General features: G+C 30.6%; 52 protein-coding genes and 2 pseudogenes (2 of these 54 only partly in view). 36 read left to right on the plus strand and 18 right to left on the minus strand.

Going from position 1 to position 57,671, the window contains the following annotated elements:
- From ATE90_RS00100 to pth, 3 genes are all read left to right on the plus strand, one after another.
- A protein-coding gene (locus ATE90_RS00100; RefSeq protein WP_036782395.1) for a ribose-phosphate pyrophosphokinase crosses the window boundary here: on the plus strand, positions 1-190 show its 3' portion. It extends 752 nt beyond the left edge of the window; the window shows 190 of its 942 coding nt (coding positions 753-942); the start codon falls outside the window, past its left edge; the stop codon is at positions 188-190.
- A gap of 19 nt (positions 191-209) precedes the next feature.
- Complete coding sequence (locus ATE90_RS00105) at positions 210-806, plus strand: 50S ribosomal protein L25/general stress protein Ctc (RefSeq protein ID WP_036782398.1); 597 nt, start codon at positions 210-212, stop codon at positions 804-806.
- Between the two features lie 70 nt (positions 807-876).
- Positions 877-1,506 (plus strand): aminoacyl-tRNA hydrolase, encoded by a 630-nt coding sequence (gene pth / locus ATE90_RS00110; RefSeq protein WP_091955549.1) that lies wholly within the window; start codon positions 877-879, stop codon positions 1,504-1,506.
- Positions 1,507-1,555: 49 nt separating this feature from the next.
- On the opposite strand, the gene ATE90_RS00115 is transcribed toward pth, so the two are convergent.
- The 8 genes from ATE90_RS00115 to ATE90_RS00150 form a co-directional block, all read right to left on the minus strand.
- A complete protein-coding gene (locus tag ATE90_RS00115; protein WP_036782401.1) occupies positions 1,556-2,101 on the minus strand; it encodes a hypothetical protein in 546 nt (181 codons plus the stop codon).
- Between the two features lie 78 nt (positions 2,102-2,179).
- Positions 2,180-2,629, minus strand: a complete 450-nt coding sequence (locus ATE90_RS00120; RefSeq protein WP_036782404.1) for a 6-pyruvoyl trahydropterin synthase family protein — start codon at positions 2,627-2,629, stop codon at positions 2,180-2,182.
- A gap of 101 nt (positions 2,630-2,730) precedes the next feature.
- Positions 2,731-4,227 (minus strand): GH3 auxin-responsive promoter family protein, encoded by a 1,497-nt coding sequence (locus ATE90_RS00125; RefSeq protein ID WP_101450549.1) that lies wholly within the window; start codon positions 4,225-4,227, stop codon positions 2,731-2,733.
- The gene (locus ATE90_RS00130; protein ID WP_036782410.1) at positions 4,227-5,090 is read right to left on the minus strand and encodes a M23 family metallopeptidase; all 864 of its coding nucleotides are present in this window, start codon (positions 5,088-5,090) and stop codon (positions 4,227-4,229) included. The genes ATE90_RS00125 and ATE90_RS00130 overlap by 1 nt, the downstream gene beginning before the upstream one ends.
- Before the next feature lie 47 nt (positions 5,091-5,137).
- The gene (gene nadD / locus ATE90_RS00135; protein WP_036782413.1) at positions 5,138-5,719 is read right to left on the minus strand and encodes a nicotinate (nicotinamide) nucleotide adenylyltransferase; all 582 of its coding nucleotides are present in this window, start codon (positions 5,717-5,719) and stop codon (positions 5,138-5,140) included.
- 48 nt (positions 5,720-5,767) lie between these two features.
- Positions 5,768-6,346, minus strand: a complete 579-nt coding sequence (gmk, locus tag ATE90_RS00140) for a guanylate kinase (RefSeq protein ID WP_036782416.1) — start codon at positions 6,344-6,346, stop codon at positions 5,768-5,770.
- The gene (locus ATE90_RS00145) at positions 6,347-7,201 is read right to left on the minus strand and encodes a YicC family protein (protein ID WP_036787929.1); all 855 of its coding nucleotides are present in this window, start codon (positions 7,199-7,201) and stop codon (positions 6,347-6,349) included.
- Positions 7,202-7,252: 51 nt separating this feature from the next.
- On the minus strand, positions 7,253-8,149 hold the full coding sequence (locus ATE90_RS00150; RefSeq protein ID WP_036782419.1) for a DMT family transporter: 897 nt from the start codon (positions 8,147-8,149) through the stop codon (positions 7,253-7,255).
- A gap of 298 nt (positions 8,150-8,447) precedes the next feature.
- On the opposite strand from ATE90_RS00150, the gene upp reads away from it, so the two are divergent.
- Positions 8,448-9,101, plus strand: coding sequence for a uracil phosphoribosyltransferase (gene upp / locus ATE90_RS00155; RefSeq protein WP_036787931.1), 654 nt, complete (start codon positions 8,448-8,450; stop codon positions 9,099-9,101).
- Here the strand turns inward: upp and ATE90_RS00160 are convergent.
- A complete protein-coding gene (locus ATE90_RS00160; protein WP_036782422.1) occupies positions 9,096-10,025 on the minus strand; it encodes a DUF6427 family protein in 930 nt (309 codons plus the stop codon). The two genes, upp and ATE90_RS00160, sit on opposite strands and share 6 nt — an antisense overlap.
- A gap of 41 nt (positions 10,026-10,066) precedes the next feature.
- Between ATE90_RS00160 and ATE90_RS00165 the strand changes: the two genes are divergently transcribed.
- The 17 genes from ATE90_RS00165 to ATE90_RS00255 all read left to right on the plus strand — a co-directional run bounded on the left by ATE90_RS00165 (position 10,067) and on the right by ATE90_RS00255 (position 28,551).
- Complete coding sequence (locus tag ATE90_RS00165) at positions 10,067-10,288, plus strand: DUF6341 family protein (RefSeq protein ID WP_036782425.1); 222 nt, start codon at positions 10,067-10,069, stop codon at positions 10,286-10,288.
- 9 nt (positions 10,289-10,297) lie between these two features.
- Positions 10,298-10,969, plus strand: a complete 672-nt coding sequence (gene trmB, locus ATE90_RS00170) for a tRNA (guanosine(46)-N7)-methyltransferase TrmB (protein ID WP_091955538.1) — start codon at positions 10,298-10,300, stop codon at positions 10,967-10,969.
- 127 nt (positions 10,970-11,096) lie between these two features.
- The gene (locus tag ATE90_RS00175) at positions 11,097-11,429 is read left to right on the plus strand and encodes an MGMT family protein (protein ID WP_036782430.1); all 333 of its coding nucleotides are present in this window, start codon (positions 11,097-11,099) and stop codon (positions 11,427-11,429) included.
- 111 nt (positions 11,430-11,540) lie between these two features.
- Positions 11,541-12,680, plus strand: a complete 1,140-nt coding sequence (locus tag ATE90_RS00180) for an Mrp/NBP35 family ATP-binding protein (protein ID WP_036782432.1) — start codon at positions 11,541-11,543, stop codon at positions 12,678-12,680.
- Between the two features lie 4 nt (positions 12,681-12,684).
- Positions 12,685-12,921, plus strand: a complete 237-nt coding sequence (locus ATE90_RS00185; protein ID WP_036787934.1) for a NifU family protein — start codon at positions 12,685-12,687, stop codon at positions 12,919-12,921.
- 200 nt (positions 12,922-13,121) lie between these two features.
- Positions 13,122-14,177, plus strand: coding sequence for an NAD(P)/FAD-dependent oxidoreductase (locus ATE90_RS00190; protein WP_036782434.1), 1,056 nt, complete (start codon positions 13,122-13,124; stop codon positions 14,175-14,177).
- 423 nt (positions 14,178-14,600) lie between these two features.
- Positions 14,601-15,758: a homogentisate 1,2-dioxygenase gene (locus tag ATE90_RS00200; RefSeq protein ID WP_036782441.1), complete on the plus strand. Its 1,158-nt coding sequence runs from the start codon at positions 14,601-14,603 to the stop codon at positions 15,756-15,758.
- A gap of 132 nt (positions 15,759-15,890) precedes the next feature.
- Positions 15,891-17,051 (plus strand): 4-hydroxyphenylpyruvate dioxygenase, encoded by a 1,161-nt coding sequence (gene hppD, locus ATE90_RS00210; RefSeq protein ID WP_036782447.1) that lies wholly within the window; start codon positions 15,891-15,893, stop codon positions 17,049-17,051.
- 193 nt (positions 17,052-17,244) lie between these two features.
- A complete protein-coding gene (locus tag ATE90_RS00215) occupies positions 17,245-18,162 on the plus strand; it encodes a tryptophan 2,3-dioxygenase family protein (protein WP_036782449.1) in 918 nt (305 codons plus the stop codon).
- A gap of 109 nt (positions 18,163-18,271) precedes the next feature.
- Entirely contained in the window at positions 18,272-19,042 is a 771-nt protein-coding gene (locus ATE90_RS00220) for a DUF3108 domain-containing protein (protein ID WP_036782452.1), read from the plus strand.
- Positions 19,043-19,141: 99 nt separating this feature from the next.
- Positions 19,142-20,407: a M23 family metallopeptidase gene (locus ATE90_RS00225; protein ID WP_052107467.1), complete on the plus strand. Its 1,266-nt coding sequence runs from the start codon at positions 19,142-19,144 to the stop codon at positions 20,405-20,407.
- A gap of 3 nt (positions 20,408-20,410) precedes the next feature.
- The gene (gene pgi / locus ATE90_RS00230; RefSeq protein WP_036782455.1) at positions 20,411-21,979 is read left to right on the plus strand and encodes a glucose-6-phosphate isomerase; all 1,569 of its coding nucleotides are present in this window, start codon (positions 20,411-20,413) and stop codon (positions 21,977-21,979) included.
- Positions 21,980-22,176: 197 nt separating this feature from the next.
- Positions 22,177-24,717 (plus strand): TonB-dependent receptor, encoded by a 2,541-nt coding sequence (locus tag ATE90_RS00235; RefSeq protein WP_091955527.1) that lies wholly within the window; start codon positions 22,177-22,179, stop codon positions 24,715-24,717.
- A gap of 11 nt (positions 24,718-24,728) precedes the next feature.
- Positions 24,729-26,306 carry a hypothetical protein gene (locus ATE90_RS00240; RefSeq protein WP_143741091.1) on the plus strand — a complete coding sequence of 526 codons (1,578 nt, stop codon included), beginning with the start codon at positions 24,729-24,731 and terminating at the stop codon, positions 26,304-26,306.
- A 103-nt stretch (positions 26,307-26,409) separates the two neighbouring features.
- Positions 26,410-26,832 carry a hypothetical protein gene (locus tag ATE90_RS00245; protein ID WP_036782461.1) on the plus strand — a complete coding sequence of 141 codons (423 nt, stop codon included), beginning with the start codon at positions 26,410-26,412 and terminating at the stop codon, positions 26,830-26,832.
- 153 nt (positions 26,833-26,985) lie between these two features.
- Complete coding sequence (locus ATE90_RS00250; RefSeq protein ID WP_366132713.1) at positions 26,986-27,564, plus strand: lysophospholipid acyltransferase family protein; 579 nt, start codon at positions 26,986-26,988, stop codon at positions 27,562-27,564.
- A gap of 6 nt (positions 27,565-27,570) precedes the next feature.
- On the plus strand, positions 27,571-28,551 hold the full coding sequence (locus ATE90_RS00255) for an acyl-ACP desaturase (protein ID WP_036782467.1): 981 nt from the start codon (positions 27,571-27,573) through the stop codon (positions 28,549-28,551).
- Positions 28,552-28,771: 220 nt separating this feature from the next.
- On the opposite strand, the gene ATE90_RS00260 is transcribed toward ATE90_RS00255, so the two are convergent.
- Together ATE90_RS00260 and ATE90_RS00265 are read right to left on the minus strand one after the other, a co-directional pair.
- Entirely contained in the window at positions 28,772-29,287 is a 516-nt protein-coding gene (locus ATE90_RS00260) for a GNAT family N-acetyltransferase (protein WP_036782471.1), read from the minus strand.
- 5 nt (positions 29,288-29,292) lie between these two features.
- On the minus strand, positions 29,293-30,081 hold the full coding sequence (locus ATE90_RS00265; protein WP_101450551.1) for a nitrilase family protein: 789 nt from the start codon (positions 30,079-30,081) through the stop codon (positions 29,293-29,295).
- 69 nt (positions 30,082-30,150) lie between these two features.
- Between ATE90_RS00265 and ATE90_RS00270 the strand changes: the two genes are divergently transcribed.
- Positions 30,151-32,889 (plus strand): PD-(D/E)XK nuclease family protein, encoded by a 2,739-nt coding sequence (locus ATE90_RS00270; RefSeq protein ID WP_101450553.1) that lies wholly within the window; start codon positions 30,151-30,153, stop codon positions 32,887-32,889.
- On the opposite strand, the gene ATE90_RS00275 is transcribed toward ATE90_RS00270, so the two are convergent.
- Positions 32,886-33,680, minus strand: coding sequence for a universal stress protein (locus ATE90_RS00275; RefSeq protein WP_036782480.1), 795 nt, complete (start codon positions 33,678-33,680; stop codon positions 32,886-32,888). The genes ATE90_RS00270 and ATE90_RS00275 overlap by 4 nt on opposite strands.
- 97 nt (positions 33,681-33,777) lie before the next feature.
- On the opposite strand from ATE90_RS00275, the gene ATE90_RS00280 reads away from it, so the two are divergent.
- The 3 genes from ATE90_RS00280 (at position 33,778) to ATE90_RS00290 (ending at position 37,509) form a co-directional block, all read left to right on the plus strand.
- Positions 33,778-35,109 (plus strand): MATE family efflux transporter, encoded by a 1,332-nt coding sequence (locus ATE90_RS00280; RefSeq protein WP_101450555.1) that lies wholly within the window; start codon positions 33,778-33,780, stop codon positions 35,107-35,109.
- 180 nt (positions 35,110-35,289) lie between these two features.
- A complete protein-coding gene (locus tag ATE90_RS00285; protein ID WP_101450557.1) occupies positions 35,290-36,699 on the plus strand; it encodes a sensor histidine kinase in 1,410 nt (469 codons plus the stop codon).
- A gap of 27 nt (positions 36,700-36,726) precedes the next feature.
- A complete protein-coding gene (locus ATE90_RS00290) occupies positions 36,727-37,509 on the plus strand; it encodes an enoyl-CoA hydratase/isomerase family protein (protein WP_036782487.1) in 783 nt (260 codons plus the stop codon).
- 76 nt (positions 37,510-37,585) lie between these two features.
- Here the strand turns inward: ATE90_RS00290 and ATE90_RS00295 are convergent, their stop codons facing one another.
- A complete protein-coding gene (locus tag ATE90_RS00295) occupies positions 37,586-38,167 on the minus strand; it encodes a hypothetical protein (RefSeq protein WP_052107468.1) in 582 nt (193 codons plus the stop codon).
- A gap of 314 nt (positions 38,168-38,481) precedes the next feature.
- Here ATE90_RS00295 and ATE90_RS00300 point away from each other — a divergent pair, with 314 nt between their 5' ends.
- Both ATE90_RS00300 and ATE90_RS00305 read left to right on the plus strand, forming a co-directional pair.
- A complete protein-coding gene (locus tag ATE90_RS00300) occupies positions 38,482-39,354 on the plus strand; it encodes a helix-turn-helix domain-containing protein (protein WP_101450559.1) in 873 nt (290 codons plus the stop codon).
- Positions 39,355-39,357: 3 nt separating this feature from the next.
- Positions 39,358-39,543, plus strand: a complete 186-nt coding sequence (locus tag ATE90_RS00305) for a hypothetical protein (protein WP_036782492.1) — start codon at positions 39,358-39,360, stop codon at positions 39,541-39,543.
- Positions 39,544-39,545: 2 nt separating this feature from the next.
- Here the strand turns inward: ATE90_RS00305 and ATE90_RS00310 are convergent, their stop codons facing one another.
- From ATE90_RS00310 to ATE90_RS00320, 3 genes are all read right to left on the minus strand, one after another.
- Positions 39,546-40,205, minus strand: a complete 660-nt coding sequence (locus ATE90_RS00310; RefSeq protein WP_036787936.1) for an HD domain-containing protein — start codon at positions 40,203-40,205, stop codon at positions 39,546-39,548.
- Between the two features lies 1 nt (position 40,206).
- On the minus strand, positions 40,207-40,446 hold the full coding sequence (locus ATE90_RS00315) for a hypothetical protein (protein ID WP_036782495.1): 240 nt from the start codon (positions 40,444-40,446) through the stop codon (positions 40,207-40,209).
- Between the two features lie 89 nt (positions 40,447-40,535).
- Positions 40,536-40,946: a BrxA/BrxB family bacilliredoxin gene (locus ATE90_RS00320; RefSeq protein ID WP_036782498.1), complete on the minus strand. Its 411-nt coding sequence runs from the start codon at positions 40,944-40,946 to the stop codon at positions 40,536-40,538.
- A gap of 161 nt (positions 40,947-41,107) precedes the next feature.
- Between ATE90_RS00320 and ATE90_RS00325 the strand changes: the two genes are divergently transcribed.
- From ATE90_RS00325 to ATE90_RS00355, 7 genes are all read left to right on the plus strand, one after another.
- Entirely contained in the window at positions 41,108-41,866 is a 759-nt protein-coding gene (locus ATE90_RS00325; protein WP_036782501.1) for a TerB family tellurite resistance protein, read from the plus strand.
- An 80-nt stretch (positions 41,867-41,946) separates the two neighbouring features.
- Positions 41,947-45,354, plus strand: coding sequence for an isoleucine--tRNA ligase (ileS, locus tag ATE90_RS00330; protein ID WP_036782504.1), 3,408 nt, complete (start codon positions 41,947-41,949; stop codon positions 45,352-45,354).
- Between the two features lie 5 nt (positions 45,355-45,359).
- Positions 45,360-45,737 carry a TraR/DksA family transcriptional regulator gene (locus ATE90_RS00335; protein WP_036782507.1) on the plus strand — a complete coding sequence of 126 codons (378 nt, stop codon included), beginning with the start codon at positions 45,360-45,362 and terminating at the stop codon, positions 45,735-45,737.
- A gap of 57 nt (positions 45,738-45,794) precedes the next feature.
- Complete coding sequence (locus tag ATE90_RS00340) at positions 45,795-46,439, plus strand: hypothetical protein (protein ID WP_036782510.1); 645 nt, start codon at positions 45,795-45,797, stop codon at positions 46,437-46,439.
- Positions 46,440-46,482: 43 nt separating this feature from the next.
- Positions 46,483-47,121, plus strand: a complete 639-nt coding sequence (locus ATE90_RS00345) for a lipoprotein signal peptidase (protein ID WP_036782513.1) — start codon at positions 46,483-46,485, stop codon at positions 47,119-47,121.
- Between the two features lie 316 nt (positions 47,122-47,437).
- Entirely contained in the window at positions 47,438-49,234 is a 1,797-nt protein-coding gene (uvrC, locus tag ATE90_RS00350; protein WP_036782516.1) for an excinuclease ABC subunit UvrC, read from the plus strand.
- The gene (locus ATE90_RS00355; protein ID WP_036782519.1) at positions 49,231-51,429 is read left to right on the plus strand and encodes a patatin-like phospholipase family protein; all 2,199 of its coding nucleotides are present in this window, start codon (positions 49,231-49,233) and stop codon (positions 51,427-51,429) included. The genes uvrC and ATE90_RS00355 overlap by 4 nt, the downstream gene beginning before the upstream one ends.
- Positions 51,430-51,500: 71 nt before the next feature.
- Here the strand turns inward: ATE90_RS00355 and ATE90_RS00360 are convergent, their stop codons facing one another.
- Together ATE90_RS00360 and ATE90_RS00365 are read right to left on the minus strand one after the other, a co-directional pair.
- Positions 51,501-53,780: an inorganic phosphate transporter gene (locus ATE90_RS00360; protein WP_036782522.1), complete on the minus strand. Its 2,280-nt coding sequence runs from the start codon at positions 53,778-53,780 to the stop codon at positions 51,501-51,503.
- Positions 53,781-53,855: 75 nt separating this feature from the next.
- Complete coding sequence (locus tag ATE90_RS00365; protein WP_036782526.1) at positions 53,856-55,085, minus strand: porin; 1,230 nt, start codon at positions 55,083-55,085, stop codon at positions 53,856-53,858.
- 338 nt (positions 55,086-55,423) lie between these two features.
- On the opposite strand from ATE90_RS00365, the pseudogene ATE90_RS13855 reads away from it, so the two are divergent.
- Positions 55,424-56,098, plus strand: a pseudogene (locus ATE90_RS13855) (carboxypeptidase-like regulatory domain-containing protein); the annotation flags it as partial.
- A 495-nt stretch (positions 56,099-56,593) separates the two neighbouring features.
- A pseudogene (locus ATE90_RS13860) lies at positions 56,594-57,671 on the plus strand (TonB-dependent receptor domain-containing protein); its annotated part runs 503 nt beyond the window's last position; the annotation flags it as partial.

Genomic DNA, 57,671 nt, shown 5'->3' on the forward strand with positions numbered 1-57,671 from the left:
TCCAATTTTATCGGGAGACGCTTATGAGAAAATAGAAAATTCTGCATTAACAGAATTGATTGTTTCTGATACTATTCCATTAAAGAAAGTAACTTCTAAAATAAAAGTGGTATCTTGCGCGCCATTATTTGCGGATGTTATGCGTAAAGTGCAGGACAATACCTCAATAAGTGGACAATTTTTAATGTAAACAATTAATAAAGAAAGTAATGAAATCAATTACAATTACAGGATCAAAAAGAGAAAGCGTAGGCAAAGTAGCAACAAAAGCCTTACGTAATGCTGGTATGGTTCCTTGCGTTATATACGGAGGAGATAAGCCAGTGCATTTTTCGGCAGAAGAAAAAGCATTTAAAAAGTTGGTGTATACTCCAGATGTTTTTACTGCAAGTATTAATGTTGATGGACAAAAAATCGCTGCAGTTTTGCAGGATATTCAATTTCACCCAGTAACAGACAGAATTTTACATGTAGATTTTTATCAGTTATTTGATGATAAAGAAATTACGATGAATATTCCTGTTAAATTAACAGGTACTTCTCCAGGAGTGCTAAATGGAGGGTCTTTACGTTTTACAAACCGTAAATTAAAAGTAAAAGCATTACCCGCTAATTTACCAGATTTTGTATCTGCTGATATTTCAGGTTTAAAAATTGGTAGTAAACTAGTGATTTCATCATTAGTGACTGACGGTTATGCATTTATGCATCCAGAAAACACTGTTGTAGTTCAGGTAAGAACTTCTCGTAATGCAACTGCGGAAGATGAAGTGGAAGAAGAAGCTACAGAAGCAGCAGCAGAATAAATTTTGCAAACATAATTTACAAAAAGCGTTACAATTCTGTAACGCTTTTTTATTTTAGTATTTTTACCAAATGAGATTAAGAAACTTCTTTTATAAATTAGCAGGTATAAAAGTTGAAACGAAAGAAGAATTGATGAAGAAATTTTTAATTGTTGGTTTAGGGAATATCGGTGAGGCCTACCATAATACACGTCATAATGTAGGTTTTAAAATTGTTGATGCAGTTGCTGAGGAATATAAAGTAACTTTTGAAACAGAGAAGTTAGGAGATGTGGCTAGTTTTCGTTTTAAAGGAAGAGCTTTTATGCTTTTAAAGCCAAGTACTTTTATGAATTTAAGTGGCAAAGCAGTAAAATATTGGATGGATAAAGAGAAAATAGCTATCGAAAATGTGTTAATTATTACAGATGATGTTCATATTGATTTTGGAACAATTCGCGTAAAATCAAAAGGTTCTGCTGGAGGACATAATGGGTTAAAAGATATTCAAGAGAAATTAAATACCCAACAATATGCACGTTTTAGATTTGGAGTAGGAGGTAACTATAGCAAAGGAAGACAAGTAGATTTTGTGCTTGGTGAATGGAATAAAGAAGAAACTAGCCTGTTAATTGAACGTTTGCCAATAGCGGCTAAAATAGTAACCTCTTTTGGGACAGCAGGTTTAGCAAATACCATGAATACTTTTAATGGTAAATAAAAAAAGCTGCCTATGTATAGACAGCTTTTTCTTAATTGTCTGATTTTTTTTATTGTCTCGTAAAACTAATACTAGCCTTAATTGCAGCAGTAGTTGCATCTATTTCTTCTTCTAATTCTTGTGTGAAAGAAACAGTAGTTTCATTAAATGTCACAACATCTAAAGTACCCTCTATAAAATCACCTCCTGTAGATGCATTAAAAGTAATGGTATTATTTGTAGTGTTTAATTGATAGGTGCCTGAATCAGAGAAATTTATGATTTCTGTATTCGTGACAGGGCTTCCAACAGCAGGCGTTATAGTAGAAACAATTCTATATGCTCCAGAAGCACTATAAGAACCATTTTCACTCAAGACAAAAACAACTTGAAAAGTATCACCTATACTTGTTGAAGTAGCTACGGTAAACGGAACTGAGATACCAGATACTTCTGTTACGGATGTTACTGTTGTGTCTATACTAAGACTGTTAATATTATAAGTGCCAGCTAAATTGTCTTTAGACAAACTGAAAGGAGCTTCAGCAGAATCATCACTACAACTTGTAAAAGCAAGCGATATATATACTACTAAAATAAATTTAAGAATTTTCATAATTGTGTTTTTTTTGGTAAAGGTAACTATTAATTTAAATTGATTATGAAAAAAAAGTATCACTTTTTAAGTGAGAGATTAGTTTTCACTTGCAAACCATTCTGCAAAACTTGTATCGGTTTCTTGTAGTTTTATTGAATGAAGTTTGATGTTATTTGGCAACCTGTCTTTTATTTTTTCAGCAAAATCAATCACCATCATTTCACTGGTTGGTTGGTAATCGACTAAAATAACATGGTGGTCTCTGGCTTGTAATTCTTTTGCCAATTCTATATGAGGCGTATTTTGGTTAAAAACAGTTGCATGATCAAAAACGTCTACAATCTCCTCGTTTACGATTTTCTTTAAATCACTGAAATCAATAACCATCCCAAATTTTACATGGGTATTGTCTTTAATGGGCTCTCCAGAGACAGTTACAGAAAGTTTATAAGAATGTCCATGAACATTCTTGCACTTGCCATCATAACCATATAATGCATGGCCTGTTTCAAAATTAAATTGCTTGGTAATTCTAATAATACTCATGAACGTTTGTTTCTAAATTTGTTGTAAAAATACACAATAACCAACCCTATGGCTAATGCTATAAATAAATAATTATCTCCCATTTTTGTTTCTTTATATTGTTAATCGACTAAAAAATTTTGTAAAACGTCTGCAATTTTTCTGTCATCGGATAACTGCGGAATTTTATTTTGTCCCCCAAATTTACCAATAGATTTCATATACTCATGAAATCCGCCTTTTTTAACTTTTCTAATGACTAATTGCTGTAAAACTTTACCTGCAATTAAATCTAAATAATAAATATTTTGGGCTTGCATGGAAGCATCAATTTTGGTTGCAAATTCGAGTAAATTGTTTGGCTCATTTTCAAATTCGATAAACCATTCGTGATAAGGCAAGCCATTTTCAGGATTTACTTGAGGAGCCACCGTAAACTCACTAATAGTGGTATTTGTATTTAAAATAGAATCGTTTAAAGCTTTCTCAACTTCTTTACCAATAACATGTTCGCCAAAGGCGGATATAAAATGTTTAATTCTACCGGTAACTTTTATTCGGTAGGGTTTTGTGGATGTAAATTCAACGGTGTCGCCAATATTATAACCCCAAAGACCTGCAGTGGTATTTAAAATGATTACGTAATTCATGCCCATTTTAACATCCTTTAAAGATATTCTTGCAGGGTTTTCTTGATAAAATTCGTTAGCAGGAATAAACTCATAAAAGATCCCTGAGTTTAATTGCAATAACATTCCTTTTGCTGTTTGCGAATCTTGATAGGCAATAAACCCTTCAGAGGCAGGATATAATTCGATATAATCTATTTTTTTACCAATTAAACTTTCAAACTTATTCTTATAAGGTTCAAAATTCACACCACCATAGATGAAGAAATTAAAATTAGGAAATAATTCTGAGATTGATTTCCCTGTTTTTTCAATCAATTTTTCAAAATACATTTGAACCCAAGAAGGAATTCCGCTAATTACAGACATGTCTTCGTTCATGGTTTCTTCTACAATTGCATTTACTTTGGTGTCCCAATCTTCTATGCAGTTAGTTTCCCAGCTTGGTAGTCTATTTTTTAATAAATATTTCGGAACATAATGTGCCACAATTCCACTTAATCTACCCAGTTTTATACCATTTTTATTACTTAAGATAGGACTTCCTTGTAAAAAAATCATTTTACCGTTTACAAAACTTGCATCCTTTTTTTCTGCAATATAAAACAGCAAGGCATTTCTGGCAGCTTTAATATGAGTAGGCATAGATTCTTTGGTGATAGGAATGTATTTAGCACCAGAAGTTGTGCCAGAAGTTTTGGCAAAATAAAGCGGTTTTCCTATCCAAAGAACATCAGATTCACCAGCAACAATTCTATCTACATAGGCTCTTAAACCTTCGTAATCAGTAACTTTAACACGATCTTTAAAATCGTTATAAGAAACAATATTCTTAAAATCATGATCTTTCCCAAAAGCGGTATTTTTTGCTTTAGAAATTAGTTTTTTAAAAACTTTGTCTTGTGTTTTATGAGGCTTGTTTGACCACTTAGAAACTCTTTTTGTGGCAAATTTGGCAAACGGAATTGCAAATATAGCTTTTATGCTCATTATTTAAAATCAATCAAATTTATAGGGTTTATTGCATAACCACCACTCCATAGTTCAAAATGTAAATGTGGCCCAGTGGTAAGTTCTCCAGAAGAACCAACACTCGCAATTACTTCTCCCGATTTTACAAAATCTCCTTGTTCTTTAAGTAGATTTCCATTGTGTTTGTAAACAGAAATATAATCATAAGCGTGTTTCAAAATAATTACGTATCCAGTTTCTGTGGTCCAGCCAGAGAAAATAACAGTTCCGTCTGCAGTTGCTTTTACTGCCGAGTTCTTTTTAGCAACAATATCTACAGCTAAATGATTTTTTTTAGCATCAAAACCTTCCGAAATTGAACCATTTAAAGGAGCAAAAAACACAATTTTTACATTTGTTGCCGCATTATTTTGAATTGGAAAACGATCTTGACTTTCTATTTTTTCTCTAAAAAGAGAATCTTCTCTAGTAGCGTTTAATAAACTATCTTGAACATTAATTCTGTCTAACAAGTTTACAGAATCGATAGCTTCTGCTTCAATTTCACCAGTTAAAATAGGTTGCAATGCTTTGGTAAAATCTTGTAAAACATCTAATTTTCTTTTTAACGAATCTGTCTGAAAAGCGAGTTTTGTTGCTTTTATTTTTAAGTCTGTAGAGGAGTAGCCAGGGATGTACTCTTTTATTGATGTAAATGTTATGAAAAAAGTTGTGACTAAAATCAATAAAAATGAAAAAACACCACCCAGAACAAAAACATTTAATAATGATAATTTTAGAGAAAAACGTTCTTCGAAAGTGTCTTCATTTAAAACAACCAATCTGTATTTGTCAGTTAGTTTTTGTTTTAATTTTCCTTTTTGTTTGTTTTGATTCTCCAAAAAATATGTTTTGAGTGCTTCTAAATTACAACGTAAAAATAGCGAAACTATTTTTTATAAAAATTCATTTCATCTAAGTATTCCCAAACTTCTTTAGTTAATAGGGGCCTAATGTTCTTTTTGTCCTTAATTCCGTTTCTTATCATTGTTGATGAAATTTCTACAATAGGCGCATTAACGGTATGAATTTTTGGATGCTTTTTAAATTGATGTTCTATCGTTCCTTCAGCAATTCTGGGATAAATATAGACATGATGGTGTGCTAAAATGGTTTCATAGTTTTTCCATTTATGAAGACTCTTTAAATTGTCTTCACCCATAATTAAACAAAATTCTTTTTCTGGAAATAAATCAGAGATATGTGCTAATGTATGAACTGTATAATTAGGTTGTGGTAATTTAAACTCAATATCACAAGGTTTAATTTTTTGGTAACTTTCTGTTGCTCTGTAAACGAGTTCAAATCGATGGTGATTTTCTAATAAAGAACTTTTCTTTTTAAACGGATTATGAGGGGTTACAACCATCCATATTTCATCTAAATCGGAATGTTCTACCATATGATTGGCAATAATTAAATGACCTACGTGAATTGGATTGAATGTGCCAAAGTATAATCCTATTTTCATTTTATTTGAGGTGATGGAAAAAAGAGAACTCTCTTTTTTATTATTTCTTTAATCTTCTAAAAACTGTGTAACGAGTTCTTCGGCTTCTTTTAAAGCAACTTCTAATTCGTAATTTTTAATAATTTTATCAAACTGTGGTGCAGTTGCCAATTCTACAGAGGCTTTTGCAATTCGCATATTTATTTTTTCTTCACTTTCAGTTTTTCGTTTTTTCAAACGGATTTTCAACTCATCTACACTTGGTGGTTTCACAAAAACAGATAATGTTTCTTCTGGATATTTCTTTTTAATACGCAATCCTCCAACAACATCAATATCAAAAATAACGTGTTTTTTTAAGCCCCAAATACGTTCAATTTCAGTTTTTAAAGTTCCATAGAAATTATCTCTATACACTTCTTCCCATTCTAAAAATTTATCGTTTTTAATATTATTTTTAAACTCTTTTAAAGAAATAAAATAATAGTCTTCTCCATCTTTTTCAAAACCTCTAGGTTCTCTAGAAGTTGCCGATATTGAGAATTCTAAATTAAATCTTTTTTGCTTTAATAAATGCCGAACAATAGTAGTTTTACCTGAACCAGAAGGTGCAGAAAAGACAATTAATTTTCCTTTAAAATCTGACATTTATAATACATTTAAAATTTGTTCTTTAATTTGTTCTAGCTCGTTTTTCATTTGAATTACCGCTTTTTGCATCGGTGCAAAATTGGCTTTAGAGCCCGTTGTATTTATTTCTCTTCCCATTTCTTGAACAATAAACCCTAGTTTTTTCCCATTAGAATCAGGAGTTTCTAAAGTTTGTAGGAAATAATCTAAATGATTTGTCAAACGAACTTTCTCTTCATTAATATCTAATTTTTCTAGATAGTAAATTAATTCTTGTTCAAAACGATTTTGATCTGTTTCAACTTTTAAATCATCAATCGCTTTTTGCAAACGTGCTTTTACGTTCTCAATTCTATCAGCATCAAAAGAATATACTTCTTCTAAATATTTTCTTATGTTGGTAATTCTTTCTCTAAAATCTAGTTCTAAAGAAGCAGCTTCATCAATGCGATACTGCACAATTTCTTTAATTGCTTCCTCAATATTTTTGTTGATGAGATTCCACTCGTTTTCATCTAATTCTGCACGTTCTGTTTTTAATGCATCTGGCATTGCAATTGCCATTCTTAAAAGTGCTACATCATCAGAATTGCCAGTTTGAACCACGTTTCTTAATTGCTGAATGTATTGGTTTACAACGCCATGATTTATGGTCGTAGAAGTTTCATCAGCTGTCATTTCAATAAAAATTGAAAAATCTACCTTTCCTCTAACTAGAGCACTAGCTAATCTTTTACGAACTGCTAATTCTTTTTCTTTATAATAAGAAGGAATTCTGACGTTTAAATCTAAGTTTTTGCTATTTAAAGATTTTATCTCTATCGTTACTTTTTTTGTCGGAAGCTGTAATACAGATTTTCCATAACCAGTCATAGATTGAATCATACAATCGTTGTTTTTACAATGAGCAGCAAAGATACCTTTTTATTTTGTTGGTTTCCCTACTTGTTTGGTAACTAAATACACACCTAAAAAAATGATTATTGTTGCCGAAATTTTAATCAAATTTAGAGAATCACTTCCAACAATTAACGCGTAAATAGTAGCGATTACGGGTTGTAAATAGATAAAAACACTAACAGTTGTGGGTTTTAGTTTTGATAAACCATACAGGTTAAAAAGATAGGTTACACAAGTTGTAAAAATAATTACAAAACCAATATTCCAGTACATATTTCTAGGAATGTCTTGCCAAACTACTTCAGTTATTTCATGATATGAAAAAGGAATTACAAAAATTAATCCAATTAAATACAACCATTTTACGAATACAATTGGGTTGTATTTAGCGATTAAGTTTTTTGCCAATACCAAATACAATCCATAAGAAGCTGCATTTAGAAAAACTAAAAAATTGCCCAAGTTATTGTTGTTCCCATGATTTTGAGAAGAATTACCGTATGTAATTAATAAAATTGCACCAACTAGACCAATAAATACACCTAAAATTCTTTGTTTCCCAATTCCTTTTCTAATAAGTATACTCGAAAAAATGAGCACCATTATCGGGGAGGTTACCATCATTACCGAGGCACTTATAGGGGTCGTAAGACTTAATCCTTTAAAAAAAGCAAGCATGTTTAATGTAATGCCAAAAAAGGAGGCGAGTAAGATTTTTTTATAGTCCTCTTTATCTATTTTCTGAGGTTTTATAAATAAGCCAGCAAACCAAAACACCATGGTACCTCCAGAAACTCTTAAAAAAATAAAAGCATAAGGTTTTATATAAAGCGGCATAACTTCTTTAGCAATGGTAAATGTTACTCCATAAATTAAGGTTGCTATAGAGACAGCAATTAAGGCTAAGACTCTTTTATTCATTCAGAAAATAAGCTTTAAAGATCAAGTTGTAAAGTTCCGGATAAATTTTTAAAGTAAAGCCAAAAAAAGAGTTTCAGATATTTTTGAAACTCTTTTTGCTTTGATTGTCTATCTTTTGGTTAGTTCACTCAAGATGTTCTTCTTTTAAATTTGTTTTCTGATGTTAAAAGGTATGCTCTAGCATTTTTAACACATCAAAAAATCAATGTTTTTTTTAATTTTAATAAATAATTTTAATTTTTTGTTACTTACAAGATACAAATTGTATAATATTACATCTATTATTATAATTTACAAAATGGAAATACATCATATAGGAGAAAACAACTCAGTTTTAAATACTTTTATTTCTGAAATTAGAGACAAAAAAATTCAAAAAGATTCTTTGCGCTTTAGAAGAAATATAGAGAGAATTGGAGAGATTTTAAGTTATGAATTAAGTAAAAGCCTTTTGTATTCAAGTGTTTCTATAGAGACTCCTTTAGGAGAAAAGAAAGAGCAATTGCCAAACAATGACTTGGTTGTATGCTCGGTTTTAAGAGCTGGTTTGCCTTTGCATCAAGGATTGTTGAATTATTTTGATAAAGCTGAAAATGCATTCATTTCTGCATATAGACATCATCCTAAAGATAATGATGAATTTGAAATTGTTGTAGAGTATTTTGCTTCACCAGAAATAAAAAATAAAACCTTTTTATTGGCGGATCCAATGTTGGCCACTGGTCAATCTTTAGTGGCGGTTCATGAGGCTATAAAAAAATATGGTACTCCAAAAGAATTGCATATTATTGTTGTTATTGGTTCTAAAGAAGGAATAGATCATATTGAAGAAAATTTTCCAGAAAACACCCATTTATGGATTGCTGCTATTGACGATGAGTTAAATAGTAAAGGGTATATTGTACCCGGTTTAGGAGATGCAGGTGATTTAGCTTTTGGGGAGAAATTATAAGAAAAAACTGAGAAAAATACAACCCACTAAAAAGATATATAAAACTAAGTCTTTCATCTTTTTTTTATCGATTAACTCAATTCCGTTTGCAATAACTACTGAAACAGGAAAAAGTACATACAAAAGTTCAGAACCGTTTTTTACAGGTAACAGAATTAAAAAAAGAATTACCGTTAGTAAATTAATAATTAATAAATACCAACTTCTTCTAAAGGTATTACTTATGGCAATGGTTGCAATGGATTTAAAAATTACAGAAAACAAAGAAAAAATAAAAATACTGATAATAAACCAATAGTATTTTGGAGCTTCATAAACTTGAAAGTCAAAATTGGATTTAAAACTAAAAAGTTCGTTAAACTCCTGCGTTTTATCAACCCAGAAAAAGTAAGTAAAATAAAGAAATATGGGAGTTATAAAAGCTATAATAGGGGTCAAAATGGTGTGAATTGTTATTTTTTGATGCAAGTAGGTTCCCGTAAAAATTAGTAGTAAAAACAAAATTGAAAAAGGTTCAAAAATAAATAAAACACCTAGCCATAAACCACTGTCAAATAATTTTTGGATTACTTTTTTAGAGGATCGCAGACTGTATGTTTTTCGCAAAAAAAGGAAGTAAATAATCGTTAGAAGTAAACTTTTGTAATTTGTTAATTCAGGTAAAATACAAACTGTTAAAAGTGTGAAAATAAAATAGGCGTAAGAATTATCAAAAGTTAATTTATTCTTGCTGAGAATAAAATTGTAGAAGAAAAAAACACCTAAAAAAAGGAGTAATAAAATGCCACTTTTTAAAAGTTTGTCTAGCGTAAAACCATCATAGAAAATAGTAAAAAAAACGCTAAAAGAGAAGCAAAGAAAAAAGAAAATCAATAAACCTATAAAATTGATTGGTTTAGTTTTGTTTAAAAAATTGGCTAGCATTGATTCTTTTGTTATTTTTGCAGTGTAAAGATAATTAAGTTATGATAGCAAGCAATATTTTTAGATGGATTGGTAGTTTATTTACTGATTTATTATTCATCCCTTTTAATAAATTACGTTTAGATATTGCCACAGCAGATTTAGGTTGGTGGATCTCAAACGCCGTAAACTGGATTTTCATGCTAGTTTTATTAGTTTTATTTGCATACTGGATGAAAGAATCTAAAAAGTTCTTAAGAGAAGGAACAGAGGATAAAGCTTAATTTTACATCTTGGGAAGCAAAAACAAATTGAAACGTTTCAATGAAAATGAAACGTTTAAAAATGTCATTCAACCTGCAAGAGAAGAAGTTGTCACTAACTTTTCCTTAAAAGGAAAATGGCATTCTTTTTTTAAAAATGATAATCCTATTGTTGTTGAGTTAGGGTGTGGTAAGGGCGAATATACCATCGCGTTAGCGAGACAAAATCCTCATAAAAATTTTATTGGAATTGATATAAAAGGAGCACGTTTTTGGAGAGGTGCAAAGACGGCAATAGAAGAAAATCTAGAAAATGTTGCTTTTGTAAGAACTCAAATTGAGTTGGTTGATTTTATTTTTGCAGAAAATGAAGTTTCAGAAATTTGGATTACGTTTCCTGATCCACAAATAAAATACCAGCGCACCAAGCATAGAATGACAAACCCCAGTTTTCTTAAAAAATATTATCATATTTTAAAAGAAGATGGTATTATGAATTTAAAAACAGATTCTGAATTTATGCATGGTTATACCTTAGGATTGTTGCATGGAGAAGGGCATGAAATTTTATATGCAAATCACACCGTGTATAAAAATGAAGGTGCACCAAAAGAAGTTACAGAAACACAAACTTTTTACGAAAATCAGTACTTAGAAGTAGATAAGCCTATTACTTACATTAAATTTAGATTGAAGTATTAAGGAGTTTCAATGTAAAGCTAAATAAAGTGAAAGCAATCTTTGTATTGGTTCTTGAGCTCTTGCTAGTTCTAATAATTGGTTTCTTTCTCTATCGTGGTTAAATGAATACTTTTTATATCTTCACTTCATGAAAAAAGCTGACAATTTTTTTGATAGAGTCTACGAAATAGTGCGCTTAATCCCTTTTGGAAGAGTTACTAGTTACGGTGCAATTGGCACTTATTTAGGAGCTGCCAGATCAGCAAGAATGGTTGGTTGGGCAATGAATAAAGCACATAATTTAGAAGATGTTCCTGCGCATAGAGTCGTCAATAAAAAAGGATTGCTTACAGGGAAACATCATTTTGAGGGCACAAATTTAATGCAGCAATTATTGGAAAACGAAGGTATTGTTGTTCTTGAAAATCAAATTCAAGATTTAGAAAAAGTATTCTGGGATCCACTAAAGGAAGTCAAATAAATTCCACTTATCAATCCATAAATAATCACAATCTATTCATCTTAATTTCTTGTAAGTAAGCTGTATATTTGCAGACTAGATTAAATTAAAAGGTCTAAATACTATTAATTCATGAGTTTTAAAAAAGAAGATATATACAAAGCATTAGAAACAATTACAGCTCCTGGTGAAGGAAAAAGCTTAATTGAAAATAATAATGTAACTAATGTTGTTCGTTTTGACAACGAAGTTGAAGTAGATGTAACCATCAGCAATCCAACTTTGCAAGCAAAAAAGAAAATTGAGTCAGAAATTACGAAGGCAATTAAGACAAATGTTGATGAAAACATTGATGTAAAAATTAATGTGAAAGTAGAGAAACCTGAACCAAAAGAAAAGTCAAATCAAATTCGAGGTAAAGAAATTCCGAATATTAAAAACATCATTGCAATTGCATCAGGGAAAGGTGGTGTTGGTAAATCTACAATTACAGCAAATACAGCTATTTCTTTAGCTAAAATGGGTTTTAATGTTGGTGTTTTAGATGCTGATGTGTATGGACCATCACAACATATTATGTTTGATGTAGAAAAAGCAAAACCACTTTCTGTAAATGTGGATGGTCGTTCAAAAATGAAACCTGTAGAAAATTATGGTGTAAAATTATTGTCTTTAGGGTTTTTCACAAATCCAGATCAAGCGGTAATTTGGCGAGGGCCTATGGCTTCTAAAGCATTAAATCAATTAATTTTTGATGCAGATTGGGGAGCGTTAGATTTTCTTTTAATTGATTTGCCTCCAGGAACCGGAGATGTTCATCTATCAATTGTGCAGGCTTTGCCGATTAATGGAGCTGTTGTGGTAAGTACGCCTCAAAATATTGCATTAGCAGATGCTAAAAAAGGAGTTGCAATGTTTCAACAAGATAGTATTAAGGTTCCTGTGTTAGGAATTATTGAGAACATGGCGTATTTTACACCAGAAGAATTGCCCGAAAATAAATATTATATCTTTGGAAAAGATGGTGCAAAAAATTTAGCAGCAGATATTGACACTAAATTCTTAGGAGAAATTCCGCTGGTACAAAGTATTCGTGAATCAGGAGATGTTGGACACCCTGTGGCATTGCAAGAAGGAACAGTTTTAGAGGAGTCTTTTAAAGAAATTACGAAAGAAATGTTATCCCAATTATTAAAAAGAAATGCCAATTTGCCACCAACAGAAGTAGTTAGAATCACAACAATGAGTGGTTGTAGTTCCGTTAAAAAATAAGATTATGACAGCACAAGAAACAGTAAATAATGTTGAAAAAGCATTAGATGAAATTCGTCCTTTTTTAATAAGTGATGGAGGAAACATCAAGCTACTTTCTATAGAAAACTCAATAGTAAAAGTTCAGTTAGAAGGAGCTTGCACCGGTTGTTCTGTAAATCAAATGACATTAAAAAACGGTGTGGAAGCAACCATAAAAAAGTATGCACCACAAATATCTGAAGTAATAAATGTTGCTTAAACCAATAAAAGTTAGTTTTTGAACATTTAAAAAATATATTTTTTAGCGTTACCTCAAAAGGTCGGGCTTTTAGCACTCGCTTTTTTTACTTTTTTGGAAGTAAAAAAAGAGCTCAAACAGATGCTTCAATCTCTAGCGCGTTTACGAACAAAAAAAGACCTTACAAGCATAAAACCTTGTGAGGTTTTAAAAATAATAGAATGATTACAACAGATATCTTAATTATTGGTGCAGGGCCAACCGGTTTATTTACCGTTTTTGAAGCAGGTTTATTAAAACTGCGTTGTCATTTAATAGATGCATTACCGCAAGTTGGTGGCCAATGTTCTGAAATTTATCCAAAGAAACCTATTTATGATATTCCTGCATATCCAGAAATTTTAGCGGGTGATTTAACCGATAAATTAATGGAGCAAATTAAACAATTTGAACCAGGTTTTACATTAGGAGAACGTGCAGAAATAATAGAAAAACAAGACGACGACACGTTTTTTGTAACCACGAATAAAGGAACGAAGCATCACGCAAAAATTGTTGCTATTGCTGGTGGATTAGGAAGTTTTGAGCCTCGTAAACCACCAATTCCAAACATTGCTAATTTTGAAGATAAGGGGGTAGAGTATATTATTCGTGATCCAGAATTTTATAGAAATAAAAAAGTAGTTATTTCTGGTGGTGGAGATTCTGCTTTAGATTGGGCTATTTTCTTAACAGATGTTGCTTCTTCAGTAACTCTAATTCATAGAAGAAACGAATTTAGAGGTGCTTTAGATTCTGTAGATAAAGTGCAGGAATTGAAAGATGCAGGTAAAATAAGAATGATAACTCCGGCAGAAGTAAAAGAAATTATTGGAACTGATAAGGTCACTGGGGTTGCTATTATCCAAAAAGGGGAAGCGCCTTTTACAATAGAAACAGATCATTTTATTCCACTGTTTGGATTGTCACCAAAATTAGGGCCAATCGCAAATTGGGGGTTAGAAATTGAAAAAAACGCCATTAAAGTAAACAATGCTTTAGATTATCAAACGAACATTCCAGGTATTTATGCCATTGGAGATGTAAATACCTATCCGGGTAAATTGAAGTTAATTTTATGTGGTTTTCACGAAGCTACATTAATGTGTCAAAGTGCATACAAGCGTATTTTTCCAAATAAAAAATATGTAATGAAATACACTACTGTTGGTGGAGTTGATGGTTTTGATGGTACAAGAAAAGAAGCCCCAAAAGCAGTTATTAAGAAGATTGATTAATTTAGGATGTCTTTTTTGTGTAGGCAAAAATTTATTTTATTTACAGACATAAAATAAATACTATTTTGTCTGAAATAGGAATTGTGGAAGCAAAAAAGTGGATAGGTTCCAAAAACAATTCTGGGTTATTTATTTTGGAATTAATTTCTATCCGAATTTTAAAACTTTTGAATACGGTTTGCTTCCTAATAAATTTAAAATTTTCGAGAGACTTTTTGTATATTTGTTTTTCAGCGAAATCGATTGAAATGTTTGTAGAGTTATTAGTATATTTAAAATTCTTAATAAAACGTAATCCAGAATGATTCTTTAATTCTGTCATTTCTGCTTTGACAGGAATCTCTTTATTAAAATCTAATTCGTTATTTTGAGAAAAATATAGATTTTAATAATGTTACTTTTAATCATTCAATTTTAAAAATCATGCCTTTTTATCATAAATTAGGGGAAATACCACCCAAAAGACATACGCAATTTCGTAAAAAAGATGGAAGTTTATATTATGAACAACTATTTGGTACCATTGGTTTTGACGGAATGTCTACCAACAGCTATCATGAACATAGACCAACAATGGTCAAAGAAATTGTAAGGCAATATTCTATCGCTCCAAAAATTGCCAAAGCAAATAATATTCAATCGTATCGTTTTAAAGGGTTTCAAGTTCCGCAAGAAAGCGACTATCTAGAAAGTAGAAAGGTCGTTTTAACGAACTCAGATTGTAACATTATTTTAGCTGCACCGAAACAATCAACCAAAGATTATTTTTATAAAAATACAGATGCAGATGAGGTAATTTTTATCCATAAAGGAACGGGTAAATTACGCACAATGCTAGGGAATCTAGATTTTAAATATGGAGACTATTTAGTAATTCCGCGTGGAATTATTTATAAATTAGATTTTGATGATGAAAACAATCGACTATTTATTGTGGAATCCTATTCGCCAGTGTATACTCCAAAAAGATACAGGAATTATTTTGGCCAATTATTAGAGCATTCACCCTTCTGTGAGCGCGATTTAAGAAGGCCGCAAGAATTAGAAACACACAATGAGTTAGGTAATTTTCTAATCAAAGTAAAAAAGCAAGGTGAAATTATAGAAATGATTTATGCTTCGCATCCTTTTGATGTGGTGGGCTATGACGGATATAATTTTCCCTACGCATTTTCAATTCATGATTTCGAACCAATTACAGGTAGAATTCATCAACCGCCGCCAGTGCATCAAACTTTTGAAACGAATGCATTTGTAATTTGCAGTTTTGTGCCGCGTTTATATGATTATCACCCGAATTCAATTCCTGCGCCTTACAATCACAGTAATATAGATTCAGATGAGGTTTTATATTATGTAGACGGCGATTTTATGAGCAGAAATGATGTGGATCAAGGTCATATTTCTCTGCATCCAGCAGGAATTCCACATGGGCCGCATCCAGGTGCAACCGAAAGAAGTATTGGTCATACAAAAACTGAAGAATTAGCAGTGATGGTAGATACTTTTAAACCTTTACAAGTAACGGAAGAAGCTATGAAAATTGCTGATGAAGAGTATTACAAATCTTGGTTGGAGTAATAAATTAAATAGAAGCTATTTCTTGCTTGTCGTTGTATTTTTTTGTGAAAAAACAAAAAGTATGACACTTCCATTAGGGCTGAAATATTTGCAAGTAATTAGTAAAAACAAAATATTTAAAATCATCAAAAGATGGCAAAAGAAATAAAATCAGTAAACTACGGTTTAGAAAAAATATTCGAAGGAGCTCAAGATTTTCTTCCACTTTTAGGAACGGATTATGTCGAATTTTATGTGGGGAACGCAAAACAATCTGCACATTTTTACAAAACGGCATTTGGTTTTCAATCGCATGCATATCGAGGATTAGAAACAGGCTCTGCAGACTCGGTGAGTTATGTTTTAACTCAGGATAAAATCAAAATTATTTTAACCACTCCGTTAAATAGTAATTCGCCTATAAACAATCATATTGTAAAACATGGTGATGGTGTTAAAGTAGTGGCACTTTGGGTAGAAGATGCAAGAAAAGCCTACAAAGAAACGATTTCTCGTGGAGCAAAGTCTTATATGGAACCAACCGTAGAATCAGATGAAAACGGAGAAGTGGTTAGAGCAGGAATTTACACCTACGGAGAAACGGTGCACATGTTTGTAGAACGAAAAAACTATAATGGTGTTTTTTTACCAGGCTTTCAAAAGTGGGAATCAGCTTATAATCCGTCAACATCGGGTCTAAAATACATAGACCACATGGTTGGTAATGTAGGTTGGAATCAAATGAATAAATGGGTAAAATTCTATGAAGATGTTATGGGTTTTGTTAATTTTTTATCATTTGATGACAAACAAATTCATACTGAATATTCAGCACTAATGAGTAAGGTAATGTCTAATGGAAATGGAAGAATCAAGTTTCCAATAAATGAACCGGCTGAAGGAAAAAAACGTTCTCAAATTGAAGAGTATTTAGACTTTTATGAAGGCGCTGGCGTACAACATATTGCTATGGCAACAGATGATATTATAAAAACGGTATCTCAATTAAAAGCAAACGGAATAGAATTTTTATCAACACCACCAGCAGCATATTATCAATCTGTTCCGGGAAGATTAGAAGAGTTTAGTCATGAATTAAGAGAAGATATCGAAAAATTAAAAAGTTTAGGAATTATGATAGATGCCGATGAAGAAGGCTATTTATTACAAATTTTCACTAAACCAATAGAAGACAGACCTACCTTGTTTTTTGAAATCATTCAAAGAATGGGCGCAAAAGGTTTTGGGGCCGGAAACTTTAAAGCATTGTTTGAATCTATTGAAAGAGAACAAGCAAAAAGAGGAACTCTTTAATTTAGGAATTCAGATTTATTAACTTTGAAGAAATGAACAAACCATTAAAGTTATTGATAAATTTAATTAATAGAAAGACAGAAGGAAACCCTATTTTTAAAATATTTATGTATACCATTTTAATATTTTGTTTTTTTTCAATAATAACATCCTTGGTAATATATTTTGGTAAATAAGGGTTATTCTTATAAATATGAATAGAGAAGAAATTTTAAAAGCAATAGAGGAAAAGTATGAGAAGTTAGGCGTTCCTGTAGACGCTATGCTAGAAGGCCTGCTTTGGAGTACGCCAATCACGTATTGGGACTATATCCAGACGGATGCTTTATTAGGATTGCAAACGCCTAGAACCACACAACCAGATGAAATGGTGTTTATCATGTATCATCAAGTAAACGAATTGTTGTTTAAAATGATTTTGTGGGAAATTGATCAAGTTGCAAAAACGAGGGAAGTTTCTGTAGATAAATTTACGATGCATCTCAATAGAATTAGTCGCTATTTTGATATGTTGTGTAGCTCTTTTAATGTGATGGCAGATGGAATGGAAAAAGAGCAATATCTAAAATTCAGAAATACATTAACTCCTGCAAGTGGCTTTCAAAGTGCGCAATACAGAAAAATTGAGTTTGCATCAACTGAGTTGATTAATTTAATTGATGCACGTTACAGAGATACTATTGATAGAAATTCATCATTTAAAAACGCATATAATCATTTGTATTGGCAAGCTGCTGGTAAGAATTACACAACCGGACAAAAATCGACTTTATTAAATCTTTTTGAAAAAAAATACATGGGAGATTTTATTGATTTTATGGAAGACTATAATGATATCAACTTGTCTTTAAAATTCAAACAACTTCCAAAAGAAGTTCAAGAAAACGAAGACTTAATTAAAGCAATGCGTCATTATGATTATACTGTAAATATTAAGTGGGTCATGGCTCATTACAATGCTGCCGGCAAATATTTAGGAGGAAAAGATAAGGATTTGGAAGCAACTGGCGGAAGTAGTTGGCGTAAATACATGCACCCAAAATATCAAAGAAGAGTTTTTTATCCTTACTTATGGAGCGAAGAAGAATTAAAAAACTGGGGAACATTTTAAATTAAGAGAATTCCAGAATATTTTTATTGAGAGTACAAATAATTAGTAAATGGCTTTTTTTCATTTTGGAATGGTAATTGTCATTACTTTTTTATAAGTTTGGTTTTTTATGAAAAAGTACACCCTATTATTTTTTGTAGTATTCTTTTTGACAACTGCTTTCAGTCAGGAAAAATCAGCTGTTTTTAAAAGCGGAGAATGGTTGCGGTATAAAATGAGTTATAGTGGTTTTTTAAGAGCTGGAACAGCAATTTTAGAAGTTGATGAAAAAGACTATAATGGTAAAAAAGTCTTTCAAGCAAAAGGAACAGGTTGGACCTCTGGGCCTGTAAAGTGGTTTTTTGAAGTAGATGACAAATATGAATCGTATTTTGATAAAGATAGCATAAAGCCTTATTTGTTTAAAAGAAAGATTAATGAAGGAGGTTATAAAAAACACAGAATAACCGCTTTTAATTATATTTCTAACAAAGCATACGTACAAGATTTTACAAAGCAAAAAGACACTTCTGTTTCTTTTACGAATGTACAAGATATGATGTCTTCTTTCTATTTTTTAAGAAATACGAATACAACAAATTTAAAAAAGGGAGATGAAATTGCATTAGACATGTTTATGGATTCACAAATTTATCCTTTTAAGTTGCGTTTTTTGGGAAGAGAGATTTTGAAAACAAAATTCGGAAAGGTCAATTCTTTAATATTTAGACCTTTAGTTCAGTCAGGGAGGATTTTTAAAGCACAAGAAAGTGTAACTATTTGGATTACTGATGATGCGAATAAAATTCCAATAAAAATGATGGCCTCTCTTTCTGTAGGTTCTTTAAGAGCAGAATTAGAGGAGTATAAAGGTTTAGCCAATCCTTTTCAAAAGATTTAGAAAATTTTAACGAAACAGTTTTATTAAGTTCTACTCTTAGAATGAAAATAAATCAATTTTATTTGTACTTTTGAAATCTACCCAAATAGTATAACTTTCTTGAAAAAAATAGTAGCTTTATTAGCGTTTATTTTGGTTTTTTCTTCTTGTAACAAAGAAATTAAAAACGCCGTTGTTCAAATCGAAAAACCAAAACCAGAAATTAGATTTGGTTATAAAATTGATGATTATAAATTAATTCAAGACACCATAAAAGAAGGTGAAAGTTTTGGAGCTATTTTAGACAGACACCATGTTGCCTATCCAAAGATAAATCAAATTGCAACTTCAGTTAATGAAATTTTTGATGTTAGAAGGGTTAGGGCGGGGAAGCCTTATACTATTTTAGCAAGCAAAGACTCTTCGGAAAAAGCACAGGTTTTTATTTATAAGCATAATAAAATAAATGCAACAATTTTAGATTTTCAGGACTCTCTAATCACCGCATCTAGATTTCAAAAGCCAATTAAAGTTTTGGAAAAAGAGGTAAATGGAATTATTAACTCCAATCTTTCTGTAACAATGGATAGCTTGGGTTTAAGGCCAAACTTAACTTGGACAATAGCGGATATTTATGCTTGGACTTTAGATTTTTATGCCCTTCAGAAAGGAGATTCTTTTAAGTTTGTTTATGAAGAAAAATTTATTGATGATACTATTTTTGCAGGTTACGGAAAAGTGAAGTCAGCTGTTTTTAAGCACAAAGGTAAAGATTTATATGCATTTCGTTTTCTTGCGGATTCAATTTTAAACATTCATGAATATTATGACCAAGAAGGTAAAATGTTGCGAAGTCAATTCTTAAAAGCACCTATAAAATTTCAATATAGAATTTCATCAAGATATAATTTAAGAAGAAGGATTGCTTACTACGGAAATAGGATAAAACCTCATAAAGGCACAGATTTTGCCGCAAATATAGGAACGCCAATTATTGCAACTGCAAGCGGAACCGTTTCAGAATCTGCAAGAAGAGGAGGTAATGGAAACTATGTAAAGATTAAACATAATGGTACATACTCTACCCAATATCTACACATGAAATCACGTAAAGTAAGAAAAGGGAATTACGTAAAACAAGGTGATGTAATTGGTTATGTAGGTATGACAGGAAATACAGGGGGTCCTCATGTTTGTTATCGTTTTTGGAAATACGGTAAACAAGTAGATCCTTTAAGAGAAAAATTACCAGCTGCAAAACCTATGAAAAAAGAGGTGAAACCAATCTTTTTTAAATTCATAAGAACATTAAAATACCAATTAGATTATAAAAGAGTTCCTGTTCAAGAACCTGAAGAAATTAAAGAAACTATCGCACAAAAATAAAAAATGGCTTTAAAAAACATCAACCCAACAACAACAGAATCTTGGAGAAAATTAACAAATCATTTTAAGGATATTAAAGATATCAATATTAAAGATTTGAGTAAAGACGAGAATAGAAAAGCAGATTTTTCTATAGAATTTGATGATTTACTAGTAGATTTTTCTAAAAATAGAATTACAAAAGAAACAATTGATTTACTAGTAGCATTAGCAAAAGAAGTCGGTTTAAAAGAAGCTATTGAAAGTCAATATTCAGGAGAAGAAATTAATGTAACAGAGGGAAGAGCAGTTTTACACACAGCATTAAGAAGTACTTCTGATGAACCGGTTTTTGTCCACGGTAAAAATATTAAGCCCCAGATACAAGCAGCTTTAAGGAAAATTAAAAGTTTTTCGAATAAAGTTATTTCTGGAAAATGGAAAGGATATACAGGAAAATCAATTACGGATGTTGTAAATATTGGAATTGGAGGTTCTGACCTCGGGCCAGATATGATTGTTGAGTCTTTACAATTTTATAAAAACCAATTAACAACTCATTTTGTTTCTAATGTTGACGGAGATCATGTCTCTGAAGTAATTAAGAAATTAAATCCGGAAACTACCTTATTTGTAATTGTTTCTAAAACATTTACAACTCAGGAAACTATTACAAATTCGGAAACAATTAAAAATTGGTTTTTAAAATCAGCAACAATTTTTGATATTCCAAAACACTTTGTGGCCGTTTCTACAAATTTAGAAGCAGTAGATAATTTTGGAATTGATAAAAATAACGTTTTTCCCATGTGGAATTGGGTTGGAGGGCGTTTTTCACTCTGGTCTGCGGTAGGTTTGTCTATCAGTTTGTCCGTTGGGTTTGACAATTATAAGGCTCTTTTAGAAGGGGCCGAAGAAATGGATATCCATTTCAAAAATACAGACTTTGACAAAAACATACCAGTAGTGTTAGCGTTGATTAGCATTTGGTATAATAATTTTTATTTAGCAGAAACAGAAGCAGTTTTACCTTATTCTCAATATTTAAAGAAATTACCAGATTATTTGCAACAAGCAATCATGGAAAGTAATGGGAAAGGCGTAGATAGAAATGGAGATGCCATTGATTACCAAACGGGAACTATTGTTTGGGGTAGTACTGGTACAAATATGCAACATGCATTTATGCAATTAGTTCATCAAGGTACAAAGTTAATTCCTGCAGATTTTATTGGTTACAAAGAATCTTTATATGGTTTAACAGACCACCATAATAAATTGATGGCAAATTATTATGGACAAATGGAAGCTTTGGCTTTTGGTAAAAGTAAAGAAGAGGTTCATTTAGAATTAAAATTCTCGGGTGATGAAGATAAAATAAATCAATTACTACCTTTTAAAGTTTTTGAGGGAAATAGACCGAGTAATGCAATCCTTTTCGATAAATTAACACCACGATCTTTAGGGAAATTGATAGCACTTTATGAGCATAAAATTTTCACGCAAGGAATTCTATGGAACATATATAGTTATGATCAATTTGGTGTGGAATTAGGGAAAGAATTAGCCAAGAAGCTATTGAAAAACCAATAGAATAAAATATTTTAACTGTTAAGTAGTTTTTTGTTAATAAAACTGTTAATATATTATAGTATCATTTTTAGAACATAGGTTTTATTTTGTTTACTTTTCAATATCTTAATTTGTTGTTAAAACTTAACATTAAATTAACATTATAAATCGGTAAAAGCGAGACTTTTGCGGAACATTAAATAACATAAATTTAAACAATGAAAAATTTTAAAAACTTATTATTTGTAGCTTTATTTTCTATATCTGCTGCAGTTTTAGGACAAACTAAAATTACAGGTACAATCGTTGATGAGACAAATCAATCATTACCTGGAGCTAGTGTTTTAGAAAAAGGAACAACCAACGGAGCAGTAACTGATTTCGATGGTAATTTTGTGCTAAATGCTAAATCAAATTCTGGTGTTCTAGTAATCTCTTTTATAGGTTACAAATCTAAAGAAGTTGCTTTTTCTTCTTCAAAAACTAAGTTGGGCTCTATTCAATTAGATGCGGATGCTAGTTTAGATGAAATTGTTTTAACAGCAACATCATTTGCTATTGATAGAAAAACGCCAGTGGCGGTTTCTACACTAAAAGCTGCAGACATTGAGAGAAAGTTAGGTTCTCAGGAATTCCCTGAAGTTTTAAAATCTACACCAGGAGTATATGCTACTAAATCTGGAGGTGGTTTTGGAGATGGTCGTATTAACTTACGTGGATTTAATTCTGAAAATGTTGCCGTTATGATTAATGGTGTTCCTGTCAATGACATGGAAAACGGAAGAGTATATTGGTCTAACTGGGCTGGATTATCAGATGTTACATCTGCAATGCAAGTTCAAAGAGGTTTAGGAGCTTCTAAAGTTGCGGTACCTTCTATTGGAGGAACTATTAATATTTTGTCTAAAACTTCTGATGTTCAAAAAGGAGGAAATATTATTGCTTCTACAGGTAACGATGGGTACCAAAAATATGGCTTTACTTTATCTACAGGTTTAATGGATAGCGGTTTGGCTGCAACAGTTTCTTTTGCGAAAATTGAAGGAGAAGGTTATATTGACGGAACTCAATTTAAAGGGTTTAACTATTTTGTAAATATTTCTAAAGAAATCAATGATAATCATACTTTATCATTTACAACATTTGGAGCGCCACAAAGACATGGTCAAAGACAAAACAGAAGTACAATTGCTACTTACAGAGATGCTGAATCAGGAAATAAATTCAATCCAGATTGGGGTTATAAAAACGGACAAGTAACTCATATAGAGGATAACTTCTATCACAAATCTCAAACTTCATTAAACCATTATTGGACAATGAGTGATGTAACATCTTTATCAACGGCTGCATACGCATCCTATGGTACTGGTGGTGGTGGTGGAACTGCTGGAACTAACAGAGATTTATTTGGTGTTAGATTAGGTGGTTCAGATCAACCTGTAGATTTAGATAATATTGTTGAGATTAACAGAGCAAATGGCGCTTTAGGTGCTGAAGCAATCTTAAGAGCTTCTAGAAATGATCACGAATGGTTTGGTGTTTTATCTACATTCAAAACAGAACTTTCTGATGACTTAGATTTAATTGCTGGTTTGGACTGGAGAACATATACAGGAAAACATTTTAGAGAAGTAACTGATTTATTAGGAGGTGATTATTTCTTTGATAATTCTAATGTTAATAACCCGAATGCAGCTTTAAGTGTAGGAGATAAGTTCGGATATAATAATGATGGAAAAGTTGGATGGTTAGGTTTCTTTGCTCAATTAGAGTATGGGACTGATAATTTTAACGCTTTTGTGTCTACATCTGTTCAAAGAAGTTCTTATCAAAGGATTGAATACTTTTTATATGACTTAAGTACAGAAGCTGGAAAAGATTTAGGAACTTCTGATAAAATAACGTTAAACGGTTATAGTATTAAAGGTGGTGCAAACTTTAGACTAGATGATGTGCAAAATGTTTTTGCAAACATTGGATATTTTGAGAGACCAGCAACATTTAATGCAGTCTTTAATGGATTTAACAATACATCGATTAACTCAGATGCTGAAAACGAAAAAGTGTTTAGTTTAGAATTAGGCTATGGTTTAAGAGGTGAAAAATTTGCAGCAAATGTAAATTTATACAGAACACAGTGGAATGACAGAACATTTACAAGAACGGTAAGAGCAACCCAGCCTGGAGCTGAAGACTATACAGCCAATCTTTTAGGCGTTAACGCATTACATCAAGGTGTAGAATTCGATTTCACTTATAAGCATTCAGATAAATTAAACTTTACAGGTATGTTATCTTTAGGTGATTGGAAATGGGATAACGACTTATTAGATGTACCAGTTTTTGATGAGAATCAAAATGAAGTAGATACAATTTCCTTACCTATTGAAGGTTTAAGAGTATCAGATGCTGCACAAACAACAGCTGCTTTGGGTATGTTATACAAGTTTTGGGATAAAACAAGTATTACTTTAGACTATAATTATTTCGCAGATTTATATGCTCAAATAGATGTTTTAAGTTATGCGGATGCTACAGAAAGACCTGAAGATTCTTGGAAAGCACCAAGTTATAGTACAGTAGATGCAAGTTTACGTCATGGTTTTAACCTTGGTGAATTTGACACCACTGTTACCCTTCGTGTAAACAACTTGTTTGATACAGAATATATAGCTGACGCTTTAGATGCAAGTGACCCATTGGTATGGTTTGGTTACGGTAGAACATTTAGTTTAAGTGCAAAAATTAAATTTTAAAAACTTTAAAAATGAAAAAAATATTTTATTCTTTCGCAATTCTTTCTTTGTTGTTTACTTCGTGTAATCCAATGGAAGATATTTATGAGGAGATTGATGCTTTAGAATCAGTTATTTCTGGTGAAGCAACATATACATTAACAGATGAGGATTATGATGATTTAGAGCTAGGTTTTGGAAACTTTAGTTCTATAGATGATGCTAAATCTATGTTACCTGATTTTTTATCTGGTAAATTCCCAGCATGGGGGGCAGAATCTTTGGCTGCAGTAACGTTTAAATTATATAATCCAATTAAATTTGATGCCTATACAGTTACGGATGCAGATTATGAAGCTATTGGGTTAACTAGTTTAAATAATAGCGGAGATTTTAATGACTTTTTTGAGTATAAATTTCCAAGTGAGGTAAAAGGAACTGTAGTAGATTTAACCTATAATACAGAGCCAACCATCACAAATTATACATTAACGGATGCTGATTATGATTTAGTAGGTAATGGAAGGTTTGATAATTTTGATATTAGAACAGGAAGAGCTGAAGAAACCATTGATGTTAGAAGAGCTAAAATTCAGACTATTTTATTAAATAACTTTCCTGATGCTGCAGATGGAGCCAAGTATAATGTAACTTATGCAGTATACGATGGTAGTGCAGGAGTTTTAGAGATGTTAGTTAAGCAACAGCAAAATGAGCCTGATGCTTCTTTAACAACAAATTATACATTAACAGACGCTGATTTTGAATTGGTTGGTAATGGTCAATATAAGAACTTCGACATAAGAGCAGGAAGAGATGAGGAAACTGTTGAGGCAAGAAGAGCTAAGATAGAGACTATATTATTAAATAACTTTCCAGCTGCGGTTTCTGGTGACTTGTTCAATGTTACCTATGCAATTTACGACGGTGCTGCTGGTACGAGAGTTATGTTAGTTCAATTTGATGGAACTGGTTATACTATTTTCAGCACTACTTCTTACGAGTTATATACTTTTGTTTTAGAGGAATCTACAACTAGATTTACACTAACAGACGAGTGGGCTGCGCCAATTTCGTTCACAAGTGATGAGTATGCCTTAATGGGACAAAGTTATCCAAATTTTAGTGATAATGATTTAGCTATTTATAATATTGGAATCTACTTAAGAACATTATATCAATTTGCAGCGATAGACGATTTTGTTGCAGTAGAATATAATTACTTTAGTGGAGGTGTAAGCCAAAGAAATGTAAATTATGTATTTGATGGATCAGTTTGGAATGCAATTCCTACTGTTATTGATGAAACAATCAAGTTTGGTCATGATGGTAACAGTTGGGTACCAGATAACACAATCAAGTACACTTTAACTGCGGCAGATTATGCTTTAGTAGGCAATGACCGTTATGGTAATTTTGATGTAAGAGCTGGTAAAGACGAGGAGAGTGAAGAATCACGTTTAGCAAAAATAAATACTATTTTGTTAAATAATTTCCCATCAGATGCTGAAGGTCAAAAATACATCGTTACTTATAATATCTATAACGGAGCAAACGGAGTTTGGTCTCTTGCAGTTATTAAAGAAGGAAGTGCTTACGTAAAACAATAAGTTACGATATCTAAATAATTTTATTAAAACCATCTCATTTGAGGTGGTTTTTTTATGCATAAAAATGAGTAACTTTACCGAATTAAAATATAACTATAGTATGATGAAAGATATACATTCTTATTGGGCCTATTTAGTGTTGGCAATTCTTGTTTTTGCTGTTATTAATGCGATAATTGGCCTTACGCAAAAGAAACAATTTAAAGACAAAGATTTAAGAATTGGATTGTTTACCTTAATTGTTTCTCACATTCAATTATTAATTGGATTAGGATGGTATTTTATGTCTCCTTGGTATAAAGCCTTAAAAGAAAATGGAGGTGAAGTTATGGGGGATAAAGCTGCTAGATTATTAGCTGTAGAACACCCAATAATGATGATATTAGCAATTGTACTTATTACAATTGGCTGGTCTAAACACAAAAAGAAAACAACAGATTCATCAAAATTTAAAACATTTGTAATTTTTTATGGATTAGCTTTATTATTAATTCTTTCAAGAATCCCTTGGAACAATTGGTTTTAAAAGATGAAAATTTTAAGCTATATTCTTTCACCACTCTTTTTATTTACTTTTATATTATTCCTAATTATTTTTCATCCATTGCAATGGTTGAGCTTTAATATTTTTGGAATAAATACACATTCAAAAGTAGTAGCGATTCTTAATTATTTTTTAATGAAATCGCTATTAATTATTGGGGTAACAATTAGATTAAAAAACGAATATAAAATACCAGAAAACACTTCTATAATATTTGTTTCTAATCATCAATCAATTGTTGATATTCCGCCAATTGCATGGTTTTTTAGAAAACATTACCCAAAATTTGTTGCTAAAATAGAACTTGCAAAAGGAGCTCCAAGTGTTTCATATAATTTAAGAGTTGGAGGAGCTGCTTTAATAGATAGAAAAGATCCAAAACAATCTATAGGTGAATTGATTAAATTCTCAAAAAGGATAAATAAAAATAAATGGGGTGCAATTATTTTTCCTGAAGGAACAAGAAGTAGAAATGGTGAGCCTAAAAAGTTTGCGTCTAATGGCTTAAAAATCATCACAAAATTTAATAAAGAGGGATATGTTGTACCTTTAACAATCAATAATTCTTGGAAGATTTTTAAATACGGAAGTTTTCCATTTGGTATTGGAAGTCCAATTACAATTACTACACACAAACCAATAAAGATTGATTCTATGCCTTTTGAGGAATTATTAGAGCAAACAGAATCAATTATTAAAGAACACATAAAATAAAAAGTTATGTCTATAAAAAACGTAAGAAAAGAAGTAATGCTAACTTTAGAAAAAAAGATGCAACACTTTATGGATACTTATTTAATTCCTGCTGAAAAAATTTGGCAACCAACAGATTTTTTGCCTAATTCTCAATCAGATTCATTTATTACAGAAGTAGAAGAAATAAGAGAAATATCTAAAGAATTACATGATGACTTTTGGGTGGTTTTAGTAGGAGATACCATTACAGAAGAAGCTCTACCAACATACGAATCTTGGTTGTTAGATTTAGACGGAGTTTGTCAAGATCCAGATAACAGTTGGGCAAAATGGGTAAGAACATGGACAGCAGAAGAAAACAGGCATGGAGATGTTTTAAACAAATACTTGTATTTATCTGGACGTGTAAATATGCGTGAAGTAGAAATATCTACTCAACATTTAATAGCAGATGGTTTTGATATTGGTACATCAACAGATCCTTATAAAAACTTTGTTTATACAACATTTCAAGAATTAGCAACGTATGTTTCCCATAACAATGTCGCAAAAATTGCACGCAAAAAAGGGCATAAAGCTTTGGCTAAAATGTCTAAAATTATTGCAGGAGACGAAATGCGTCATCACCAAGCATACTCACATTTTGTAAAAGAAATCTTTAAAATTGATGCTAGTGAAATGATGTTAGCTTTTCAGCACATGATGAAACATAAAATTGTAATGCCAGCACTGCATTTAAGAGAATCTTTTGCAGAAAAAGGTAGTCTGTTTGATGACTTTTCTGCAGTAGCACAAAGAATTGGCGTATATACAGGTTTCGATTATGTTGATATTCTAAAAAAATTGAACACAATGTGGGAAATTGATAAAATCACAAACTTAACTCCAGAAGCAGAAAAAGCAAGAGATTATTTAATGAAATTGCCAGATAGAATGTATAGAATTACAGAAAGAATTGTAATTCCAGACACAAAATTTGAGTTTAAATGGATGTTACCGGCCTAATTTTTAAGAAGCGATTGAATGCTTTACGAATAGCTTTTGTTACGTAATTTAAAAAGAGCTCAAATAAAATTTCCAATCGCAGTGCCACTTGATTGTAAACCTATAAAATTTTTAAATCCTTCTTTTTTTTAAAAACGGAAGGATTTTTGGTTCGAGTTATAAAACACGTAACTTCCGTTGTTTGTCGTTTTAAAGTTTCAATTTGATTTCAATAATTTTTTTAGGATTCTAGGTCGATTTCGAACAAACAAACAGGAGCTTCTTTATAATGATCAGGCAAGCTATCTGTGTTTTTTAAATCAAACATACCAAGAAAATCAAAACCTGCATTTTTATAGTGTTTAATTAATCTCGTATTATTTCCTAAAGTATCTAATCTTATAAACTGTATTCCTTTTTCCTTCGCATATTCTTTTGCCCAATCTACAATTTTAGAAACAAAATTTCTTCCCCTAAAATCCGGGTTCGTGGCTATTCTATGAATATAAATAGCACTATCTCTATTTCTTTCTTCCCAAATTTGTTCATCGTTAAAAGTTATTGCCCAAATACAAACCACCTCGTTGTTCATTAACATTTTAAATTGTCTATGCTCCGCAATTTCAGTTTCAACCATGTTTCTGTTAAAATCGGGCCAAACGATTACTTTTTCTTTTGCTTTCTGATAATCGGAAGCGATTCTGTAAAAGCTATAAATTTGATCAATATCCGTAATTGTAACATTATTTATTTGCATATTTATTATTTTGAACGAGTAACCGTAAAGGAATCCATATCATTTAAGAATCCTAGTTTTTTTCTTATTTTATCTTGATTTTTTCTATCAATAGTTGCACTAACAACACCAATTTCATTTTTAGGTAAATTAGAAATTTCTGTACCTAAATAATCAATAATTAAAGAATTTCCCGAATAGCTGTACTTATTAGCATCTATTCCGGTTCTATTGACACCAATAGTGTAGCACATGTTTTCAATTGAACGTGCTTTTAAAAGCAATTCCCAAGCTTTAATTCTTTTTACAGGCCAATTTGCCATAAAAATCAATAAATCGTAATTTTCAATATTTCTAGCCCAAACAGGAAAACGTAAATCATAACAAATTAAAGGGCAAATTTTCCATCCTTTGTAAGTAATAATTAATTTTTCTTCACCAGAAGTATATACTGTATTTTCTCCAGCAAAAGTAAAGGAATGTCTTTTTATGTATGTCTCAATCTTTCCTGATGGATGTGCAAAAATTAGCATATTGTAATACTTATTGTTTTTTTCTATTACCAGACTTCCTGTAATTGCTAACTTTTTTTTGATAGCGATTTTTTGCATCCAACAAACCGAAATGCCATCGATTTTCTCAGCATTTTTTGCTGGATTCATAGTGAAACCGGTAGTAAACATTTCTGGTAAAACAACAATATCTGTATTTATTGGTAAACTGTTTATTTTCTCTTCAAAAAAAGCAAGATTTTTAGTCGGATCTTCCCAAAACAAATCAGTTTGAATACCAACAATATGTAATTCATTATCCATTAAAATAAATTTGAAGATTAAAGATGTATAAATGTAAGTTTTTGTAATTTAGAAAATCAAAAAAAATCTATGCAATCTTTTATTTCTGAAACATTAGATGATATTTTACAAACCACAAAATCATTTCAAAATGTTGTTTTTGTATTGCCTTCACAAAGAGCGAAAGTGTTTGTAAAACAAACCTTTAAAGATAAAATTTCTGTTGGTTTTTTGCCGGAAATGTTAAATATAGAACAGTTTATCCAGCAAGTTTCTGGAGTTCAAAAAGCAGATAATATTCAATTATTATTTCACTTTTATACCATTTATAAAAGTGTAGAGAAAAATCCAGATTCTTTTGACACGTTTTCTTCTTGGGCATTAACGGTACTGCAAGATTTTAATGAAATTGACCAACATTTAATAAATCCAACAGATATTTTTATTTATTTAAGAGATATTGAGCGTTTACGAAAATGGTCTGTAAAAGGTACGTTTAAGGAAACAGAATTGATAAAAGATCATTATTCTTTTCTAGAGAAACTTAGCATATATTATAGTGCCTTTTATCAATTTTTAATTGATGAAAACATTGGTTATCAAGGTTTAATGTATCGAGAGGCATTTAAAAAAATTGATACCTTTTTAAATAAAAATGAAGATAAAAAAATCTTCTTTATTGGTTTTAATGCTTTAAATAAGGCTGAAGAATTGCTGTTCCAAAAAGTATTAGAGAATGGAAATTCTGAAATTTATTGGGATATAGATGAAACGTTTTTTAATTCAACTCATCAAGCAGGAAAATTTATTAGAAAGTATAAGAAAGAGTGGAAATATTTTGAAAACAAGAAACTTAAATCTTTAGGGAATACATTTTTAGCACCCAAGAAAATAGAGATTATTGGAGCAGCAAAGAACAATACACAAATAAAATATATTGGTGAAATTTTAGAAAAAAATACCAACTTTAAAAATACAGCATTGGTTCTAGCAGATGAAACTTTGTTGCCGATTACACTAAATTCATTACCGAAAAACATTGAAGCAATTAATATTACAATGGGTTATCCATTAAAGGATATTCCCACAACAAATTTATTGTTTTCAATTTTTCAGTTGTTTATTTCGCAAGAAAAATTACAAAAAAAGAGTGTAAATCAGTTTTATTATAAAGATATAATTCGTTTTTTTAAGCATCAATCTATTTATGGTTTAATAGCATCAGTAGATGCTTTTACATCGGAAATTGCAAAAGAAAATCAGACTTTTATTAATGAAAATAGACTTGCAAAATTTTTAGAAAATCAAACTCCAGAAGTCGAAAATGTAGTTTTAAATCTATTTAAACCTTTTGACAATGTGATAAATTTTATTGATAGGGTTTTAGATTTAATTAATTTATTAAAAGAAGAAGTTGATGCTTTAGAAAAAGAATATTTATTTCGATTTTACACAGTATTCACTCAGTTAAAAACACTACAAAATGAATTTCAATATTTCACAGATTTAAAAATACTTTCTCAATTTTTTAAACAATTAATAGCTTCAGAAAGTTTGTCTTTTCAGGGAGAGCCATTAAAAGGTTTGCAATTAATGGGAATGCTAGAAACCCGTGTTTTAGATTTTGAAAACATTATTTTGGCATCTGCAAACGAAGGGGTGTTGCCAGCAAGTAGTCAGCAAAATTCTTTTATTCCTTTTGATGTAAAAATCGAATTTGGTCTACCAACGTATAGAGAGAAAGACGCTATTTTTTCGTATCATTTTTTTAGATTATTGCAAAGGGCAAAAAATATTTTTATTTTGTATAACACAGAACATGATGTTTTTGGAAGTGGAGAAAAAAGTAGATTTGTAACCCAGTTAGAGATGATGCGGACGGATATTGTTCAAAAAATTGTATCTCCAAAAGTGCTTGCTCAAAAAGTTAAATTAAAAGAAATTTCTAAAAATAATTTGGTGTTTGATCGGTTAAGAGAATTGGCTCACAACGGTTTTTCTCCTTCCTCTTTAACGAATTATCTGTATAACCCTATGGCATTTTACAAACAGAAAATTTTAAGGATAAAAGAATTTGATGATGTTGAAGAAACTGTTGCTTACAATACCTTAGGAACTGTTGTACACGAAACTTTAGATGAGCTTTACAAGCCCTTTATAGGGAAGTTCTTAACCGTTGATGCCATTTCTAAAATGGAAAAAATAACCAAAGATTTGGTTGTAAAACATTTTAAAATTCATTTTAAAAATGGTGACTTGAGGACAGGGAAAAATCGCTTAATTTTTGAGGTTGCGAATAGATTTGTTGTGAACTTTTTGGCACAAGAAAAAAAGTTATTAAAAGATCAAAATAATCAACTAAAAATTATCGCTACAGAAGAAAATTTATCGGCTAAAATTGAAATTGAAGGAATCGATTTTCCTGTAAAAATTCATGGGAATGTTGATAGAGTTGATGAGTTAAACGGTGAAATTAGAATTATAGATTATAAATCAGGGATGGTGAAAAGTTCTGAGTTAAAAGTATTAAATTTTGCAGAATTAAGAGAGAGAGAGCAATACAAAGCGATTCAGGTTTTGTTGTATGCATTTTTATACACCAAAAGTAAAAAATATAATAGTTCTAAAAATTTAAAAGGAGGTATATTTTCTTTTAAAAATTTAAACCAAGAGTTTTTAGCGATTAATTTCTCGTCAAATTACAGAAGTCCAGACACAACAATTACTCCAGAAAAATTAGACCAATTTTTAGAAGAGATAAAAGGTTACATCAGAGAAATTTATAATCCAGCAATCGATTTTATAGAACCTGCAGATTTAAAGTATTAATTTTTTCCTTTTAAAATTAATAGAGGAACACTAGAGTGAAATTCTTCTTTTAAAATAGTATTCTTTTCCCATAATTTTTGAAAGAATCCTCTTTTACGCCTAAATACACACAACAAATCAGGTTGATGTTTTTGAAAATGTTCTAAAACTCCTTGAAAAGTAGTTGCTTTCTCGGTAATAGTTAATGAAGATTTTAATGCCTCTAAATCTTTATTTAAAACTAAATCTTCATCCGTATAATTAGTTGTTTTTACCAATAATAAATTTACTTCAGAGTCAAATTTATTCATAATAAATTGAAGCGGTTTTAAAGCTGTTTTACTTTTCACAATGCCAGATTTAAAAGCCATTAAAATATTTTTAACTGGACTATACTTATAACCTTCTGGAACTGTTAGTATTGGTAAATTAGTTTTCTTTACAAGGCTTCCAACAGTTTTACCTAAGAAAATTTCTTCTTTAATTGAATTGCTTTTTGCGCCTACAATAATTAAATCGATACCTAAATCATGGTCAATAGCTTCCACACTATCTATTACAGAACCTTTTGCAGCGATCAATTTTACATCTACATTTCTTCTATCAACAGAATTCACTATTGTTCGCAAGTATAAATTGGTTTCACGTGCAATAATATCATCAATATTTATGATGGTTCCAGCTTTAGTTTGCGCACTATAAGCTCTAAAAACTAAAATTTTTGCATCAATTTCTGAAGCAAAATCAATGGCATATTGTAAGCTGTTTTGTGCACTTTCTGTAGATCCAATAGGTACTAAAATGTTTTGCATGATAGATTTTTTTTAGACCACAAAGTTACTCATTTTTAAGAAAGTAATAGCTTTTCAATTTTTTTAGATACGTACCTTTGTTAAAATTATATTTTTAATGAAAACCAATATTAGCTTTAAATATATTAATAAATTAGCAATTCCTGCTTTAATAGCAGGTATAGCGGAACCTTTGTTATCTATCACAGATACTGCAATAATTGGTAATATTGATGAAAATGCTACAGAAAGCCTAGCCGCAGTAGGTATTGTTGGTGCTTTTATTTCCATGTTAGTTTGGGTTTTTGGGCAGATTAGAAGTGCAATTTCTTCTATAATTTCACAATATGTAGGTGCCAACAAATTAGGTAAAATTGAAGGTTTACCTGCACAAGCGATGGCGATTGTTGTTGCAGGAAGTTTATTAGTTTTGGTAATTTCTTATCCGTTTGCAAAACAGATTTTTCAGTTTTACAATGCTTCAGGAACCGTTTTGGATTTTTGTGTTACCTATTTTAAAATTAGAATTTTTGGATTTCCATTTTCACTTTTCGTTTTTGCAGTTTTTGGTACTTTTAGAGGGTTACAGAATACGTATTATCCAATGATAATTGCGATCATTGGAGCAGTATTAAATGTTGTTTTAGATCTTGTTTTTGTCTATGGTGTAGAAGGTTTTATTCCTGCAATGAATATTGAAGGCGCAGCTTATGCAAGTCTAATTGCGCAGGTTACAATGGCGTTAATTGCATTGATTCTATTACTAAAGAAAACATCTATTTCATTAAAAATAAGTTTACCGTTTCATGAAGAAATTCCAAATTTATTAGGCATGATTGGCAACCTTTTTATAAGAACAATTGCTCTGAATATTGCCTTATATTTTGCCACTGCTTATGCAACAGGTTATGGAAATGAATATATTGCAGCCTATACAATTGGTTTAAATCTTTGGTTGTTAGGTGCTTTTATGATTGATGGGTATTCCAGTGCCGGAAATATTTTATCAGGTAAACTATTAGGCTCCAAAGACTATGAAACATTATTCAAATTAAGCATAAAACTTGCGAAATATGGGTTCTTTATTGGAATGATTATCGCTATTTTTGGATTCGTTTTTTATGACTTTATTGGTCAAATTTTCACAAAAGATCCGTTGGTTTTAGAGCAGTTTTATCATGTCTTTTGGATTGTAATCTTAACACAGTCAATAAGTGCAATCACTTTTATTTTTGATGGAATGTTTAAAGGGATGGGTGAAATGAAATATTTGAGAAATCTTTTAATATTATCTACGGGTTTTGTTTTTATTCCAACACTTTTGTTTTTTGATTGGTTAGATTATAAATTAGTTGCCATTTGGATTGCTTTTACATTGTGGATTTTGGCGAGAGGAATTCCGCTTATTTTTAAATTTAGAAGTAAGTTTTTACCTCTGGTAAAATCTTGATTTCTATATTGCTTTCACTTTTTAATTTGGCTATCTTGTACATCTAAAATTTAAGGAAGAGGAAACCGAATAATTTTCTTTTAATTATTGTTTTTGGAATGCTTTTTGGTACTAATAATAAAAATAATTTTCTTGAAAATATTTAAAAATATATCCCTTAGAATTCGCATATTTTTATCCATGATTATATTGGTGTTATTAGCATCTGTTTTAATTTTAGGAGTTACGGTGTATCAATATGACGAGCAAACAAAAGATTATAACATCCAGCGTTTTGAGCGAAAAGAAGCAGCTACAATTAAAACCATAGATTTAGAACTGACGAACAAAACAACGTATCCTTTAAAAACAGAAAATTTAGTTAAAATTTTTCAAGAACGGATCTACGAAATCTCTTCGATCAATAAATTAGATATTGCTATTTATGATTTAAACGGTAATCTTTTAAAGTCATCTATTAAAAGAATTTCTGAAGAGTTTGAATCAAAAAAAATTTCTCAGGGAGTTGTTACAGAATTAGTAAAAAACGATAATCATAAAATTTTAAAAAGTAGAGAGAGAAAAGGTATAGGATACCAAAGGTCTTATTCTTTTATAAAGGATTCTAAATTAGAGCGAATAGGAATTTTAGAAATTCAATTCACTCAAGATAATTCTGAAATACAAAAAGAGTTAAGAGAATTTATTTCGAGATTAGGTTTAGTATATCTATTTATGTTTTTAATAGCGATTTCTTTAGCTTATTTTTTATCAAGTTATATTACAAGATCCATACAGACTATTTCAGATAAAATGCAACAAACGCGTTTAAACGAACGTAATGAAAAAATTATTTTAAATGCAGCAAGTTCAGAAATTGAAGTTCTAGTAGAGGCATATAATAGTATGATTGATCAACTTGAAGAAAGTGCTGTAAAGTTGGCAAGAAGTGAGCGTGAGCAAGCATGGAGAGAAATGGCAAAACAGGTGGCGCATGAAATCAAAAACCCATTAACTCCTATGCGTTTATCTGTTCAAAGTTTTGAACGAAAATTCAATCCAGAGGATGAAAAAATTAAAGAAAAATTAGCAGAATATAGTAAGACTTTAATTCAGCAGATAGATGTAATGAGTTCTATTGCTTCTGCATTTTCAGATTTTGCTAAAATGCCAACGCAAAAAAGAGAGAGAGTTGAGGTGATTAGTGTTGTAAAATTAGCTTTAGATATTTTTAACGAGGATTCTATTAACTATTTAGCAAAAGAGAAAGAGTTGTTTGCTAATTTAGATAAAACTCAATTGATTCGAATTGTAACGAACTTGGTTAAAAATGTAATGCAGGCAGCAGAGAAGACAGAAACTCCTATTGTTAATGTTGCAGTTTCATCAGAGGGAAAGCATATTAAAATAACAGTTTCTGATAATGGAAAAGGAATAGCTGAAAATGTTAAAGATTTAATTTTTGAGCCAAAATTTACGACAAAATCAAGTGGGATGGGGCTTGGTTTGCCAATGATTAAAAACATTATAGAAGCGTATGAAGGTACTATTTCGTTCACATCAGAAGAAGGAAAAGGAACTGTTTTTACCGTAATTTTACCAAAAGAATAAAAATAATTAGTTTTTAAATGATACGATATGAAATTCAATAATATCTTAGTTGAGAAAAATAATAATTTAGCCAAAGTAACGATTAATAGGCCAGAAAAATTGAATGCTTTAAATAGTGAAACAATTCATGAGTTAAGTGATGCTTTTGAAGCTTTGGAAGATGACGAAGCTATTAAAGTAATTGTACTTACAGGAAGTGGAGAAAAAGCTTTTGTAGCTGGTGCAGATATTTCTGAATTCGCCCATTTTTCTGTTAATGAAGGAGGAACTTTGGCAAGAAAAGGGCAAGAGATGTTGTTCGATTTCATAGAAAGTTTATCAAAACCAGTTATTGCTGCTGTCAATGGTTTTGCTCTAGGAGGTGGTTTAGAATTGGCAATGGCTTGTCATTTTAGAATCGCGTCGGACAATGCAAAGATGGGATTGCCAGAAGTTTCTTTGGGGGTAATTCCTGGTTATGGGGGCACGCAGCGCTTACCGCAATTAGTGGGTAAAGGAAAGGCAATGGAATTAATTATGACTGCTGGTATGATTTCGGCTGAAGATGCATTGAGCTGTGGTTTGGTAAATCATGTAACAACTCAAGAAACATTATTGCCTTTAGCAGAAAAGATTGCTAGTAAAATTATGCGAAATTCATCCGTTGCAATTTCTGGAGCGATTAAAGCTGTAAATGCTAATTTTGAAGATGGTACAAATGGTTTTGATACAGAAATCGAAGAGTTTGGCAATTGTTTTGGTACTGAAGATTTTAAAGAAGGAACAACTGCATTTTTGGAAAAGAGAAAGCCTAATTTTCCTGGAGCTTAGAATGATAAAAAAACGATTCATAATTGGCTCGTTTTGGAATTAAATTAAAATTTCTAACGTATAAATTAATTAGTACTTAAATTTTAAAGTTGTGAACGTAACTTCTTTTATTATTATATATAACAACTTTATAGTCACCTTTTTCGTCTTTATCTAATTTGTATGCTCTGTTTAAAATCATTTCACTCTTAATAGTTTCTGAGTAAATAATTTCATCATTATAATACAATGAAATTTTTGAAGGCTTTTTATCAAAAGCAATTTTAGATATCATTAGGATATTTTCTTCATTTCTAATGACAGGTTTAAAAATTACTATTTTAGAATTTTCATTAAAAATTACGGTTCTGTTTTTAACTTCTAAAGTTTTTACAATAATTTCAAAATCTTTATTTAATTCAATAGTGTAAGTACCATCACTCAAAGAGGATAAATCAAACACTTTAGCTAGTAATCCCGGTTTAGAAACAGTTTCGGAACGAATAATTGTTCCATCCTTATCTTTAATGGTGAGTAAATGTCCTTTTTTCACTTCATTAAATACCAGTTTAATGTTTTTAGTATTTAATACGTTGCTTACATCTGCTCTGTTTGCGAAGTTTACGAATGTTCCTAGTAAAAAAACGACTACTAGTACTTTTGTTTTTATTGTTTTCATCATATTGTATTTTAATAATTATTTCTTTTTTTGACTTTGTGTTATAAAAAAACCTATTGTTATTAATTGAACTAAATAAAGGATTGCAAAAAACACAATTACTGTTGTAAATAAAATTCCTTCCTTGTTTAACATAATTTTAATTTTATACTACAAAGTTATAGGAAGAACTATCATATAAGAACAACACAATTGGTAATTTTATGTTCTAAATTAACAAATTATCTCATGTTAAGTTTATGTAAAGTTAATTAAGCATATAAAATTGATAATTTTATACAGATAATCTCTTTTATGTATTGTATTTTTGTAATATGATACTGAAAAAACCAACACTTGAAAAAATTACCCCCAATTTTGGTGCTTCTTTATTAGTGAAAAAGCATTTAGAGTTTTTAAAGACAAATACACCCTTTTGGCATTTTCATCCAGAAATAGAATTGGTATATGTTAATAAAGGAAAAGGAAAAAGACATATAGGGAATCATATAAGTTATTTTAATAATAGTCAATTAGTGCTCATAGGTTCTAATTTGCCGCATATTGGTTATATAGATCGTTTAACAACAAATGGTTCTGAAACTTTGATACAGTTTCTGCCAGATTTTTTAGGAAAAGATTTTTTTAAAATCCCAGAAATGGCAGCTATCGCTACTCTTTTTGAACGTGCTAAAAAAGGAATACGATTTAATATTGAAATTAAACAAAGAATTGGCGCTAAAATTGAAAAATTAATAGATTTAGAAGGAGCAAATAGAATAACTTCTTTTATAGAGATTTTAAATGATTTAGCAACTACAAACGATTATACATTATTAAATGCAAATGGTTTTGCTTTCGAGGCTATAAGACAAGACAGTAACAAGATAGAAATCATTTATAGCCATATTAATGATAACTTTAAGGAACATATAACTTTAGATGAGGTTTCTAATCTTGTAAGTATGACTGTGCCAGCATTCTGTAGGTATTTTAAAAAATCTACAGGAAAAACGTTTACAAAATTAGTTAATGAATATAGAGTTGTGCATGCTACCAAATTATTAGCAGAGAGTAATATGAGTATTTCAAATATAAGTTTTGAGTGTGGCTTTAATAACTTTTCACATTTTAACAAGTTATTTAAAGAGTTTACAGGTAAAAGTGCTTCTATTTATAGAAGTGAAATGAAAGATTTAATTCAGTAGATTATGGAAATTATATTAGAAAACAAGATTGAAAAAGCATTAGAATACTATACTTTTAAAAGTAAAGAAATGAGAGATTTTGTGAATTCAAGCAAAGATTTAACGGTAGAACAAATTGTTGAATTCGGAGAAGAATTGGCTGTTTTAGAATATAAAATTACAGCATTAGAAGTAGCAATAGAAAGTTAAAATTAGAGTTTTCCATTCCATTCGCTATAAAACTGTTTTAAATATTCTTCCATAAATTGATGTCTTTCTGAAGCAATTCGCTTGCCAGAAAGGGTATTCATTTTGTCTTTTAATAATAATAGTTTTTCATAAAAATGGTTAATAGTTGGTGCAGTTGACTGTTTGTATTCTTCTTTACTCATATTTAAATTTGGTATAATTTCAGGATTGTAAAGTGCTCTATTTTTAAAGCCTCCATAATTAAAGCAACGCGCAATTCCAATAGCCCCAATGGCGTCCAATCGGTCTGCGTCTTGCACTACCTCCAGCTCTTTAGACATGAACTTTTCAACATCCTTTTCCAAAGAATTCTTATAAGAAATGTGCTGTATGATTTTTATAACATGATTAATCGTTTTTGTATTTACTTTTTGAGTTATGAGAAATTTACTAGCTTTTTTAGGGCCAATAGTTTCATCACCATCATAGAATTTTGGGTCCGCAATATCGTGTAAAAGGGCCGCTAATGAAATGACAAAAACATCTACCTTTTCTTCTTTAGAAATTAAAATCGTGTTTTTAAAAACTCGCTCTACATGAAACCAATCATGGCCGCCTTCAGCATGTTCTAATTCTTTTTTAACAAATTTAATGGTGTTTTCAATTACTTTTTTTTGATTCATATTACTTTCTTGAGGCGAGTTCCTTTTTAATTTTTTTAACTTCAAAAAGCATTACAAAAAACATAGGGACAAAGAATAAAGGTAAAAAAGTTTGAAAAGAAATACCTTTTTCTAAAAGAGAAAACAGGGAAAAAACTATCATTAAAACAACAACGATAGCTTGAATAATTGCAATAGTTTTTTGTGATTTTAATTTCTTTTTTAGTTTTTTATTGGTGTGGGTCGATAATACCGAGGCCATATCTTGGATTTTTTATAAAAATAAAAAATCCATTCAAAATAGAATGGATTTTAAGGTTCTTTCTTTTGGAAAGGATTTATAATGTTCTTTTAACAAAACTCTTCGTAAGCTTGTGCTAAATTCTGAGCAATCATTTGCGCAGATCTACCTTCAATATGATGACGCTCTAACATGTGCACTAAATTACCATCCTTAAATAAGGCAATTGCAGGCGATGAAGGAGGGAAAGGAATCATATGTTCTCTTGCTTTTTGAGTAGATTCTTTTTCTACACCAGCAAAAACAGTGGTTAAGTTTGTAGGTGTTTTTTCAGCTCCAAGAGAGGCAATTGCCCCTGGTCTTGCAGTACCTGCAGCACAGCCACAAACAGAGTTTACCATTACTAAAGTTGTTCCTTCTTTAGACAATGCGTTTTCAACATCTTCACCTGTATATAATGCTTCAAAACCAGCGTTAATTAACTCATCACGCATTGGTTTTACTAATTCTTCTGGATACATATTATTCATAAATTTAAGCTACAAATATAAGAATAATTCAATCAAAATTCAAGATGTAATTCAAAGCTTATTTCAATAGATCTATAAATAGAATTGATATGATAATCTTTTCATAAAAATAACGTTGTTTCCTTATATTTGTGACAAAATTAAAATAGTATATGGGAAGTTTTACCAAATGGTTAGGTGCAGGTTTAGGCTTTAGTTTAGGAGGTCCAATTGGTGCTGCAATAGGTTTTGCAATTGGTAGTTTTGTTGACGGGTTTTCTGAAGAGGATTTAACCGAAGCGCAAAAAGAGTATCAACGCAGAGTTAGTAAAGGGGGCATGAACTCAGATACTCAATCTGGAGATTTTGAGATGAGTCTTCTAGTGTTGGCATCAATTGTTATAAAATCAGATGGAAAAATAGACCAAAGAGAATTGAACTTTGTTAGAAGTCAATTTGTTAGTATGTATGGAAAAGAAAGGGCAAATAGTGCTTTTAAACTTTTTAACGGGATTATAAAAAAAGAAGTTTCGGCAAGGCAAGTTTGTATTCAAGTTCGAGAACACATGCCTCATGCTTCTCGTTTACAATTAGTGCACTTTTTATTTGGTATTGCAAAAGCAGATGATTTTGTTTCTTTATCAGAAGTAGAAGATATTAGAAAAATAGCAGGTTATTTATACATTAATCCAAGAGATTTTGAGTCGATTAAAGCTATGTTTTATGATTCTTCAGAAAGTTCTTATAAGATTTTGGAAATTACAAAATCATCAACTGATGATGAGGTAAAAAAAGCTTATCGAAAAATGGTAAAAAAATACCACCCAGATAAATTACAAGGTTTGGGAGAAGAGCATTTAAAGGGCGCAAATGAAAAGTTTCAAAGCATACAATCTGCTTATGAAAAAATAAAAAATGAAAGAGGAATGTAATCAATCCTTTTTTTTGCGTCTAAAAGCCGCTGTTTTCAAGAAAATCCTTAATTTCGCAATCTTATTAGAAATGACAGAAAATGAAAGCTAAATTTCCTGAATATAAAGGACTTGACTTACCAAAAGTTGCAGAAGAAATTCTTAATTATTGGCAAGAAAACAACATCTTCGAGAAGAGTGTATCTTCAAGAGAAAATGCAACACCATTTGTATTTTTTGAAGGCCCACCTTCGGCAAACGGTCTGCCTGGTGTTCACCATGTTTTAGCAAGAGCTATTAAAGATATTTTTCCGCGTTACAAGACGATGAAAGGATACCAAGTAAAGCGAAAAGCTGGATGGGATACGCATGGTTTACCAATAGAATTAGGTGTTGAGAAAGAGCTAGGAATTACTAAGGAAGATATTGGCACGAAAATTTCTGTAGAAGATTATAATGCAGCTTGTAGAGAAGCAGTAATGCGTTACACAGATATTTGGAACGATTTAACCCAGAAAATGGGGTATTGGGTAGATATGGAAGATCCTTATATTACTTACGAACCGAAATATATGGAGTCTGTTTGGTGGTTATTAAAGCAGATTTACAATAAAGAATTAATTTACAAAGGGTATACCATTCAGCCATATTCTCCAAAAGCAGGGACAGGTTTAAGTTCTCATGAATTAAATCAACCAGGTACTTACCAAGATGTAACTGATACAACTGTTGTTGCACAATTTAAAGCTGTAGAAAGCACGCTCCCAGACTTTTTACAAAACGAGGGAACCATTTATTTTTTAGCATGGACGACAACTCCTTGGACATTACCAAGTAATACGGCATTAACTGTAGGCCCAAAAATTGAATATGTTTTAGTAGATACTTTTAATCAATATACTTTTGAGCCTACGAAAGTAATTTTAGCGAAAAAACTAGTTAGCAAACAATTTGGAGGTAAAAATAATGTTGAAGTTGAAACTTCAGAAGAATTAAACAATTACAATTCTGGGGATAAAAAAATTCCTTTTTATGTTGTTAAAGAATTTATTGGGAAAGATTTAGTTAATATTAAATACGAACAAATTTTAGATTACTGTTTGCCAAATGACAATCCTCAAGATGCATTTAGAGTAATTTTAGGAGATTTTGTAACTACAGAAGATGGAACAGGAATTGTGCATACAGCACCAACTTTTGGAGCAGATGATGCTATCGTTGCAAAACAAGCAACACCAGAAATTCCGCCAATGTTGGTGAAAGATGAGAATGATAATTTAGTTCCCTTAGTAGATTTACAAGGAAAATTCAGACCAGAGATGGGGGAATTTGCTGGTAAATATGTAAAGAATGAATATTATAAGGATGGTGAAGCTCCAGAAAAATCTATTGATGTTGAGCTGGCAATAAAATTAAAAATAGAAAACAAAGCTTTTAAAGTCGAAAAATATAAGCACAGTTATCCTAATTGTTGGAGAACAGATAAGCCAATATTATATTATCCGTTAGATTCTTGGTTTATTAAAGTAACGGATGTAAAAGATAGAATGCATGAGTTAAATAAAACAATTAACTGGAAGCCAGAATCTACGGGAACTGGACGTTTTGGAAATTGGTTGGCGAATGCAAATGACTGGAATTTATCTCGTTCAAGATATTGGGGTATTCCTTTACCAATTTGGAGAACAGAAGATGGTAAAGAAGAAATTTGTATTGGCTCTGTAAAAGAATTAAAGCAAGAAATGGCAAAAGCTGTTACAGCTGGAGTTTTAGCAAAGGATATTTTTGAAGATTTTGAAGTTGATAATAACTCAGAAGAAAATTACGCGAAAATAGATTTACATAAAAATATTGTAGATGAAATTGTGTTGGTTTCTGCCACTGGACAGCCAATGAAACGCGAAAGCGATTTAATTGATGTATGGTTCGACTCTGGTTCTATGCCTTATGCGCAATGGCATTATCCGTTTGAGAATAAAGAAAAAATTGATGGAAATGAATCTTTTCCAGCAGATTTTATTGCAGAAGGAGTAGACCAAACTAGAGGTTGGTTTTATACGTTACATGCAATTTCTACAATGGTTTTTGATTCCGTTGCTTATAAAAACGTAGTTTCTAATGGTTTAGTTCTCGACAAAAAAGGTCATAAAATGTCTAAGCGTTTAGGAAATGCAACAGACCCTTTTACAACGCTATCAACGTATGGTCCAGATGCAACTCGTTGGTATATGATTTCAAATGCAAATCCTTGGGATAATTTAAAATTTGACTTAGACGGAATTGAAGAGGTAAAACGTAAGTTTTTCGGAACTTTATATAACACCTATTCTTTCTTCACCTTATATACAAATATTGATGGTTTTTGCTACAAAGAAGCAGATATTCCTTTAGAAAAAAGACCAGAAATAGATCGATGGATTTTATCTGAGCTACATACTTTAATCAATAAAGTTGATAAATTTTATGCGGAATATGAACCAACTAGAGCTGCGAGAGCAATATCAGATTTTACACAAGATTATTTAAGTAATTGGTATGTACGTTTAAGTAGAAGGCGTTTTTGGAAAGGAGATTATCAAACGGATAAAATTTCTGCATATCAAACATTGTATACTTGTATGAATACAATTGCGAAATTAGGTGCGCCAATTGCACCGTTTTTTATGGATAAATTGTATCAAGATTTAAATTCTGTTTCGGGTAAAGAAATATCAGAAAGTATTCATTTATCAGATTTTCCAGTTTCGGATGCTAGCTTTATTGATGCCTCTTTGCAGCGTAAAATGGGTAATGCACAAACAATATCTTCGTTAGTATTATCGTTAAGAGCTAAAGAGAAAATTAAAGTGCGTCAGCCATTGCAAAAAATCATGATACCTGTTGATAACCCTCAACAAAAGGAAGAAATTTTAGCAGTTGCAGACTTAATTAAGCATGAAGTAAATATTAAAGAAATTCAGATTTTAGACGATGCTTCAGATATTTTAATCAAACAAATTAAACCGAATTTTAAAACATTAGGGCCAAAGTTTGGAAAAGATATGCGTTTAATAGCTGTCGAAGTTCAAAAATTCAGTCAAGAAGATATTAACAAAATTGAAAAAGATAAAAATATTATTCTTGATATTAATGGAAAAAATATTATTTTAGAACTCTCAGATGTAGAGATATCATCTAAAGACATAGAAGGTTGGTTAGTTGCAAATGAAGGTTTGTTAACCGTCGCTTTAGATGTAACGATAACGGAAGATTTGCGTAAAGAAGGTATTGCTAGAGAATTAGTAAATAGAATCCAAAATGCACGTAAAGACTCAGGTTTAGAAGTAACGGATACAATTAAATTAACTGTGCTAAATTTTGAAAACCTTCAAAAATCTATCACAGAAAATAAAGCGTATATAATGAGTGAAACATTAACTAAAGAACTGGTTTTTGTGGATGAATTAAATAACGGTACAGAAATTGAATTTGATACCATTAAAAGTAAAATATTAATCGAAAAAATGTAAGGTTTATGTCAGACGTGAAACTAAAATATTCGCAAGAGGACTTGGAAGAGTTTAAGGTAATAATTCAGAAAAAGATAGCAAGATCCCAAGAAGATTTAGCTTTGTTAAAAGCAGCATATAAGAATGACGCAGACAATGGAACAGACGATACGTCTCCATCGTTTAAATCTTTTGACGAAGGCTCTGAAGTAATGAACAAAGAAGCAAATGTGCAGTTAGCAATTAGACAAGAAAAGTTTATTAGAGACTTAAATAACGCTTTGTTACGAATTGAAAATGGTACTTATGGTGTTTGCAGAGTTACAGGTAAGTTAATTCAAAAAGAACGTTTAAGATTAGTACCTCATGCTACATTAAGTATAGAGGCGAAACGTAAACAATAATAGTTTTATGATATTATAATATTCTAAAAGCTTCTGTAAAGAAGCTTTTTTTGTTCAATGAAAAATAATTTGATCATTTTATTTTTAGTATTTTCATCTGCGGTTTTATCGCAAAAAAAAGTCATAAAAAAAATTGAAACCCAATGTAGTGAAATAGAAATTTCAACAATTGGTTTAGACGATTTTGTATTAGAAAACTCAACTTCAGGTTTTATAGAAATCACCTTGTTTGCAGAAAATCCTCATGAACAGCATATTCTTTTCGACGTTAAGAATGATTTTTTACAAGTTGAATTTAAAATGCATAAAATACAAAAAGAAGAAACTGTTTTTAGAAAATTTATTACTGAAAGATTGCACAGAGCTTCTGTAATTGTAAAAATTCCGAAAGGGAAAAGGGTAACTATTTTTGGAGAGAGTATTAACATAGAATCGAGAGATTATTTAGGGGATTTATCCATTTTTATTGAAAAAGGAATTGTAAAACTAAATCAGGTTAAAGCAAATACATCAATAAAATTGTATGAAGGAAGTATCTATGGGGTTCTTGAAAATTCAAATATTAATATTATTTCTAAGGTTGGTAAAATAAAAATTGATGAGCGCTTTCATGAAAAAACCTATCAAAAGAAATTAGAAAAAAATCAAAAAGAATTTTCTATAACAACAATAAAAGCTAATATTTTCTTAACTACTAAATAAACACAATAATATTGTTATTTTTGTGAACACAAATTCAAAAAAAATGTCCAAAAAGAACCTGGCAATTCTTACTGTATTATTTACAATAATTTTAGATCAAGTACTAAAAATCTATATAAAAACAAACTTTATTTTGGGAGAAGAAGTTTTGATTTTTGATTGGTTTAAAATTCATTTTGTAGAAAATAATGGAATGGCAATGGGTTTTGAATTTGGTGGAAAAACTGGAAAACTTTTTTTAACCCTATTTAGATTAGTTGCAGTTTCTGCAATTATATTCTGGCTAATGGGTAATATAAAACGAAAGGTTCATAATGCCGTTATTGTTGGTATTTCACTTATTTTTTCTGGTGCAGTCGGTAACATTATAGATTCTGTTTTTTACGGAGTTATTTTTGACGATTCTGACTATAAAGTAGCAACTCTTTTTGCTGATGAACCTTATGGAAATCTTTTCTATGGAAAAGTAGTAGATATGTTCTATTTTCCTATTTGGACAGGAAATCTGCCAGATTGGATTCCTTTTGTAGGAGGAGATCTATTTACTTTTTTTCAGTATATTTTTAATCCAGCTGATTCTTATATAACCATTGGTGTTGCTTTACTTTTTATTTTTAGCAAACACGCTTTTCCAAAAGAAGAAAAGGATGTGAAAGAATTTACAGAGGAGCATAAGAAATAAAATTAGAATTTATTTAAATTCTTTACAAGGTTGTAGTATTTTTCAATAGCTTGAGTTAAATCTATTGTATAATATAAACCTCTTTTTAAATACGCATTTCAAGGTGTATTTTAGTTTTTTAGTTGGTTTTTTCATTGCTAAATTTTAGCATTAAAAGAAATAAGCAAAAGTTCGTTTTCTCGAAGAGATTTCTAAAATTCATCAATTATCGACTATTTATGGATGGCAAGTGGTAGACATACAAACTTCCTTTTTTTTAGCTGAATTCAATTAGCGAATTGACTAGTTTATCTCTTTAAAAGCATTATTTTTGAGCATGTCTGTATCTTTAGAGCTTCAAGTTAAAACCTTACCAAATGAACCTGGAGTTTATCAGTATTTTGATAAAGATGATATAATTATTTATGTTGGTAAAGCTAAAAACCTAAAAAAAAGAGTTGCTTCTTACTTCAATAAAAACCATGAAAATGGTAAAACTAGAGTTTTAGTAAAAAAGATTGTAGGTATAAAACATATTGTTGTAAATACGGAAACAGATGCACTTTTACTTGAAAATAATTTAATTAAAAAATACAAACCACGTTACAATGTTCTCTTAAAAGACGATAAAAGTTACCCTTGGATTTGTATCAAAAAAGAACGTTTTCCAAGGATTTTTGCAACCAGAAGAGTTATCAAAGATGGTTCAGAATATTTTGGTCCTTATACTTCTGTAAGAACCGTAAGAGTGCTGTTAGATTTGATAAAAGATTTGTATTCACTGAGGACTTGTAATTATGATTTAAGCCACAAAAGTATTAATGAGGGTAAATACAAAGTTTGTTTAGAATATCATTTAAAAAATTGTAAAGGTGCTTGTGAGGCGCTAGAAACCGAGGCAAATTATAATGATTCTATCAAAGAAATAAGGAACATCATCAAAGGAAATTTTAAAGAAAGTTTAGAAAAATTTCAAGAAATGATGATCAGTTTTGCTGAGAAAATGGAGTTTGAAGAAGCCCAGAAAATTAAGGAAAAACTGAATTTATTAAGTAACTATCAGTCAAAAAGCACCATTATAAATCCATCAATAAATAATGTTGATGTGTTTTCTATTATTTCTGATGATACTCATGGTTATGCAAATTTTCTAAAGATTTCAAATGGATCAATTATTCAATCACACACAACAGAAATCAAGAAAAAATTAGATGAAACAGATACAGAATTATTGGAACTGTTTATTGTAGAAATAAGGCAACGATTCAACTCGCAGGCGCCAGAAATTTATGTACCCTTTAAAGTTAATTTGGGTGAAAGTGTAAAAGTAACTATTCCTAAATTAGGTGATAAAAAACGCATTGTAGAACTTTCTGAGCGAAATGCTAAATATTATAGACAGGAGCAATTTAAACAAATAAAAATTGTTGATCCAGACAGACATGTGAAAAGAATAATGGCGCAGATGAAAAAAGATTTACGCCTTTCTGAAGAGCCAAGGCATATAGAATGTTTTGATAATTCGAATATTCAAGGCACACATCCTGTGGCTGCTTGTGTTGTTTTTAGAGATGGAAAACCTAGTAAAAAGGAATACAGACATTACAATATAAAAACAGTAGAGGGGCCAGATGATTTTGCATCTATGGAAGAAGTGGTGTATAGAAGATACAAACGCTTATTAGCTGAAGGAGCATCATTACCTCAATTAATTATTGTTGATGGAGGAAAAGGACAGTTATCATCGGGCTTAAAAAGTCTAGATATTTTAGGTTTGCGAGGAAAAATTGCTATTATTGGAATTGCAAAACGGTTGGAAGAAATTTATTACCCTGATGATCCTATTCCTTTATATCTGGATAAAAAATCTGAAACGTTAAAAATTACACAGTATTTAAGAAACGAAGCACATAGATTTGGTATTACTTTTCATAGAAATAAACGTAGTAAAAGTGCCATAAAATCTGAGTTAGAGCAAATCCCTGATATAGGTACCCAAACTATTACAACTTTATTGCGTAAATTTAAGTCGGCGAAACGTGTTAAAGAAGCTTCGAAAGAAGAGTTGATAGAAGTAATAGGAAACGTAAGGGCGATAAAGGTATATGAATATTTCCATCCTTTAAAAAAATGAAAAAATTTTTAGTGATCTTTTTTTTATTGATTTCAGCAGTTTGCTATAGTCAAGAAAAACAACCAAAAGTGGGTTTAGTTTTAAGCGGAGGAGGCGCAAAGGGCTTTGCACATATAGGCGTTTTAAAGGAGATTGACAAGGCAGGCGTTCATATTGATTATATTGGAGGCACCAGTATGGGTGCAATTATTGGAGGGTTGTATGCTGCAGGATATTCAGGAGAACAAATAGAGAAGATAGCCTTAGAGACAGACTTTATCTCCATGTTAAGGGATGAGTTGCCAAGAAATTCAGAAACATTTTTCGAAAAAGAATTTGGTGAGAAAACAGCAATTACACTTCCAGTTATAAATGGCACTATTGCTTTGCCAAAGGCAGTTTCTAAAGGTCAGAATATTTTAAATTTTTTATTAGAATTGTTAGAGCCTATAGAAGGGATTGACGATTTTAGCAAGCTTCCAACACCTTTTTTTTGTATTGCAACAAATGTTGAAACCGGGGCTCTTGTGTTATTAGAAAAAGGTTCTTTACCATTGGCTTTAAGAGCAAGTGGCTCTTTCCCAACGTTATTAAATCCGGTTGTTTTAGATAATAAATTATTGGTTGATGGAGGAATTGCAAATAATTTTCCGGTTAGTTTAATGAAATCTAAAGGAATAGATATTGTTATTGGTGTGGATGTAGAAGGAAAACTGTATCAAAAGGAAGAACTCAACTCTGTTATTTCTATTATGAGTCAGATTAGTAGTTATAAAATGTACGATGTAACCAAAAGGGAAAAAGAAAGGTTAGATGTTTATATTCATCCAAAAGTGTCTAAGTATAAGGTAGTAGATTTTGATAAAAAAGTAGAAATTCTGCAATATGGAATAGAAGAAGCAGCAAAATTTACTACCGTTTTTAAAGCAATAGGGGTAAAACAAAAGCAAAAAAAGAAGAGGAAAAAGATAGAACTCGTTAATAAAAAACATTTTGTTTCCGAAATTGATGTTAAGGGTTTTAAAAATTATACGAGAGCGTTTGTTTTAGGTAAATTAAAAATTAGAGCAGGGGATAGCGTTTCTAGAAAGGAAATTACGAAAAGAATTTATTTGCTATCTGCAACAAAAAATTATGATAGAATACGGTATAATTTTATTAAAAAGGAAGATAATTCTTATAAACTAAACTTTTTTTTAATAGAATCTAAAGAAAATGCGAATCTAAAGTTAGGGATTCATTATGATGCTTTATATAAATCTGGAATTTTGGCGAACTACAGTCAAAAGCATTTATTAGTAAATAATGATTTATTTTCTTTAGACTTGATTTTGGGAGATAATTTAAGATATAATCTAAATTATTTTGTAGACAATGGCTTTTATTTAAGTTACGGTATAAGATCTAGGTATAATCATTTTAGAGCAAATTCTAAATTTAACTCCATAGTTTCTGCGGTTCCGAATGTCGGTAATATTAACTTAGAATATAAAGACAATACAAATCAGTTTTTTGTGCAAACTACTTTCGATAGAAAGTTTGCTTTGGGTTTTGGATTGGAACATAAGCATATAAAAGCAACTACAGAAACATACACATCGAACAATGAGGCAACTATTTTTGATAATAGTAATTATTTTAACGCTTTTGGATATTTAAAGTTAGACACTTATGATGATAAGATTTTTCCTACAAAAGGATATCATGCAGACTTAAATGCAAAGTGGTACGGAGCATCGTCAGGATCTAATGAAGAGTTTACACCCTTTTTACAAGGAAAAGGAACTTTAGGTTTTGCAACAAGTTTTGGAGATAAACTTACATTTCAAGTAACAAATGAAGCCGGTTTTACATTAAACAAAACACCATCAGATGTCTTTGATTTTTATTTAGGTGGTTACAACAAAAATTACATAAACACTTTTATATCTTTTTATGGTTATGATTTTGCAGAATTATCTGAGACTTCTTTTTTTAAATCAGAATTAAGCTTCAAATATGCTCTTTCAGACAATAATTACGTAACTTTTATTGCCAATTATGGCCGTTTAGACAGCAATGTTTTTAAAAACATGGATGATTTTACAGACATTAAATCTGGCTACGCTTTTGGTTACAGTTATAATAGTTTAATTGGCCCAGTCGAGATTAAATATAGTTGGTCTCCAGACACAAATAAAAATTACTTGTTGTTTAATTTAGGATTTTGGTTTTAGATAAAATATAATTGTAAAAACAAAAAACCATGAAAGCTAATTCATGGTTTTTTGTTTTTACAATTATTGTGTTATTTATTTTCTTTTGAAACGCTAATCGTAGCAGGCTCAATTGAACTATCAAAAGAGTTATGATACTCTTCTAAAAGATTCATAGTTGCATCAACTAAATCTTTCGTTTCTAGAAGCAACCCAAAGTGTAAAGTTGTGTTTTTTGGACTTGATTCTTCTGAACGAGTTCGTTCAATCTGTTTTTCGATTTTTTCATTTAATAAATTATAAACCATTTTCTTTTCATTCAAGATAACTCCAATTTCTTCAAATGACTCAGATTTAAATGCTTTTTCAATATCACTAAATAAAACTTCAAGCTTATCAACAATCTCTTTAAGTTCTTTAATTTGACCTGATTTTAATTGTTTATGGTTGTTGTTAATGTGTCTATAACTTATTTTAGAAATATATTCTAAAGATTGAGACATGTCTTGTAAGTAACCTAAAATATTAATATAAAATCCACTTGCTTGCAAACTAGATGCATCTAGATTTTTAATAAAATAAGTGATATTATCTCTTAAATCATCAATTTCATCTGAAAGTTTTACAACTTGATTTTTGCTCTTTTTAAGTAATGATAATTCTTGTTTTGCTAAACCGTCTATAGTATTAGAATAAATTTTATTAGTACGCTTAACTACTTTAGAAATGTTTTTTGCACTTTCATGAATAACACCTTGAACAGAGCTGCCTTCAGCTTCACTTAAACTATCTTCATCAATAGTTTTTGTTGATTTTGTTTTGTGAAATTTGTAGTTTCTGTATAATAAAATTACAGTTAATAAAAGTAAAATTGGTATTATAACAATTGCATTAAAGTTAATTAAGAATACAACAATTCCTGCAGCAATAAAAGCTCCTATTGCAGTACCAAACCAACCACCAATTACGTTTAAAACTCCAGCTACTCTATATACAGCACTTTCTCTTCCCCAAGCACGATCGGCTAAAGAAGTTCCCATAGCCACCATAAAAGTAACGTAGGTAGTTGATAATGGTAACTTCATAGAAGTTGCAATTGCAATTAAAACTCCAGCCACCATTAAATTTACTGAGGCACGAATCATATCAAAAGCAGGAGCTTCTATACTCTGGTTCTTAGTCATTGTAAAATTCGGTTTTTCAAAACTTTTACTTAAACTTTCGCTAATTGAAGATGGTACTACAGCAGAAAAATAACTTGATAATTGTGAAGTAACTTTTACAATAGCCCTTGAGATACGATTAGGTTCAAATTTCTCATGAGTTTCACCTTGACGTGAAAGGCTAATTTCTGTTTCGGCAACTGTTTTTGCTTTTTTAGAAAACCATAGAGTAAGCACCATTATTGTTCCTGCAATAAATAATAATACAGGTTCAGCAGGAACTTTTTTCTCTAAAACTGCCATAGACATCGTGGAATCCATTCCTCCAGCAATCCATGCTTCGTATGAATGATACGCTGCCATTGGTACACCAATAAAATTCACTAAATCATTTCCTGAAAATGCTAGCGCTAATCCAAAAGTTCCAATTGCAATAACTACAAGCAGAACAGTTTTTTTAGTTAGTTTTTCAAAAATAAATGAAAATAACGTCCAGAATACAAAACTTCCTATAATTATATAGATTTCATTTCCATCTAATAAACTTTTTAATTCTTTATAATAGGGCGTTCCTTTTAAACCTTTAAGAAAGATGAAATAGGTAATTGCAGTTAATGCTACACCTCCAAAAAGTACACCAAAATTTTTTATTCTTTTTTCATAATTAAAAGTAAATATAAGTCTAGAAACCCATTGAACAAATGCCCCTACAGAGAAAGCAATTACTACAGAAAGTAGAATTCCTGTTATAATTTCAATTGCTTTTGCAGTATTTATATAATTCCCTAAGTCAGCGATAGTCTCAGATTCTGAATGGCTAATTTTTATTAAAGACATTACTACTGCAGCTCCTAATAAATTGAAAACAATAGAAACTGTTGTTGACGTTGGAAGACCTAGTGTGTTAAAAAAATCTAGCAATAATATGTCTGTTATCATTACAGCCATAAAAATTAGCATAATTTCTCCAAACTCAAATTGAGCAGGAACAAATATCCCTTTTCTTGCAACTTCCATCATTCCACTTGAAAAAACGGCACCTATAAAAATACCTAAACTAGCAACAATCATAATAGTTCTAAGAGATAGAGCTTTAGATCCAATTGCAGAATTTAAAAAGTTAATTGCGTCGTTACTTACACCTACAATTATATCAGCAACAGCTAATACCGTTATAGCAATCAAAATAAGTAAATAAATATTATCCATAATTTAAAATTTAGTTTTGCAAATTTACAAACACATTAAATAGTGAATGTTACCTTTATGTTATATTAATTTTTATTAAAAGTGAATATCAACCTGTAATCTATATAATAATTGATTTGTTTTAAAACCAATATCTGTATAGCTTATATCTGTTTGAACTTTTAATTTATGACCAGCAATATATTTAGATAAACCCAATGTATATTGATTTTCAGCACCTTTTCCAGTAATATTTTTATCTAAAGAGATATTAGTATAACGTCCAGAAACCTCTACCGTTTTAGAAAGTAAATACCCAGTTTGTATATTTAAACCGTTCCCAACTTGTACTTCATCTCCTGTTAAAGTTCCATCGGAATTTTTAGCAAGAGCATCTTCTGCAGTTCTATTTGCATATTCAGCCATAAAAGAAAAGCCTTTATGTTTGTACATGGCATCAATAAATACAGTAGAAATATTAGTCTGATAAAACTCAGCACTTGAACTTGCTGAGGTGCCATTTATAAACATATAGGAACCTTGATTGCTTCTTGTTTTAGATGCATTATTGTTAAAATCATATGCAACACCAATAGATAATTTTGGGGCTTGTTCAAATTTTAAATCACTTCCTTTATAATCTCCTTTACTCGTAAAATCCCCAAAAGGAAATAACTCAACTCTAGTTGTATATTGATGTCCTCCAACATTTCCTCTCGTAATGTTTCTTCCTTCACCTTGCGCAATAGAAAAAATTTCTTTCACCAAGAAAGTATTAGTAAGGTTAAATTTATGTCTTAATTGAATACCTATATCACGATCTATATTGAATCTGCTATTTAATAAAGAACGATCTACTTGTTGCAAGTTTGCAGAAGAAATCACACGCTCTCTATTTCCTGGAAGTTTAGTTTGACCAACCCATAAAACAAAATTTCCGCTAAAATTCCATTTTAAAACAGCGTCTAAAATATATCTAGGAGCATCATGTGTAAAATAAGATGCGCCAGATTGATCTCTGTTAGATAAACCTAGTTCAACTTTATATTTCAATTTTGGAGAAAAAGCCCAACCATCAAATTTTAAACGAGACCTTCTAATTAACATAGAAGATTCTGGGTTAGATAAACCATTATCAGCATCCCATTGAGAAGTTGCTAAAGTTTGGAATCTTAATCCTACTTTCATAGTAAAAGTACTGTCTTTTCCTACTAAGTTAAATAATCCTTTTCCAAATTTTGGAGCATTGGTTTCTTGTGCATTTATACTTAAAAAAGCAGAGATGCAAATTAAAGTAACTACAAAGTGTAGTTTAGATAATTTCATAATTATTAGTTTTTGTCGCTGCAAAGAACTTATAGTTGTGTTAATTTAATGTTAATAGAGCATTAAGAAAACAAAAAAAAACTGCCTTGATCAAAGGCAGTTAGTCATATAAACAAGTCGACAAAAACTAATTGATTTATGATGACATTTAATCTCTTAAGATTGCTACAAAAATGCAAACTATAATTAAGTTTTAGATTTTTTTAAAATTAAAATAAGGTTAACGTTTTTTTCAATTTAACATTTAGTTAATGTTTCTGTAATACAATCATAATTTACAAGTAACATAGAATTTACAAATCAAGTAGACTTTTGCAGTAGGAAATTATATACTAAAAATGAAGAAAATTTTATTTATTACTTTGTTAGCTTTGAGTCAGTTTATAAACGCTCAAGACAAAGGCACACTAAAAGGGTTGTTAACAGACAAAGAAACAAACAATGAATCTTTACCGTTTGCAAACATAATTATTAAGGGCACTGCTATAGGAACTACTTCAGATTTTGATGGTAACTATTTTTTAAAAGTACCTGCAGGAAATCATATTGTGGTTTTTAGTTTTTTAGGATATAAAGAAGTTGAAAAATCATTTTCTATAAAAGACGGAGAAACCATTACAATTAATCAATTATTATCTGCAGAGGAAGGCGTTGCTTTAGACGATATTATAATAAAAACAAGTTCAAGTAAAGAGTCTGCAAGTGCACTTTTATTAGATCAAAAGAAAGCCGTTGTAATTAAAGAAAGTATTGGAGCCCAAACTTTAGCTAAAATTGGTATTTCGAATGCTGCAAATGCAACAACTAAAATATCTGGAGTTACTAAAAGTGAAAGTTCTGGAGATATTTATATAAGAGGTTTAGGGGATCGGTATTTATCTACAACAATGAATGGATTGCCAATTCCTTCTGACGATGTTAACAATAAAAACATAAATCTTAATTTATTTTCTACAAATATCATTAAAAATGTTGGGATTAGTAAAACATACACAACTTCAAGTTATGCAGATCAAGGTTCTGGAAATGTAGATGTAAACTCTAAAGAGTATTCGAAAAGAGGTTTTTCAATTTCTTTGGCAGGAGGCACCAATACCAATGTTGCAAATCTTTCGGATGATTTTAGAACTACTATTAGTAATAAGGACGTTACTTTGGGGTTTCACAAAAAGCAGTATGCACTGCAAAATTTGATTACTTTCCAAGGTTGGGATACAGAAAGTGTAGCTACTCCAATCAACTTTAATGGCTCTTTTTCTGCTGGCAGAAAATTTGAAATGTTCGGAAAAGAGGTAGCTATTTTTGTTACCGGTTCTCATGCTAAATCTTTTGAACATAATAAAGGAATTTTTAGAGCCTACAGATCTAATATCTTAGATAGAGAATTTACGGATGCAGAACAATATGTGTCTAATTCGAACACTACAGGTTATGTAAATGTTAGTCTAAAATTAAATGAAAATAATAAAATTAAATATAATACACTCTTTGTAAATACCGGTGTTGATAATTTATACGAACAAGGTAGAAATGGTTTAGGATATGTTTTTGATCAAGACCCTCAAGAAACTGGAGCTTTTGTAAGAGATCAAAACTTTAAGCAAACTACACTTTTTATCAATCAGTTATTAGGGACCCATAATTGGAATGAAAGCAATACTTTAAATTGGGCTGGAGGTTATAATTTTGTATTAGCAGAAGAACCAAATAGAATTAGAAATGAAGTGAATATTTTAGATGTTACTTCTTCGCCAACCATTCAATATGCGCACGTTGGCGACTTTCAACAAAGAAAATCTACTCAAAAAATTGAAGATACAGAGTACAATGGTCTTATAGAAAACAGATGGGCTTTAGGTTTAAAAGATGAAGATGATAACAAACCTTATTCTTTAAACTATGGTTTAAATTTTAGACATAAAGAAAGATATTTTAAATCTCAGTTTGTAGGTGTTCGTTCAAAAGAATTTACTGCGCCTTCAGTAGATGATTTATCATCGACATTTACTTCTGCGGGTTTTAATAACGGATTAACCTTAAGGTTAAGAGATGCAGATAGATATCAAGCAGATTTGGATATAATGGCAGGTTTTGTCAACTTCGATTTTCAACTAGAGAATAAATTATCTGGTAATTTAGGTTTGCGTTTTGAAAGAGACGAAATTGATGTTATTTGGGATGTTGCCAATTTTGTTGGAAGAGTAGGAACTTTAAATAGAGTGTACGAAAGTTTATATCCAAGTGTAAACTTAAAATATGAGTTAAATGAAAATCAGTTCTTACGTTTTGCATCAAGTATAACGCAAACGTTACCAGAGTTTAAAGAATTGTCTCCTTTTGAATATGTGTCTCCAACAGGCCGTGTAACCAAGGGGAATCCTAATTTAGAAAAATTAGAAATTTATAATTTTGATTTGAAGTATGAATTTTTTCCACAAAGAGGACAATTGTTTTCTGCAACAGTTTTTCAGAAACAAATTAAGAACCCAATCAACTTATCTCAAACAAGAGGATCATCAGGATATTTTATCTATTCTAATACGGGAGAAAAAGTAAATATTTATGGTTTTGAATTAGAAGCTAGAA

It is taken from the genome of Polaribacter sp. Hel1_33_96 (assembly GCF_002846595.1).
Classification (GTDB): domain Bacteria; phylum Bacteroidota; class Bacteroidia; order Flavobacteriales; family Flavobacteriaceae; genus Polaribacter.

Bases quoted from the DNA above. Each gene is read 5' to 3' on its own strand.
- ATE90_RS00105 (WP_036782398.1), top strand. From the start codon at position 210: ATGAAATCAATTACAATTACAGGATCAAAAAGAGAAAGCGTAGGCAAA.
- pth (WP_091955549.1), top strand. From the start codon at position 877: ATGAGATTAAGAAACTTCTTTTATAAATTAGCAGGTATAAAAGTTGAA.
- ATE90_RS00115 (WP_036782401.1), bottom strand. From the start codon at position 2,101: ATGAAAATTCTTAAATTTATTTTAGTAGTATATATATCGCTTGCTTTT.
- ATE90_RS00120 (WP_036782404.1), bottom strand. From the start codon at position 2,629: ATGAGTATTATTAGAATTACCAAGCAATTTAATTTTGAAACAGGCCAT.
- ATE90_RS00125 (WP_101450549.1), bottom strand. From the start codon at position 4,227: ATGAGCATAAAAGCTATATTTGCAATTCCGTTTGCCAAATTTGCCACA.
- nadD (WP_036782413.1), bottom strand. From the start codon at position 5,719: ATGAAAATAGGATTATACTTTGGCACATTCAATCCAATTCACGTAGGT.
- gmk (WP_036782416.1), bottom strand. From the start codon at position 6,346: ATGTCAGATTTTAAAGGAAAATTAATTGTCTTTTCTGCACCTTCTGGT.
- ATE90_RS00145 (WP_036787929.1), bottom strand. From the start codon at position 7,201: ATGACTGGTTATGGAAAATCTGTATTACAGCTTCCGACAAAAAAAGTA.
- ATE90_RS00150 (WP_036782419.1), bottom strand. From the start codon at position 8,149: ATGAATAAAAGAGTCTTAGCCTTAATTGCTGTCTCTATAGCAACCTTA.
- upp (WP_036787931.1), top strand. From the start codon at position 8,448: ATGGAAATACATCATATAGGAGAAAACAACTCAGTTTTAAATACTTTT.
- ATE90_RS00160 (WP_036782422.1), bottom strand. From the start codon at position 10,025: ATGCTAGCCAATTTTTTAAACAAAACTAAACCAATCAATTTTATAGGT.
- ATE90_RS00165 (WP_036782425.1), top strand. From the start codon at position 10,067: ATGATAGCAAGCAATATTTTTAGATGGATTGGTAGTTTATTTACTGAT.
- ATE90_RS00175 (WP_036782430.1), top strand. From the start codon at position 11,097: ATGAAAAAAGCTGACAATTTTTTTGATAGAGTCTACGAAATAGTGCGC.
- ATE90_RS00180 (WP_036782432.1), top strand. From the start codon at position 11,541: ATGAGTTTTAAAAAAGAAGATATATACAAAGCATTAGAAACAATTACA.
- ATE90_RS00185 (WP_036787934.1), top strand. From the start codon at position 12,685: ATGACAGCACAAGAAACAGTAAATAATGTTGAAAAAGCATTAGATGAA.
- ATE90_RS00190 (WP_036782434.1), top strand. From the start codon at position 13,122: ATGATTACAACAGATATCTTAATTATTGGTGCAGGGCCAACCGGTTTA.
- ATE90_RS00200 (WP_036782441.1), top strand. From the start codon at position 14,601: ATGCCTTTTTATCATAAATTAGGGGAAATACCACCCAAAAGACATACG.
- hppD (WP_036782447.1), top strand. From the start codon at position 15,891: ATGGCAAAAGAAATAAAATCAGTAAACTACGGTTTAGAAAAAATATTC.
- ATE90_RS00215 (WP_036782449.1), top strand. From the start codon at position 17,245: ATGAATAGAGAAGAAATTTTAAAAGCAATAGAGGAAAAGTATGAGAAG.
- ATE90_RS00220 (WP_036782452.1), top strand. From the start codon at position 18,272: ATGAAAAAGTACACCCTATTATTTTTTGTAGTATTCTTTTTGACAACT.
- pgi (WP_036782455.1), top strand. From the start codon at position 20,411: ATGGCTTTAAAAAACATCAACCCAACAACAACAGAATCTTGGAGAAAA.
- ATE90_RS00235 (WP_091955527.1), top strand. From the start codon at position 22,177: ATGAAAAATTTTAAAAACTTATTATTTGTAGCTTTATTTTCTATATCT.
- ATE90_RS00240 (WP_143741091.1), top strand. From the start codon at position 24,729: ATGAAAAAAATATTTTATTCTTTCGCAATTCTTTCTTTGTTGTTTACT.
- ATE90_RS00245 (WP_036782461.1), top strand. From the start codon at position 26,410: ATGAAAGATATACATTCTTATTGGGCCTATTTAGTGTTGGCAATTCTT.
- ATE90_RS00250 (WP_366132713.1), top strand. From the start codon at position 26,986: ATGAAATCGCTATTAATTATTGGGGTAACAATTAGATTAAAAAACGAA.
- ATE90_RS00255 (WP_036782467.1), top strand. From the start codon at position 27,571: ATGTCTATAAAAAACGTAAGAAAAGAAGTAATGCTAACTTTAGAAAAA.
- ATE90_RS00260 (WP_036782471.1), bottom strand. From the start codon at position 29,287: ATGCAAATAAATAATGTTACAATTACGGATATTGATCAAATTTATAGC.
- ATE90_RS00265 (WP_101450551.1), bottom strand. From the start codon at position 30,081: ATGGATAATGAATTACATATTGTTGGTATTCAAACTGATTTGTTTTGG.
- ATE90_RS00270 (WP_101450553.1), top strand. From the start codon at position 30,151: ATGCAATCTTTTATTTCTGAAACATTAGATGATATTTTACAAACCACA.
- ATE90_RS00275 (WP_036782480.1), bottom strand. From the start codon at position 33,680: ATGCAAAACATTTTAGTACCTATTGGATCTACAGAAAGTGCACAAAAC.
- ATE90_RS00280 (WP_101450555.1), top strand. From the start codon at position 33,778: ATGAAAACCAATATTAGCTTTAAATATATTAATAAATTAGCAATTCCT.
- ATE90_RS00285 (WP_101450557.1), top strand. From the start codon at position 35,290: ATGATTATATTGGTGTTATTAGCATCTGTTTTAATTTTAGGAGTTACG.
- ATE90_RS00290 (WP_036782487.1), top strand. From the start codon at position 36,727: ATGAAATTCAATAATATCTTAGTTGAGAAAAATAATAATTTAGCCAAA.
- ATE90_RS00295 (WP_052107468.1), bottom strand. From the start codon at position 38,167: ATGAAAACAATAAAAACAAAAGTACTAGTAGTCGTTTTTTTACTAGGA.
- ATE90_RS00300 (WP_101450559.1), top strand. From the start codon at position 38,482: ATGATACTGAAAAAACCAACACTTGAAAAAATTACCCCCAATTTTGGT.
- ATE90_RS00305 (WP_036782492.1), top strand. From the start codon at position 39,358: ATGGAAATTATATTAGAAAACAAGATTGAAAAAGCATTAGAATACTAT.
- ATE90_RS00310 (WP_036787936.1), bottom strand. From the start codon at position 40,205: ATGAATCAAAAAAAAGTAATTGAAAACACCATTAAATTTGTTAAAAAA.
- ATE90_RS00315 (WP_036782495.1), bottom strand. From the start codon at position 40,446: ATGGCCTCGGTATTATCGACCCACACCAATAAAAAACTAAAAAAGAAA.
- ATE90_RS00320 (WP_036782498.1), bottom strand. From the start codon at position 40,946: ATGTATCCAGAAGAATTAGTAAAACCAATGCGTGATGAGTTAATTAAC.
- ATE90_RS00325 (WP_036782501.1), top strand. From the start codon at position 41,108: ATGGGAAGTTTTACCAAATGGTTAGGTGCAGGTTTAGGCTTTAGTTTA.
- ileS (WP_036782504.1), top strand. From the start codon at position 41,947: ATGAAAGCTAAATTTCCTGAATATAAAGGACTTGACTTACCAAAAGTT.
- ATE90_RS00335 (WP_036782507.1), top strand. From the start codon at position 45,360: ATGTCAGACGTGAAACTAAAATATTCGCAAGAGGACTTGGAAGAGTTT.
- ATE90_RS00340 (WP_036782510.1), top strand. From the start codon at position 45,795: ATGAAAAATAATTTGATCATTTTATTTTTAGTATTTTCATCTGCGGTT.
- ATE90_RS00345 (WP_036782513.1), top strand. From the start codon at position 46,483: ATGTCCAAAAAGAACCTGGCAATTCTTACTGTATTATTTACAATAATT.
- uvrC (WP_036782516.1), top strand. From the start codon at position 47,438: ATGTCTGTATCTTTAGAGCTTCAAGTTAAAACCTTACCAAATGAACCT.
- ATE90_RS00355 (WP_036782519.1), top strand. From the start codon at position 49,231: ATGAAAAAATTTTTAGTGATCTTTTTTTTATTGATTTCAGCAGTTTGC.
- ATE90_RS00360 (WP_036782522.1), bottom strand. From the start codon at position 53,780: ATGGATAATATTTATTTACTTATTTTGATTGCTATAACGGTATTAGCT.
- ATE90_RS00365 (WP_036782526.1), bottom strand. From the start codon at position 55,085: ATGAAATTATCTAAACTACACTTTGTAGTTACTTTAATTTGCATCTCT.